Source organism: Polaribacter sp. 20A6, assembly GCF_011378915.1.
GTDB classification, from domain to species: domain Bacteria; phylum Bacteroidota; class Bacteroidia; order Flavobacteriales; family Flavobacteriaceae; genus Polaribacter; species Polaribacter sejongensis.
Genome location: NZ_WTPZ01000003.1, coordinates 519,041 through 576,711, shown reverse-complemented (window position 1 = coordinate 576,711; position 57,671 = coordinate 519,041). Strand labels below are relative to the sequence as shown.

Here is a 57,671-nt window from a genome sequence, read left to right as displayed (position 1 = left end):
CTAATATTACAACGACCATTATCACCTATAAAAATAACAACAGTATTGTCTGATATTCCCTTATCTTCCAATTCTTTAAAAATCATTCCCACTTCATTGTCCATGTACTCGATTTGGTCTAAATACTTAGCCCAATCTAAACGAATTGCAGCATCATCTGCCATATAAGGTGGCAATGTTAAGGTTTTTGGATCTACTGGATGTTCCGATTTTGCTCTTACTTCATCCCACCAATCTCCTCTATGTGTAACTACCAACTGAATTTGCGCAAAAAAGGGTTGGTCTTCCTTTTCGAAAGTATCATACTTATCAAACAAACCAAATTCTGTTTTTCCATCCCAATTACCAATTGGATCGTGTTTAAAGTTTACATCAATTTTTCTACCTTTTTTCATTACAGCATGATTACCCAAAATAGTAGTGTATCCTGCATCTTTTAATAATTTTGTGAATGGCTTAAACTGACTATCTAAAGGAACATCCCTGTTACTTCTGTGATTGTGCGAATTTGTTTTTACTTGATGTGTACCAATCATCATTGCAGACCTACTTGGTGAGCAAATTGGATTGGTTACAAAAGCATTATCAAAACGAATTCCTTGATTTGCCATTTTGTTTAAATGAGGCGTTTTTACATTTGGCATTCCGTACGTTTCTAAATCTATACTCATGTCTTCTGCCATGATCCAAATAATATTTGGACGCTCTTTTTTCACTTCAACCTGAGCAACTTTTTCTGTATTCTTTTTACATGCTGATATTGTAAGAATAATACAAGTAGTTAGTGTGATAAATTTAATTGATTTCATATATTTTATTATTTGTGTAATTGTTTAAAAGTTTAACTGTGTAATTGACTAGACTCGGTTAAACAATTTAACAATTACACGTTTACACATTTTTACATTATTTAAATACTCCTCCAGAATATGGAAAATGTGGATTTTTCACACTTTCTCTTTTTAGAATTTCATTTGCTTTTTCCACCAATTCTGGGTGTTGTTTAGAAACATCATTCTTTTCATATAAATCTACAGATAAATCATATAATTCTGTGTGGTAATTATCGCCCATTCTTACTGCTTTCCAATTTCCAAAACGAGTAGCTTGTTTAAATCCTTTTACACTTCTTCCTTCCTGAATTTCGAAATACAGAAAATCATGTTTTTGTTGATTTCCTTGGTCTAATAATTCTGGTAAAATAGAAATTCCGTCTGTTTTGTTAGGTGATGTTGTTTCTGCAACTTCTGCAAATGTTGGCATGATATCATAAAAAGTTGCTGGATGATTTGTTGTTGTTCCCTCTGCTATTTTATTTTTCCAATAAGCAAACATTGGCACTCTTACTCCGCCTTCATACACATCTCTTTTATATCCTTTTAAATCTCCAGAACTATTAAAGAATTTATAATCATGATGATTTTCACCTGTCGGACCATTATCACTAGAAAAAACAATTAAGGTATTTTCTAATTCACCACTTGCTTTTAATTTATAAAACAATCTTTTAACTTGTGCATCTAACATTGTAATTCTAGCTGCATGTCTTCTTTCTATTTCTGGCCATTCTTCTATTCTATCGGCATACAAATCTGTTTCACTTAAAAACAACTCATGTGCATGCGGTGTTCTATAAGACATGTATAAGAAAAAAGGTTTCTCATTCGATTTTTTATCTAAATAATCTAACGCAAAATTTGTTCTAAACTCATCTAAACATTTGTGTTTATTATAATTATAAAAAATAGAATCTTGATTGTTGTTTACCCAATGTACACGTTCATCAATCTCTCTTCCATTAACATCTTTTCCCCATTGTTCTTGCACGGCATAATCAAAACCACGTCCTTTTGCCCAGGTAGAAGTATCTTCTGGCACACCTAAATGCCACTTACCAATCATTGCTGTTTGATACCCTGTATTTTGCAACATTTCTCCGATTGTTTTTTCTGATTTCTTTAAAGCAACTCGATCCCACTTTCCATTTACATCTCCTTTATTTCCTCGAATATTTACGTGTCCTGTATGCAAACCAGTCATTAAAACAGCTCTAGAGGGAGAACAAACAGAAGTACCCGCATAAAAATCTGTAAAACGTTTTCCTACAGAAGCCAAAGAATCTAAAAAAGGGGTTCTAATTTCTTTTTGTCCGAAAGAACCTAACTCTCCATACCCCAAATCATCTGTTAAAAGAAAAATAATATTCGGTTTCTTTCCTTTATAACTTTCTTTAAAATTGGCCGTATCCTCTTTTTTTTCTAAATTATTACAACTTGTAAATACACATAAGCATACCAGCAAAACGGTTACATATTTTAATAACTTCATAAATATTCTTTTCGTGTTAAATATTACTTTATGATTTCTATGTAAAATTGAACAAAAAAAGAAACACATTTGTTTTTGCAGATGCAGAAAATGTATTTTAGCGTAAATTAAGTACTATAAACTAGGTTTTTAGACTCTTATTTATCTTCTTTTTACCACTATTTATCTTAAAAGTATAACTTAACACCACGTAACGTCCTAGGCTTTGCAAATTGGTTTCTTCAAAATAATTTAAAGTACTTCTTCTATAAACATCTATATTTTTATCTAAAAGATCTATTAAAACCAATTTAATAATATTGTTTTTAGGTGTTAAAGCGTATGATATTGCAGCATTCCAAATAGGTATTTCTTGTTGTATTAAAAACTTATTATCTGTATACACCAAATAATCGAATTGTGTGTTTACGTTTAATCTTTTAGAAAAATCGAAATCTACCATACCAAAATATTTTTGGGTGGTAAATTTTCTATCTAAATTATTCTCTATAGAAAAACTAGTATTATTAACAACGTACGTTGCACCTGCTTTTAAATCTACTTTTCTTTTACTATTATTTTGAAGGATTAAACTTGTTAAATAATCTTTAGAAACCACATTATTTAATTCATAATTCACAATTGAATTTGCAGCATTATTAGAAAATTTATTTTTAAGACTCAACCTTACTCCTAAACTATTTATTTTTTTAGTAATGTTTAACAAGGCATTAAAACGAATCTTTTCACCACTATTTTGATAACTAATTGTTCTAATATATTCATCATCTATAGTTACATTTCTAATAATTGCATCCGTAGAATTTGAATACTGAATTTTACCATTAAAATTAAATGACGAATTAAAATCATACACATTTGCTGTGGCAGATATGGAGTTTGTTTTTTCGTTTTTTAAATCTGGGTTTCCTGTATTAATTGCATACGGATTTATATCATTATAAAACGGATTTGCTTGATTTGCTCTCGGTGCTTTTATATATTTTCGATATGTAAATCTAAATTTCTGACCTCTTTTGGGTTTGTATTGAAAAAATAAAGATGGGTTTAGATAAAATTTTTCTCTGATAAATTGATTTTTATCAACTTCTCCAAAACTTCGATGTAATGTTTGTAGCTCTAAACCTGTAGATATATTTAAAACAGATTTATTATAACTATGAGAAAATTTTGTTTTAAAACTATTTTCAGAATATTTGTAATAATATTCTATCGCGTCTTCTACTGTAGTGGTTTTTATTGTTTTTCTATTCTGATTGGTATTTTCTGTTCCTGTTAAAATTTCTGAAGATGCTTCTGTATTAAAATAATGATTTCCTCCTAAAGGTTCTGTATATTTTACTTTCACCAAAATATCTGCAGAACTCAAATCTTCGTCTCTTAAAATTTCAAAATTTGTGGTAGACGGATTCGTTTTATTAAGGTTTCTTTCAATAAATGTATTCTGATTATTATTTTTAGTATAATTGTTAATTACAGCTTTAAAACTTGTGCTGTAACTTCTTCCCTTTTTGGGTAATTTACGGTAAAAATCTACATTTAGATTTCCATATTTTTTAAGATTTGAGTTTGATGATGTATTGGTATTTGTTGTCACCAACTCATCCATTGTGTCAAAAAATAAACCTTCTCTAATTAAATCAGAATTTATCTTGTCTGAAAAAAACTTCCCTTTAACACGTAAACTACTTGTTTTATTTGATTTATTCTCATAATTAAAGTTCAAATTATGATTATCTGAAATATTCAAATACTTGTTTTTAGAACTATAGTTAAAGTTATTGGTATTAGAAAAGAACACTCTTTTTGTATCTGAAACACCATTATTTTCAGAAAGGTTATAAAAATAATCTACGTTAAAAGATTCCTTTTTTCGAAGTTCTTTTCCGTAATTGATACCAGTAACTACCGTTTTTAAAAAGCCACTTAAACTTTTTTGAGGATTTATAAAATCGTCTTCAGAATCATCGGCAATACCATCTGCATTTTCTAGAAATCCTTGAATATTAGAACCCGTAACATTAATATTATTAAACTTCCCAATTACAGACAATTGCGATTTAGAATTAAATTGATTGTAATTTAGATTGCTAAAATATCGGTTATCTAAACCTAAACCCGCTGCAACCTTACCAAAACCTCTATTTTTTTTCGACTTTTTTAATGTAAAATTAATAACAACTTCTTTATTACCATCATTAATACCTGTTAACTCTGCTTCATCACTATTTTTATCGATTACTTCTATTTTGGCAATTGCATCCGCAGAAATATTTTTTAAAAAGATGGATGGATCTCCTCCAAAAAATTCTTTTCCATCTACAAAAATTTTAGTAACCGTAGTTCCTTGTGCTACTATCTTACCTTCTTCCATTTCAATACCTGGAAGCTTATTTAATAAACCATCAATATTGTCATCAAAATTAACTTTAAAAGAATCTGCATTAAAACTAACCGTATCTTTTTTAATTTGAATAGGCACAACCGCGGTAATAACAACCTCATCTAAAAGCCCAACATCTTCTTTTAAAACAATTGTTTTTAAATCTATCAACTGTTTTTTGTAAATCATTTTTTTAGAAAATGTTTTAAAACCCAATAAATTTAATTGAAGAATAACCGTATCTTTTGGTATGTCTTTTAAAAAGAAAGTTCCTTTTAAATCTGTAGTTGTATAACTTAAAAAAGAAGCATCTTTAGGGCTTATTAATGCTACAGAAACCATTTCTAAAGGAGTGTTGGTTTCATCAGTAATAACACCTTTTATACCTGAAGATTGTGTGTAACTATTTACTGAAAAACAAAATAGGAACATTAACGATGCTCCTATTTTAAAATTTATTTTGGTTGAAAACATATTTTCAGATATTTTTTATAATGCCTTTAGTAAATACAAATTCCTTTTAGTTAACTGGCCTTAAAAATAAGCAAGTAATTATAAAAAGTTTGTTTTCTTGAAGACTAATTTTGTTATTATATGTCAAAAACAGTTTTAAAATTCAAAAATAATTCCACTACTTTTTCTTTTGATTTACGTCTTAAAAAAATCCTTTCCTATTCAAAAGGAAAAAGAACGGACTCGGTACTAGACTCTTCCATTAATTGTTTTAATTCTGACACAATTTCTGGGTGTAAACTAGCAACATCTATAGTTTCAGAAACATCTTTAGATAAATCATATAATTCAAAAGCAACTTTCTTTTCGCCTTTTAAATTCATCTTATTCCAAACACCTTTCCAATTTCCTTTTCTTATAGCCTTTCTACCACCTTTTATATTGAATTCCCAATATAAATGCGCGTGTTGTTCTTGTCCTTTTTTATCTAATAATGTTGGCAAAAAAGAAATACCATCTATACCTTTTGGGTTTTTAGTTTCTGTTATTTCTGTTAAAGTTGGTAAAACATCCCAAAAAGTAGAAATATGATCTGTTACACTTTCTGCTGCAATTTTATTTGGCCAAACCACTATAAATGGTGCTCTAATTCCGCCTTCATATAAATCTCTTTTGTAACCTCTAAACTTACTATTACTTTCAAAAAAATCTGGACTTGCTCCTCCTTCGGTTGTAGGACCATTATCACTAGCAAACATAATAATGGTATTTTCAGTAAGACCTAATTCTTCTACTTTTGCTACAATTTCACCAACATAGGCATCTATTCTTGTTACCATAGAAGCATAGGTTGCTTTTGGTTTATCACAAGGTGAATATTCATAAGTTACTATATTTGGACCATAATCTGAAGTATATTTATTGTCTGCGGTATAAGCTGTTTCTTTAAATTTTCCATCATACATTTTAAAAATAGAATCGTTTGGAGAAATAATTTCTGCATGTGGCAATACTAAAGGAACATAAGCAAAGAACGGTTTATCTTTATTATCTTCTAAAAATTGAAGTCTATGATCTCTAATTTTATCCGGAGAATACGTAACTTTATGTGTCCAATCATTCCCCTCTAAAGAATCTATTTTTTGATTATGGTTTAAATAAGGAGGATAATAACGATGCGCTAACTTTTGATCATTATAACCGTAAAACTCATCAAAACCTTGATTGTTTGGATCTCCTTCTCCAAAACCTAATCCCCATTTACCAAACATACCAGTTACATACCCTGCTTCTTTTAAAATTTCTGCAATGGTTACTGAGTTTTTCGGTAAAGGAACTTGACCTTCTTCATCTTCTACCAACTGTCTATTTCCCCTAATTGGCGTATGTCCTGTATGTTGACCTGTCATTAAAGTAGAACGTGAAGGTGCACAAACAGCAGAACCGCTATAATGTTGCGTAAATTTCATTCCTCTCGCCGCTAAAAGGTCTAGGTTTGGAGTGTAAATTTTTGTTTGACCATAAGTTCCTAAATCTCCAATCCCCATATCATCTGCTAAAATATAAATGATATTTGGTTGCTTCTGTTTTACCAAAACTTTCTTACTCTCTTTTTCTTGTGCACAAGAAATTGCAATTGTAAAAACAAAGGCACCCCATAAAATTAATTTAATCTTCATAATTTAAACCGTTTAATTGGTGTTTTTTCATTTATAGACATTATTGTCCGATAAAAGACATAAGACCGCTTCACTTTTAGAATCAAGAACCAAGACTTGACTCCAACTCCGTGACAAAGAGATGTAACTTAAATTAGTCTGCCTTTTCTCAATAATTTTACTTAAAAAAACCAAGGGTATCATTAAAAAAATAAATACTTAAACCACTTGTTTTAAAAGGTTTATCAAACTAAAAAAAATATTAATCGGATACTAATGATTTATAGATTAAAAAAGAAAAGACATTTAACAACTCTAGGAGATATTAAATGTCTTTCTAATTGTTATTAATAAAAACTATTACAAAAGTTTAAGACAACTTTTCAGTTATCTAAATTGTACTTCTTTAACTCCATTTGTAAAATCGACACCTCTTAACTTTACAAAAATGGCTTTCATTTCTGCTAATTTTTCTGGATTAGATTTAGCTAAATTATTTTGTTGCCCTTTGTCTTCTTTTACATTATAAAGTTGCTCATAAGGAAAGTTACCAACTTCAATACTTACTTTTTCCCTAAAGTTTTTTCCTTTATAATCTGGTATATATACCCAATCTCCACGTCTTAAAGCTGTTTTTCCTGTAGCTTCAATCACCAAATTATCTCTTCCTGTATCACTATTACCTAACAAGGTATTTAATATATCTTTACTATCTGTAGTCGTTTCTGCAGTACCAGTTAAGTTTGCAAGAGAAGCTAATAAATCCATCTGACAAACAATAGCATCTGAAACTGCAGGTTGTATTTTCCCTTTCCAATACGTAATAAAAGGAACTCTTGTACCTGCTTCAAAAATACTGTATTTACCACCTCTAAATCCTCCTTTAGGATCGTGTTTACCTAATTTTTCTACGGCATCATCATAATAACCATCATTTAAAACTGGACCATTATCACTAGAAAAAACAACTAATGTATTTTCTAAAATACCTTCTTCTTTTAAAGTATTCATAAATTCTCCAATCACCCAATCTGCTTCTAAAATAACATCTCCTCTTGGTCCCATTCCAGATTTACCTACAAATCTTGGATGTGGCGTTCTTGGTACATGTGGCTGCTGCATTGCATAATATAGAAAGAAAGGTTTGTCTTTATGTGTTTTAACATAATTCTGTGCCTTTGCTAAAAAATGATCTGCCATGTCTGTATCTGTCCATTTTGCAGCATCTCCACCTTTCATAAACCCTATTCTTGGAATTCCGTTTACAATACTATTGTTATGACCATGATGCCATTTCATCGTTGTCATTTCTGGATTAGAAATTGCCGTTGGTTCTCCTTCAAAATTCTCTTTATAACTTACTTCGATAGGATCATTTTTATCTAAACCAACAACATTTCCGTCTTTTATGTATACGGTAGGAACTCTATCCTGCGTAGCAGCCATAATATATGAACTTTCAAAACCAACTTCATTTGGACCCGGAGAAACTCTTTCGTTCCAATTTACAATTCCGGTACCTAAACCTAAATGCCATTTACCAACAATTGCTGTTTGGTACCCTTGTTTCTTCAACATTTTTGGTAAGGTTTGTTGCTCTGTAGTAATTAACAAAGGTGCTGTTCCTGGTAAAATTTTAGCATCTTTATTTCGCCAAGGATACACACCTGTTAACAAAGCATATCTACTTGGTGTACACGTTGCCGAAGAAGCATACCCATTTGTAAATTTAATTCCGCCAGACGCTAATGCATCTATATTTGGCGTTTGTAGTTCTGTAGCTCCGTAGGCACTGATATCTCCATAGCCTAAATCATCTAAATAGATCACTACAATATTTGGTTTCTGTTCAGTCTTTTTTACTTCTTTTTTCTCTGGTTGATTTTTACACCCAATTGCAAAAACGAAAGTAAAAACTAATAAAAAATTTAATTTAACGATTCTCATTATCTTGTTTTTATATATAATCCTTTGTAAATAAAAGTTCTTCATTTGAAAAAAAATATTCCCATCTAAAATTGAAATGGGAATATCATTCTATTTTAAATTATCTAGGTTCGATAATTAATAAATCAAAATTATCTAACCATAGTTTTTGAACGATAGCATCATCTTGACCTGTACTTTCTATATTAAGATCGAATCTACCAGAATTAATATCTCCTAAAGTTATTTCTGGTAACGTAAGTTTTACCCATTTCCCTTTTTCTGTTGCTGAAATATCAAAATTAAAAGTTGCATCAGAATCTGCATTAAAAGAAAACTGAATAGAACTCATAACAGTAGAATTTTCGATATAAACCCAAACAGAAGGAATATACGTACCTGCAGTTACAGGGCTTAAAGTTGTAAAACCAGCTCCTTGTAGTCTAGCAATTGCAGGAATTCCACTCGCTGTAGTTTCAAACTTCATAGAACTATTTCCTTGATAAGCCATAGCATCATCTCTCCAATAATATAATGGGCCACCTTCATTATTTTTGTTATGTTGTGCAAAATATCCTTCTGTATTTGCTTTTTTAAATTGATTACCAGAACCACCCCATTCTTGTTCATAGCCCGTATAACCTGGTATATTCATAGCTCCTTCAAAATACATAACAACTTTTTTGTTCTCGAAGCTTTCTAAAACTCTAGAATCTACAGATTGTATATCGCCCGAAGTATAAGCAACAGTAACCACATCACTATTATAAATTGGTGCTGCTAATGTTATATCTATCTGCGTTGCATCTTCACTATTAATTGCAACTGATTGCACCGCAATATTTTGATTGAAACCTGCTGTTGTATTTGCTACATTTACAGTAAAATTATCTTTTTCTGATGCAGCTAAAACGCCTATTTCTCCTGTAAGTTTAAAAGAAATAACTTCTGTTGCATCTTCTTTTAAACCTCCATTAAGTACAAAAGGTTTTGTAGATGGAATTACTTTAATTTTTAAAGGAATTAATTTTATTACTTCTCCTTTTGGTTTTGGTTCTTTTCTACTAGAAGTAATATCTCCTGCTACAAAATCTCCTAAACTATTATATAAAACATCTACAGAATCTGCACTGCTTTTATCTTTATCTCCTCCTTTAAATGTCCATGTTCTAGCGTCTGGTTCTCCTGAAGTAGTCATATCTACATACGTAAGTTTATCGCCAGCTTCTAAACTTACAGTTTTCCAAGAGTCAATATCTTCAATAGTTGGCATATCTGTTTCGCTTACACTTAAAATTACTTCTGTACCTTTAAGCACCTGAAATACCGGTTTTAAATCATCATAAACATTAACCGTAAATATTTTATCAACCAACCAAGTACCATCTGCTTGTTTTACAGACTCAGTTACAGAATCTTTAAAAACATTTTTAAGTGCAATTTCTTTAATTCCTGGTGTATTAAACAGCACATTTATTTGCTGATCGTCTAAACTTGTTGGTCCTGTAGCTTCTATAAAATCTGAATAGATTGAATTATCCGAAGAAAACTCTTTAGACAAAGAACTAGTACCCTCTGGTATACTCCAGCTATGGCTTACCGCATTCGTAGAAACATCATATAATCCTATAAATTGATTAAGTGCCACTACATAATCTCCTGTGGTAGTATTTTGTGTTGCTATCCAAGTAAAACTAGAGAAATCTCCATAAGGTGCATCATATTCATTTTCACTACATCCAAATGCCGACAATATCAACATTAATACAATTCCTATTTTTTTCATTTTTTTCATTTTAGATTAGTTAGAAATTTTTGGATTATTTATGGTTTCACTTGCAGGATATGGTAAATACCCATCAGTATAAAATTCTGCTGCTGCTGAAAATTCTGGTACTATTTGAAAATCGGTTTCAATTGTACTGATACCTTCTCTTACCAAACTAGCTGTTCTTGTTCCTGTTCCTGTAGCTTCTTCGTTTAAATACTCATAATCCGTAGCATAAAAATTTCTTTCACTTAATGCCGTGTAACGCTCTTTAGCAATTCCCCATCTACGTAAATCAATATTTCTTGTAGAAAAACCTTCTACACATAATTCCATAGGATATTCAAATAATTGTAAACGTGTTCTTACTTCTTCTTGAGAATCATACGCTGCACCTTCTAAGGCTAAAAGTCCCCAACGTTTACGTACTGCATTGGTATATGACAAAGCACCAGCAATATCTCCCGTTTCATTTAAACATTCTGCCATCATTAAATAAACACCAGACAAACGGTTTAAAACAACATTTTTACCAGATTGCCAACTATTAACACCTAATGTATTTTCATCATTAGTAATATCATGATTGGTGTACTTTTTAAAATAACCATATTTACCTGAGGTCTTAAAATTTTGTAAAATAGCAGCAGATGGTGATTGATAATACTCTGTATCTTCATCATTTACAACAGCAAGCATAGCAGAATTTCTTAAAGAAACTTTTCTTAGCCTTACAACACCTGCTCTATCTGTTACCGTATTTCTTGGATCAGTAGGATCCATTTCATCACTAGCATAAGCATGAATTAACCATGCTGCAGCTGTAAAAGTTTCTAAATTACTTGACCCACCACCACTTCTTGGCGCTGAATACCTAGCACTTCTTGTAATAAAATCGTCTTCATTAAAAGAATTATCTTCTGCTTTATGCATACTATAATTAATTTCAAAAATAGATTCTGAGTTAAAATCACCTACTTTTGTAAATAGGATACTTGCATCTTGTACTAAAGCGTATCCGTAATCTTTCTTTTTATTATTAATAATATCATCAAAATAATCTTTGGCTACGGCATAATCTCCTTCATACAAATAACTCATTCCTAAAATAGTACCGGCTGCACCTGCATCTACTTTTGTTTTTGGCAACATTTGTCCAGGTAAATTGGTATAAGCATATTCTAAATCTTTTCTAAAAAAAGCGATTACTTCTGCAGATTCTGATGCTGCTTTTGCAAAATCAGTAGGTTTTACCGGATTTACATCTCTAATAATAATTTTTCCTTGTTTAAAAACTGAATGCAAATAGAAATGCGCTAAGCCTCTAAAAAAACGTGCTTGTCCCATTTGTAAAGTCCATTTTTCTTGACTTTTTAAATCATCAGTCATCCCGTTTAAACCTTCTATTACTTGATTTGCTCTAAAAATAACTTGATACAAAGCATTCCATCTTAGTTGTAATTCGTTGGTGTTTTCGTTTATCTTATGTTCGTACCAATTCTTAGCAAAAAGAGATACATCTTGACCATCTGCTGGAGACCTGTCATTAAAACGACCACCAGGATATCCTTCATCTGATCTCCAAGATTCTACACGTGCATTTACGATATACTCATTTAACATGGCACCATACACCGAAATTAAATTAGTTTCAGACTCTTCTAAGGTAGACCAATAAATGTCTGCAGATATTTCATTCGGATTCACTTCTTCTAAATATGAATCACATGAAAATAATGTTAAAAACATTACCGTTAAAGAAATTGTTTTAGCTATATATGTTTTCATTTTGTGTGTTTTTAAAAATTAATATTTAAACCGAAACTATATATTGCTGCAAGCGGATATCTTGAGTTGTCTATACCTCTTCTGGCAACATTGTTAGAGCCAACTTCTGGATCATATCCAGAATATTTTGTAAACGTAAGTGCATTTTGTGCTGTTAGAAAAAATCTAAATTTATCTAGACCAATTTTAGAAGTAACCTCTTCAGATAGCGTATACCCTAATGAGATTTGCTTCAACCTTAAATAATCTCCATTTTCTAACCAGTAATCTGTAAGTCCAGAATAATTATAATGATCAGAAGCATCACCTCTAAAGATTGGTATTTGAGAAGTTGGGTTGTTTGGTGTCCACATATTCTTTAAATCTTGATGACGCTCATAATTATAAGAAGCTGCTTTATTACCATTTAATACTTCTGCACCAACGGTACCATACCAATTCATCGATAAATCGAAACTTTTATAATTCCAGTTTAAATTAAGACCATATTCAAAATCTGGCAATCCACTACCTTTATAAACCCTATCAGAATTGTTTATTTTTCCATCATTGTTAGTATCAACATAAATTAAGTCTCCTTTTTCTGCATCTTCTCTTCCTTCTAAGGATCTATATGCTGCAAGTTGCTCATCTGTTTGTACCACACCGTTGGTTTCATATAAAAAGAAAGAACCAGCCTCACGACCAACTGCAATAAATGACACTGTAGATTCGGTTGTTTCATTTACCAATCTTACACCGTTATTAGGCACAATAGTAACACCATCTTGCATTTTTGTAATCTTGTTGCTATTGGTTGTAAAAGTAGCTCCCAATCTTAAATTACTTTCACCAACTTTTCCTCTATAGTTTGTAGCAAATTCAAACCCTTTGTTTTCCATATCTCCAATATTTAAAACTAAAATATTATCATAATATGCACCTGCAGAACCAGGCAATGTTACAGGGAATAACATATCTCTTTTTTTAGTATTGTAGTAATCTGCAGTAACTGTAATTTTATTTCTTAAAAAAGAAAGATCTACACCAACGTTATTAGATACAGAAGTTTCCCATTTTACATCTGCATTTGCATAAGATATAATTGATGTTCCAAATTCTTCTCCACTATCGCCTTCATCAAAAACATAATCTCCAAAAGGAGCAATTGTACTAGCATATTCATAATCTGCAAAACTATCGTTACCAACAGTACCATGACTTAACCTTACTTTAAGACTATTAACTGTAGCTTTTATTGGTTCCCAAAAATCTTCATCAGAAACATTCCATGCTGCAGAAATAGAAGGGAAAGTACCCCATCTATATTCAGATCCAAACCTAGAAGAACCATCGTATCTTGCCAATGCAGATACTAAATACTTTCCTTTATAATTATACTGCAACCTTCCAATAGTACCTACCGTTTTTTTATTGTAATTATCAGTAGTTCCAGAAATATCTGGATTATAACCACTGTTTACTAATTGGTTTATAGTACCGCCATCTAACACTAATAAATTATTATTAGAAACTCCCTGAATAGAAGCGTCAAAAGATTGATGATTATCTTCCTCTAAAGCCAATGCTACTGTAGCCCCAATACTATGATTACCAAATTTCTTTTTATAATTTAAACTGGCATCCCAACTAAACTTATTCGTTCTAGAAGCAATGGCAATAACTCCACTTCTTGTGTCATCAGTTATTACTTCATCATTTTCTAAATCATATAAAGAAAAACTTGGTTTAAAAATATTTCTGATATCATTCGTAACAGAAACCCCTACTCGTGTAATAAAGTCTAACGATTCTGATAATTTTCTATTTACACTTAAACTTGCATTGATACGATCTCTATTACTATTATCTAATTGTCTAAGTGCTTGATTTAAGGCTACAGAAGGAGTTCTAACACCACCAATTGCACTACCATCTACAGATTCTTCATCAGGATCTATTGCTGGATAATATGGTTTATATCTACCTGCTTGCACAATTAGACCTGCACTAGACCTTTTCCTTTTTTCGATGGTAAAAGATAAACTTCCATCTATTTTCCAATTATCTGTATTATACGTTGTACTTGCTCTACCGTTGTATCTTTTAAAGTTTGAATTTACAATAGAACCATCTTGATCAAATAAACTACCTACAACATTATATGTAAATTTTTCTGCACCACCAGAAACACTAAAATCATAATTTTTAACCTCTGCATATCTATTTAATACATAGTCATCAAATTTATTATCATTATTAATCCATTCTGGGTAACGCGCAACAATATGATCAAAACTAATGGCAGTATATGCATTTCTATTTACTTCATAAAACAATTGTCCTTCTGTATTCATTAAAGGGGTTGCCTCATCTCCAACAGTTTGTAAACCAAAAGTATAATTAAAACCAACATTCATTTGTCCTGCTTTTCCTTGTTTGGTGGTTATTAAAATAACCCCCGCAGCTCCTCTTGCACCATAAATAGCTGTAGATGCAGCATCTTTTAAAATATCGATACTTTCAATTTCATTAGGACTTAATCCTGGATCACCAATTTGAGGAATACCATTTACAACAAATAATGGTGTATTTGAACCAATTAATGAAGTTACCCCTCTAATTTGAATATTTGCTGCTTCACCTGGTTCTCCTGAACTGGCTGTAACATTTACACCTGCAACTTGCCCTTGTAATGCAGAGGCAACATCTGGTGTTACAAACTTTTCTATATCTCCAGTAACCACTCTATTTACAGCTCCCGTTAATTCTTTTTTCTTAACAGTTCCGTAACCAACCACCACAATTTCTTCTAAAGATTCTGTATCTGAATCTAAAGAAATATTTAATTGTGTTTTTGTAATTTCTACCTCTTTATTCTGCATACCTAAATAAGCAAACACTAAAGTTTCGCCTATTTTAGCTTTAATAGTAAAATTACCATCAAAATCTGTGCTTACACCTCTCTTTGTACCTTTAACGACCACAGAAACTCCCGGTAAAGGAGTATTATCTGCACTATCTGTTACAGTACCATTTATTGTAGTTCTTTGTGCACTGGCATCAAAACTACAGAACAATACAGCAAATAAGCTTAGTAGGCTATATGCTAATATTTTGTTTTTTAATAAAAAGTTTAATTTCATGGGTTGATTTTTATTCGTTTTTATTCAAATTAGTTTTTTGTCTTTTTACTATTGTTATTTATCATAATTATTGAGAAGAGTTTAGGAAACAGCTTCAACCTAATTTAAAATAACATATAAAAAAAACGATCATCTAACTAGTAATTATTCTGTTCTAGAACACCTTCAGACAACGTAACTTGATCTAAAGGTATTGGCATTACCTCATGCTTGCCTTCTACAAACCCATAAGGACTTAATAAAGCTTCTGCTCTACCTGTTCTTACTAAATCGTGAAAACGAAAACCTTCTCCAGCCAACTCTACACGTCTTTCATGATAAATAGCATCTAATAAAGGTTGACCTGATAATGTACCTAGTAAATCTGGAACTACAGTAGGTAAAGCAGTACCTCTTGCTCTAGTTCTAACTTTGTTAACATACTTAATTGCCTCTGCAGGGTTTGTGCTATAAATAGCTTCTGCATACATTAAATACGCATCTGCAAGTCTAATAATACGAACATTATTAGAGCTATTTTTACTTCTACTTGTTGTTGGTATTTCATATTTAGTATAAGGAGCCCAAGCATATTTTCTTACATACCAATCGGTACCGTAAGTAGCATCACTAAAATATAAAGTAGCATCTAATCTAGGATCGTTTGCCTCATACTCATTTCTTAAACCATCTCTTGCTTGCACAAAACCACCTCCTTTATTACTGTTTGGACTTACACGTTGCGGTATTCCACTACCTGATGCAGTTGCATCTGAAAGAAAGCTAATTTCAAAAAGAGAACCAGAATTCCACTCTCCTTCTGGTTCAAAAATAGTAGAATAATCTGGTGTTAATTCAAAACCTAAAGCAAATAGTTGATTTCCGTACGTTTCTACTTGGCTCATTTTATTTTGGTATAAAGAAACTCTCATCATCATTCCTAAAGCAGCTCCTTTATCTGCACGACCTGTATAATCAGAACCTTGACTTAATCTTGAAGGTAAATCTGCTATTGCAATTTTTAAATCATCTTCAATAAAAGTGTAAGAAGCTTCTTTTGTTGCTCTTGGTACATTATACTCTCCAATACCTAAAGGGCTATCTATAATTGGTACTCCTCCAAAAGAATTTACTAAGTTTAGATAATAGAAAGCACGTAAAAAATGAGCTTCTGCTAAAATTTCCTTTTTCCTTTCAGTATCATCAAAAGTAATATTGGGCACATTTTCAATCACCAAATTTGCATATAAAATACCTTTATAGCTCACTTTCCATAGTTCAGCCATTATAGGGTTTGTTGTAGAAATTGCCCATTTATCTCTTTCAAATAATGGTGCATTATTTTCGGCAGTACGTCCTCCTTTAATAAAGTCGTCTGTACCTATTTCTCCAAAAACCATATCGGTTCCCATTACTGCCCAAAAATTAGTACCGTACAATTCTCTTAAAGAGGAGTATGTTGCTATTAAAGCTTGCTCTGCTTGTACTGGATTGGTATAGAAATCTTCTAAAACAGGTTCTCCAAAAGATTTAGAATCTAAGTTGTCTGAACAAGAAACCATTGTAATTATTACAACTAGTAAACTGTACTTTATATATGTCTTAATATTATTATATAATTTCATAATGAATGCTTTTTAAAAGTTAATATCTAGTCCTAAAGAAAATGATCTTGTAGATGGGTATCTACCTCTGTCAATTCCTATATCTAAAGATGTTCTACTACCATCGTTTTGAGTTTCATCTACACCCAGTTCTGGATCTAACCCACTATAGTCTGTTATGGTAAATAAATTTTGACCCGCTACATAAATTCTAGCTTTTGAAATAAATGTTTTACTTAAAATGTCTTTTGAAAAATTATACCCTATTTGTACATTTTTAAGTCTTAAGTAAGATCCATCTTCAACAAATCTACTAGACTGCTTGCTGTTATTAGCAAACCCATCAAATGTAGCTCTAGGTATAGAATTAGTAGTACCTTCTCCAGTCCATCTTCCTAAATATTCAGTATTTAGATTAGAGTCTAACTTTCCATCAAGCAAATATGAGGTAGCATTAAAAATTTTATTCCCTTGTACTCCTTGAAAAAACATTGTCATATCAAATTGCTTATATGTCATATCAAGATTAATTCCGTAAGTAAAATCTGGTAATGGAGAACCTATAAAAGTTCTATCATCATCGTTAATTGAACCATCCTCATTTAAATCTTTGTACCTAACATCTCCTGGTTTATTTCCATTTAAACTAGCATTGTTGTCTATTTCATCTTGATTTTGAAAAATTCCAATTGCTTCTAATCCGTAAAAAGAAGCGATAGGTCTACCTGCTTCAGTTCTACTAATACCAGTATAACCGTTACCAGTAGCTCCTGTGCTAATAACACTCCCTTTTGTTGCTAAACTAAGTACTGTATTGTCTATAAAAGCAATATTACCTCCCACACTAAAGAAAAAATCATTCATTCTTTTCTTATAATTTAATGAGAATTCTAGTCCTTTATTTTCAATCTCTCCTGCATTTATTGTTGGAGGTGATTGATAACCAGAAGTCTGTAAAATTGGAGATTCTAACAACATATTAGAAGTTGTTTTTATAAAATAATCTGCCGTAAATGTAAGTGCATTATGTAACAAACCTAAATCTAAACCTACGTTTGAAGTAGTTGTTGTTTCCCATTTTAAATCTGGATTACCAGGGCTTAATGGCGCTAAACCAACTACCGTTGTTTCATCATTACCTAATAAATAATTTTCACTAGTGCTTAACGTACTAAATATTGCAGAATTAGGGATGTTTTGGTTTCCTGTTTCTCCCCAACCAACACGGAATTTGAATTGATTAATGACATCAATATTATAAAACTTTTCATTATGAATATTCCATGCTAAGGCTAGAGATGGAAATTGAGCAAATCTATTGTTGTCTCCAAATCTAGAAGAACCATCAATCCTATAAGTACCTGTAAATAAATATCGATCATCATAATTATAATTTAGTCTACCAAAATAAGACAATAATGATGAGCTAGAAATAGTACCATTATTTGTTGATGAATCTATAGCTCCTGAACCCAATGTAGGATTCTCGATTCCCTCTGGAATTGCACTTCTACTCGCTAAAACATTATTAAAATCTAATTGTTGAGTTTCATGTCCTAACAAGGCGCTAATACTATGCTTTTCTTTAATTGTAGTATTATAGCTTAACGTATTAGACCAAACACTTACTCTATTCTCTGATCTTAATAAACTATAAATATTTTCTGGTCTATTTTGTTCTGCCGAGATGAAGTATTCAGATTGAAAGTTGTCCATCTTTCTGTTATTAACTTCTAAACCATAATTAGATTTAAACTTTAAACCTTTCATAAGATCAGCCTCTACAAAAACGTTTCCTAAAAAACTTTCTTTTGTTAAAGGTGTTTGTTCATACAATGTTAAACCCACAGGGTTTCTAATCTCTGTAGAATATAAAGGTCTTGCAGGTGAACCATCTGTATTGTAAATTGGAGAGACTGGGTCTACAACAAATCCAATAAAAGCTGTTTTATTATTAGAATTCCCCCCAAAAGAAGCTACAGCATTAGAGCTTGATTTTGAATACTGTATATTTTGCCCTACTCTAATTTGAGGTTTTATTTGATACGTACTATTTACTCTAAAGTTTGTTCTATCAAAAGACGTATTGCTTACAATTCCTTTCTGTTTTAATTTACCAAAAGAAACATAATAAGATGTTTTTTCTCCTCCACCAGATAAAGATAATTGATGGCTTACAATAGTACCTGTTCTATAAACAGCATCTTTCCAATTATAAGACTCTAATGATGATGGATCTGCAAAAGCAGCTTCTGGAGTAGCTCCATCATTTACTTTTCCTTCGTTGTAAAGAGTTGCCCATTGCTCTGCATTCATCACGTCTAGATTATCAATTCTATTTTCAATACCTGTGTAGGTTTTGTAAGAAATCGTAGATCTATTTTTACTTCCTACCTTTGTAGTAATTAACACTACTCCGTTAGCACCTCTAGAACCATAAATAGCAGTTGCTGATGCATCTTTTAATACTTGAACCGTTTCTGCATCATCCATATTTACATTGGTAATGTCATTAACAGGCACTCCATCTACAATATATAATGGGTCTGCATTATTAACTGTACCAACACCTCTAATTCTTACCGTTGGTGTAGAACCTGGTTGTCCAGAACTTTTGGTTACTGAAACCCCTGGAGCTCTACCCTGAATTGCTTGTGCTATAGAAGTACTTTGAGTTTTAGTAAGCTCTTCTGCACTTACTGAAGATACAGAACCTGTTACATCAGATTTTTTTACACTACCATACCCAACTAAAACAATCTCATCTAATTGCCCTACCTCTTCTTCTAAAGCAACATTAATGTTTGTTTGATTGTTTACTTGAACTTCTTTTGTAGCGTATCCTATATAAGAAAAAGTTAAAAAAGCTTTTTGGTCAGATACAGAAATAGCATAAACTCCATCAAAATCAGTTGTTGTTCCGTTTGTGGTACCTTTCTCTAATACACTTACACCAGGCAAAGGTGTACCAAATTGATCTGTAATAACACCCTTTACTGCTGCTTTTTGTGCATACGCATCAAAACTACAGCATAAAATAGCAAATAAGCTTAGTAGGCTGTATGCTAATATTTTGTTTTTTAATAAAAAGTTTAATTTCATAAGTTGAGTTTTATTCGTTTTTATTCAAATTAGTTTTTTGTGTTTTGTACTTTTAATTATCTTTTTTATTTCATTAGAATTGAAATTTCAGAACTGTTAATTAAAGGTTAAACATCTCTTAAATCATAGTTAATCTTTACTGCGTATTAAAATTAATATTTTTAAGAAGTTCATTTGTAGACGTTAGTAAATTAAATGTGCTTCTTAGTAAATCGAGATACAAAAACCAACTAAACACCTACAAAACAACAACTTAAATAAATGAAAAGTTAAATATTTATTAATTAAGACTAACTTTAAATGGCAAATTACTTATAAGCAGGTACAAAATCACGTTCCCAATTTCGGATATCTTCCTTTAAAGTAGCTTCAATTTTTAAACCTGTACCAATTAAATCATGCTGCTCACTAATGTCTTCTGTTACATTAAATAATTGAAATTTACCTGAGTGGTATTTGATCAATTTCCAATCACCAGAAATTACTGCAGCATATTGATCTTCATAACTTCTCAAGAAATATAAGTTACGCTTTGCAATTTTATTCCCTTTTAAAAGAGGTAGTAAACTAACTCCCTGTATCGCATCGTTTTGGTACTTTTTACCAGAAGCTAACTCTACTAATGTTGGGTAAATATCTATAGATTGCACAGGAATATCGGTTTCTGTATTTGGTTTGGTAACTCCTGGATACGAAATTAACAACGGAACTCTTGCGCCACCTTCTCCTAAAGTATTACCTCCTTTTTTACCTCCACTTAATGGTGCGTTTGTATAAGCACCTCCTTGATCTGACAACACAATAATTACGGTATTATCTTCAATTCCTTTTTCTTTGATTGCTTTTCTTACACGCCCTACCGATGCATCCATGGCTTCTACCATAGCTGCATGATGTGCGTATTTACCTTCTAAACCTGCATCTTGATACTTTTTTAATAAATCTTTTCTTCCTACAGAAGGTCCGTGTACAGAATAGTACCAGAAAGACAACATAAAAGGAGCTGTTTTATCGTAATTCTTAATAAAATCTACCGCTCCATCCGTTAAAACATCCGTTAAATAATCTCCTTCTTTATAATCCTTCATAAAATTTCTTGGATCTCCATTTTTAAAGAAAGGAAAGTAATAACTCTTAGGGTGACCGTTATCTGTTGTACCAAACTCAGCATCAAAACCTTGATCTATTGGATATCTCCCTACATGACCAACATGCCATTTACCAATAAAATAATTGTAATATCCGTGCTTTTTTAATTCTTCTGCATAGGTAACTTCTTCTAAAGGTAAATAATTTATAGAAGGTCTTTGTACAGGATCAGTAGGCCATAAATTATACTTCTCGTTGATAAACAACTCTTCTTCCGGTACGTGTCTAGACATTTCTAACCTTGCAGATTCTTTACCCGTAAGCAAAGAAACTCTACTCGGACTACAAGTAGGTGTTGGAATGTATGCTCGTGTAAAATCTAAACTTTCTTTTTTAAATTGATTTAAGTTTGGCGTATTAAAAGTAGAATTTCGATATCCAATATCAGACCAACCATAATCATCAACAAATAATAAAACAATGTTTGGTTTTTTATATGTGTTTGTAGTTGTAGGCTCTTCTGCATTCTTTTGCTTATTCACTTTACAAGATAATAAAGCACAAGAAATAAATACAGAAACCATAAATGCACTATGTTTTACAAATAAATTCATCTTTTAGTTTATTTAATAATTATTTTTTTAGTTATTATTTTATTTTCTGATTCAATACGAATTATATAAACACTTTCTGATAATTGAGAAGTATCTATACTTATTTCATTGTTATTTTTAACAACATTTTTAACCAATTGCCCTATTAAATTATAGATCTTAATCTTCGCATTAAAATCACTTTTCACCCTTAAAACTTGTTGATTTTCTAATTGATAAATAACAACATCATTCATCAATTCTTTATGGGTATTTAATGTTTCTGCTACCGTAGTTGTTTGTAAAGGGTTGGGAGTATTTTTATCTTCACCAGTAATCCAAATTGGAGCTCCATCAATATCACAACCTTCAAAATCGTTTTCTCCTCCATCGGTAATTAAACCATCTGCCCTAACTTCGGATGAAAACCCTGTATGCGTAACATTGTCTAAAACAATTTGATATCTTCCTGCAGGGTTTCCTTTAGAAACATACTCTTCTAAAGCCAAATAATAAACAGGTGCCAAAGATGGCGCTTGATAAGACTCGTCATCTAAATTTTTATCTGAACTGATATAATTTCTTAATGCACACGGAATGTGTCTTAAACGTGCTGCTCTTACTTGTGCATTTACACCATAAGTGGCAGAAACATTGGCAATGACAGACTCTTCTGAAAAAGTTCCTGAACTATGACCATTTATAGCATTTCCATCGGCATCCGATTGCCCTTTATCTTTTGATAAAAAACCAAAATTAATAGAAACCACAGCTTCACAACTTACTCCAGAAATATCTCTAACATCTACCATTCCTTGCGTTATGGTATGTGGAGACATCATAACTGCATGTGCTCCGTTTGTACAAGAAATCTTTCGTCCGTAAACATTATCAATTATTGCTGTTTTATCTGTTACATACAGATCTGCAAGACCACTATAACCAGATTCTAATCGTAAAGTAACACCACCTTCTCCAGATAGATTTCTAAATAACATGTTTTGTATAACTTGATTTTGGGTTAAACCATAACCATAATGTGCTTTTTTAATATCTAAATTTTCTATAATTCCAAATGATGCAAACTTTGCTGGTTCATTTGTATTTCCAACAGCTCCAGATGAAACTGCATTAAATTTTGTATAATTATCTAAAACTACAAAATCTGCTAACCTAAAATTAGTTGTATTTCCTAATTGAAAAGCTCTTATACCATCATTAGGTTGCATATCAGAAAAATCAAATGTAAATTTCTCTCCATTTGTACTTTGAAAACTCCAATTAGAAACATTTTCAAAATTATTATCATAACCAACTCTAAACAGTGCATTCATAGGCGATGTTTTAAAAACAACATCTGGATGCACACGAATATGAACCCCAGTTTTTAGATGAATCTGACCTAAAGTATACGTTCCTGCATTTATGGTTAAAACTCCTCCGCCAACATTAGACAAACTATTTATCATACTTTGTAAAGCTGATGTTGAAGTAGATCCGTTTGGAAAACTTACTTGATTTGCTGTATTAATACTAGGGTTGTAAAAATAACTATCTGCAGGAAGTGCTCTATCTAGAGGGTTTTGAGCAAACACAAAGCTTATAAAAAGAAGGCAGCACCAAGATAAAAATCTATTCTTTGAAATTTTCATAAAATTCAATTTTAGAATTATTTGACTCCTTTATTTCGTTTTATTTTTATCGAATTAACATTTTCTTTGACTTCTATTTTAATAGGGAAGTTGAAGTTTTTAAATTGATTTTTTTCAATGATTACATCTTCACAAAAATCTAAATGTATTGCAGGTAAAGTAGATCCCGTAGGATAATCAGTACTCAGCTCTATAATATTTCCAGTAACTTTTAATCCTTTTACAGAAAAAGCATCTACTAAATGACCATTAAAACTTTTAATAATATTGTTACTAAAATCTATATTTCTATGAAATTTATCATCACCTATTCTTTGATCTTCTGTAAATAATGGGGCAGCCAATAATGGATAAGATTCTCCATTTCCAAAACCAATCGTATTAAAAATATTGTTTCTAATAACAACATCTTCTACACCACCAGACTCATACCATTTATTATTATCGCCTTCAATTAAAATACCATGCATTTGAGATGAAAAATAATTATTTTCTATAACCACTTTTCCTTTTGTAGTAATTAATGCTCCTCTTGCTCTGTTTTCTCTAATGATGTTTTTATTCATGTACACATCCGGATACCAAGTAAGGTTTTCTAAAGAAAGTTTTCCTTCTGGCATTTTTGCAGGAACCTCTGCAACCGTAATTAACATTCTTCTTTCGTTTAAAACTTTAACTTCTTTTATTTCCGTTTTAAAAATTGGTAGAATTGTTTCCCTTGACATAATCATTACCTCATCCGATTTTTCACCGAAAATAAAGCCCCATTGTTGCACATGACTTGTTTCACATAAAAAGGTATTGTTACCCAAATACTTTTCAACTTTTACATAAGCCCCATGAACATTTATACCATCATCTAACATGTGTTCTAACAAACAGTTTTCTAACTTAATGGTTCCTTTACACCCTAAAAAATGAGTAGCATCTGCTCTTGTAGAAATTGTTCTATCATCTCTAGAAGTAACTATAAATGTGTCTAAAGAAATGTTTTCGCATCTTTCTGCAATTAAGGCCATTCCTCCTGCTACTAAAACAGTTATATTATTTAAAACGTTGTCTTTAGAGTTTGATAAATGAATACCAGGTGCAAATCTATTTGCTCCCGGACTATTGCCATACGTTGCAAATACAGTTCCTACTGGAGGTAAACTTTTAGTATAATCTATAAACTTTGCCGTTTTATGATCAATCTTAACAATCTTTGATGTTTTATGAGATTGTGGTTTTAAATAATAATTTTTTGTCTGCCAAATAGGAGATCTTGTAGCAGGGTCGAAAGCCATATTCTGACCAATTTCATCTTGCCAATCATAATGGTTAAATAATATTTCGTTATTCTTAACCTCAAAACCAAATTTTTCATTGGCAACATCAACTATAAAAGAATTTTCTTCTTTATTATTTTCAGTTACCGTTAACTCATTTACAAAAGATTTTTCCCAGTCTATCGTAAAGTTTTTTAAGGTAGTATTTATAGAACCTTCTACCGTAATTGGTACAATTTTACCATGAAACATAAACGTAGAACCGTTTCCATCTAACGTAAAACCATCAAAATTAAAAATTGGAAAAGCTATTTTCTTTAAACTATTATCGTGGTTTGTAACTGCTCTATAAACCTCGAAAGCATTCTCTGGATAAAATTCATATTGCCCTTTTGGAAAAAACAACGTGATGTTTTTCTTTCCTTCTAAAGAGTCTATTAACTGATACAGCTCTAACGTAACATCTTTACCTGGTTTGATACCAAAATCTGCAACATTTATGGTTTCGTTTTGTGCACTAGAAGTGAATCCTAAAAATAACACAAACATAAAAGTGAAAAAGTTCTTCATAAAAATATAATTTTAATTTCTTAATGTAAACCTAAGCACATAATGTTTTTATACTGTATTTATGCGTATAAAGATTGTCTTTATAAGTTTAAGACTGTATTTATTTTCTTTTAATGTAAAAATTAAAAATACTATTTCTTTAAAAGTTTATTAATCTGATATTCCATAGACGCTGTAATATCAGACTTATAACCTATTTTATAGAATTGAAAAGATCCCTTTTGATCAATAATTATATTGGATGGATAAGACTTTACATCAAATTTTTCAGCAATCCAACGCCCATCTTCTACAATATCATAATAAAAAGGATTCCGTTTTAAAAATGTATCTATTTTATATTCATCGTCTAAAGCTATTGCAATAAAAACAACATCTTTTCCTTTAAATTTCTCTTTTAATTTATTTAAATGTGGAAGTTCTTTTTTACATGGCGGACACGTTGTAAACCAAAAATTAAGTACCACCACTTTTCCTATTAAGTCTTTACTTTTAAATTTATTCCCTTGAATACTTCTCACAGAATACTTTGGCGATAACTCTCCTAATTTATCAATTGCACTTTGCTTAACTTCATTACTTCTCACTTTTCTACTCTCTAAATACTCTTTTTGCTCTGTAAGAGTTTTAATTGTAAAACCTTTTAAACTATAGGTATCGGATGGTAGTTTAGTATAAATTATATTTTTTGCTGTTACTGTAAAAGGACCTAAATATTTATTAATTGAAGTATATTTTAATAGAAACCCTTGTGCATTAAAATTTTTTACAAAACGTAAACCTATTTTTTTAGTAGTTAAAATTTCAACAGTTTTACCTTTTATTTTAGTTGTATAAACTTGACAAGGAAAACCTAAAATCTCCTTGGTTTCACCTACTTTTAGTTGTACTTCTTTTTTAGGCTTACCAAAACTACTAACAATAGCATTTTTTGTACTTGTAACAACACAAGAATATCCTTTTTCTTTATCATAGTCTAATAAAGTAGACATCTGATAATCAAATCTATTTGAAATACTTTTTTCTAAAATTTTTCCCTTATTAAAAGCAACAATAATTTCCTTTTTATAATAAGGATGCTTTTTTAACTTATCAGAAAGTTCTCGTTCATAAACAACATCATAAGTTATAACTACATCATTCTTAATATTTTCTGCTTCTGGATATTTCCATTGAGAAACCAGGTTAGTGGTTAACAACAAAAGAAAGAATGTAATTACTATTTTTTTCATGTTTTTTGAAATTCAGACCTCATAGGTTTTAAAAACCTGTGAGGTCTATATATTTTTTTTTAATTTCCTGATCCATTCAAGACAAACTCAAAACTATATTTCTTAGAAGGAACTACATATTTTGGTAAAGTTTCAGACAACGTTCCATTTACACTCATTTGCAGTAAATGTAAATTCAACGTATAAAAACCTTGTTTTTCAAGATCATAAGGATGTTTGGCATTCTGAATATTTTCTGACGAATATGGCCAAATTGAAAATCCGAATTTTGGTGAACCTTCTATCTTTAAAGTGTTCTTTTTATTTTCTGATAATTGCAACCATCTTATATCAGAACGGTTTCCGTTTTCTTGCGGAAAAACATAGTTTGTAAATAAATCATCTGTTTTAAACGAGAATTCATCTACTTCTGTACCTCGTTTTCTGTCGATGTAATTTTCATTAGGCCCTTTTCCGTAGAAAGTAGTTGTTTTATAGTCTTTAGAAACCCCTAAAGTAACTCCAAATTTCACCAAACCAGGTAAGTTTTCATTCGCATCTAAATCTATTTTAACAACAATTCGACCATCACTTAAAAAAGTATAAATCAAATTAAGTTGTATCTCATCTTTGTAGGTTTTCTCAACGACAACTTTGGTTTCATTGTTTTTATCTGAAATTACTTTTACCGATCTCATTTCTAATTTATCATTTAAAAACTCCCAATATTTTCTAGATTTTTTAAAATCACCACTACTTGCTCCACGTAAATCATTATCTATTGGTGGTCTAAAAAAGTTAGCTTTTAAAGGTGATAGAATTTGTTCTTTTTCATTTTTGATAAAAGAAATTAATTCTCCTGATTTTTTAGAAACTTTAGCAACATATTTTCTACCTGAAACAGAAATTTCAGTATTATTTTCAACAACTTCAAGTTTAGAATTTGATGCTGAACTCAAATTATTTTCTGATGATTTTTCTCTAACTAATAATTGTTCTTTTGCAACTTCAAATCCTTTTTCTGCCCAAAAAGTAGCTTGTTTTTCTTGCACTGAAATTTTTAACCAATATTCATTTTCATCTTTAAAACGCACTTTTTTAAATGGAATATTTATTTTTGATGATGAACTTGCTTTTACATCCACATTTTGTAAAAGTCCAGACTGAATCTCTTTTCCCTTTTCAGATAAGGTCCATTTTACATTGTATTCATTTAAATTGGTTTCGTTTAAATGATTTATTGCTAAAACTACTCCATTTTCTACATCAATAGCCTTAAAATTAAATGGTTGATGAATGTATTTTACTTCCCACGCATGTGGATTTGGTTTTCTATCTGCAGAAAAAACACCATTTATACAGAAATTTTTATCATTCGGATAATCGTCAAAATCGCCACCATACGCGTAAAAATCATTTCCGTTTTTGTCTTTTTTAACCAAACCTTGGTCTATCATATCCCAAATAAAACCTCCAATTAAATTCTTTTTCGAGTTTATTAAATCCCAATATTCTCCTAAACCACCAATCGAATTCCCCATTGCATGTGCATATTCGCACATAATAATGGGCCTGTTTATATATTTACTTTCAGACATTGCTTTTAGCTGATAAATCTCTGGATACATTCTACTTAAAACATCTACATATTTAGGATCATCAGGATTTGCATGCGAAGGTCCTCTAAACAATTTTTGCCCTTCTTCTCCTTCTTTATAATCTGGATGATTTGGGTTTCCTTGTGCTCCTTCATAATGTATAAATCTTGACGGATCATAATCTTTAGCCCAACTTGCAGCAGCAGCAAAAGCTGGTCCTGTTCCTGCTTCATTACCCATAGACCAAGAAATTATGGAAGCATGATTTTTATCTCTATCAATCATTCTCATAATTCTACTTAAAATAGGAATAGCCAAACTAGGTTGTTGTGGCGCGTAACTACCTAAATGATGCGTTTCTACATTCGCTTCGTCCATCACATAAATTCCGTATTTGTCGCACAATTCATAGAAATAAGGATCATTTGGGTAATGTGACGTTCTTACGGCATTAAAATTGAATTTCTTCAACAACTTCACATCATCTTCTAAATCTTTTCTTGTTAATGCTTTTCCTCTTACAGGATGATGATCGTGCCTGTTAACTCCTTTTATTTTTGTTGCTTTTCCATTGATGAGTAACTCGTTTTCTGCACTAAAACCTATTTGTCTAAAACCAACTTTCTGACTCCGAGATTCCAAAATTTTACCTGATGCATCTTTTACATCAAAAACCAATGTGTATAAATATGGGTTTTCTGATGACCATTTTACTGGATTTTTAATGTCTGCTTCTAAAAAAGCAAACTTGGTAATATCTCTTTGTGGCCATCTTTCAAAAAACACATCTTCAATTTTACAAGACATTGCTTTTTCCGATACTTTTTTGTTTTCTGCATCGTATAAATCTGCAGCAATTGTATAGCCTTTTAAGTTATCTTCATCACCTTTCATCCATAAATGCGGACGAACTTCTAATTTTGCATTTTCCAATTTATCATCGAACTTTGTTCTTACAAAAAAGTCATTTAAAGCTATTTTAGGTTGTGCTAAAAGGAGTACTTCTCTATGAATTCCACTTAAACGCCACATATCTTGGTCTTCTAAATAACTACCATCACTCCATCTAAAAACCTGAACAGCAACTTTATTTTTTCCTTCGGATAAATATTCTGTAATATCAAATTCTGCAGCCAATCTACTACCTTGGCTATAGCCTACTTTTTTGCCATTTACCCAAACATAAAATGCTGATGAAACACCACCAAAATGTAAAATAACAGATTGATCCTGCCAATCATCCGGAATGGTAAAATCTCTGTAATAACTTCCAACAGGATTGTCTCGATATTTCTCGACAAAAGGAAATTGTGGTGGATGTGGTCCCATATAATTAAAATTTCTTTTTCCTCCATTTTTAATATCCGGAGTAAAAGGATAAATTATATTGGTATAAATTGGTTGTCCAAAACCTTGTAATTCCCAATTTGATGGCACAGCAATATCGCTCCAATTTTCACCATTAAAATCTTTATTGATAAAATCTGTTGGTCTGTTTTGAGATTTCTCTACAAAATTAAACTTCCACGTTCCGTTTAAAGATTGCATTCTAGACTTGTCTCTATTTCCTTCTAAAGCATCCGCATGATTGGTAAAAGAATAACTCGGCACTCTTGATCGTAATTTATTTTGTTCAAACATCAATTCGTTTTCCCAATCGTTTTGAGAAAAGGTCATTTGAGAAATTAAGATTAATAAAAAAACTATAGAAGACTTTGTATTCATAATAATGAGTGTTTTTTAGCTGTAATTCAAACCTTAATCAAAAAATTACATTTGGATATCTAAGCGTATACTAAATGTATTTAAAGGCAATTATTTGGTCTTATAAACATAAAAAGGATTTGAATAAATACGCCTAAACATTTTATCCAAATCCAATCTAATTTTATCTTAAAACGGCATTACTCCGTAATATATTTCTGTCCTAATTTTAAACCAGGTTCATCATACATTTTCATTTGCTTAAACAATTCTGCTTGCATCATTTTTGCAATACCTGCATATGCTGCATCGTGGTAAAAATTAATCAACTCATCCGGATCTTTTTGTAAATCGAATAAATATGGTTTTTCCTTTTTATCAATTACCAATTTATATCTATCACTTACTGCAGAAACCCACCATCCGCCAGACTTGGCGAAATACGTAATCCTATCACTATTTACTACTTTTTTATTGTTTGTAAAATCGTCTGAAGTATCTAAACCTTGAAATTTAGCATCCGTTTTAACATTCATCAAACTTAAAATAGTGGGTGTAAAATCTACATTTGTATAAGCTGTATTGATTACTTTCCCCGAAGGAATTTTCTTTGGATAACGAATTAAAAACGGAATTCTAGCAGAACCTTCATAAGGTACACCTTTGTTACGTCTGTTGTGTTCAAAAAACATATCTCCATGATCTGATGTAAAGACAATAATGGTATTTTCTGATAAATTATTATCTTCTAAAAACTGAAGAATTCTACCTACAGAATCATCAATATGACTCACCATTCCAAAATACTGTTTCAACGCATTTTTTTCATTTTCAAAAGCCTTTTCACCAAAAGCTTCATTATTATCTGGTTTACCGCCACCAGCCCAAGAAGGCTTAATTGCAGTATATTCTGGAGCCATTGTTTTTGGGGCTTCAATATTTAAATCTTCATACATGGTATTGTATGGAGGCTTTGCGTAATCTGGCGTATGCGGATCTGGAATAGAAAGCATTAACGCAAAAGGTTTGTTTTTATCACGCTCTAAAATTTCTAAGGTTTTATCCGTAAAATAATCAGTTGAATGAACAACTTCTTGTTTTGGGAGTTTCGCTGCATTATTCTCATTAATCCCTTTAAATTCATCTCCATTTATATGAAAATAAGGTGCGTGTCCGCCTTTCATCATATACCGATTATCATCAAAACCAGCTTTGTATTTAATACCAAAAGCATATTTTTCATGACCCGCTAAATGCCATTTACCTACATAAGAAGTTGCATAGCCTTGGTCTCTTAAAATGGTTGCAAAAGTGGGTACATCTTCACTAATATGCATTCCGTTTTTTGGAGCACCAGTAGCTCCTGGATGCAAACCTGTAACCAAAGAAGCTCTAGACGGCGTACAAACTGGAGAAGCAGCATAATAGCTTGTTGCAATAGCTCCTTCTTCTGCCAATTTATCTATATACGGAGTTTTAGAGTTGTTTCCTTTTCCCCAAACAAAAGCTTGTGCTTCTGGTAATAATTTTTGATACGCACTAATAGTTCTAAAATTATGCTCATCCGTATGAATGATAATTAAATTTGGCTTTTCATTTGTATTTAAAACTACCTCCTCTTTAGCTTGATTGGTAACTTTTTTCTGACCTGTGCAACTCATTATAGAGAAAACACAAACTACAGAAAACAGTAATTGGTTTTTAATTTTCATGTTATTCGTTTGATTTTGTTATTAGTTAAATACTGTTGCTGCTTTTTTTAATAATTAATACGTTACATCAATAAACCTTAAAGAACCCGCCGGTACTTTTACATCCATTTGACTTTTAGAAACTATTAAATTTTCTTTACTTAAAATATCTTGTACAGATTTTGGTTTTCTATGTTGAAATACAATGGTTACATCCCTTTCTTGAGGTTCAATATATCCGGAATCCATTAAAATAATTCGTGTATGGTTTTCATCAATTTTAATAGCAGACCAAGCAGCACCTTTCACCAAAATAGGTAAACGTTTTGCTCCCGTTTCTACAATCTTTTTTAATTCTGAAGCATATTTTTTAGCGGATACAAATTCATTATTAGAAAGCCCTTGCTTCGCATTACTGATACTAAAAGGAATGTTCTTTTCTGATAATTCTTTGGCACTTTCTATCGGCGCAATTGCGACCATTCCATTAGGAATTTCTGGCATATAGTTCAACCATCTGTATTTTACACCCAAAGCGATTTTAGAGAAATCATTATCTGGAATATTTGTTCCTGCCCAATGCATTTGTGCTACAGAAAAAATAGCATTCTCATCCTCTTTTTTGTACTGTTTTATATTATGATGATTATCTACCGTATGAATCAATTTTTCATCTACATCTTTTATTAAATGCCAAGAACCTATAGATAAAATATCTTCGTTTTCTACCACTGGTAAAACGCCAGATTTCATCATTGCAAATAAAATATCTAAACCCGGTTCTTCTACAAAACCAGAAATAGAAACAATTCCGTAACGCGCACCGTAAGCAGCCATCATAACTCCTTGCCTTAAATAAGGCGAAACTGAATTTTGACCTCCAGGAGTTAGAGGCCTCCAACTTGTAGGATTATCATCAATCAAACGCATGGCAAAATCATTAATATAACCGCCAGATTTCATTCCAATTCGTCCCGCCAAGTTTAAATCTTGAGTTCTATTGCTGGTATCTTCAGATGCAGGTACTAAAAAATCGCTGTATTTTCCTGATAAAAAAACATCTTTCCAAAGTGGTAAATGTGTCGTTGCAGCCCAAAACATATTTTTATATCTAAAATAGAGTTTTGCTCTGTTATTTTTTCTGATTGCTTTTGCCAATCTTGGTAAATAATCTTTTACAAAATATTGTACTCTTGGGTCTTCTACATCGTCCATTTCTGCATATACAAAGCCATAGCAAGTGTTTGGAGCAACTTCTAAAATTTGTTCTAAAGTTTCTATTTGAATGTAAAAAGGATCATTACCATGACCTGCCCAAAAAGTAAAAGGTTGCCCTTTTGCTTCGTAATCTCTAGCCATTTGAATGATATCTTCTCTAGAATCTTGGTACTTTCCTCGTTTGTCTTTTTTTAAGGCCGATTCACCAATTTTATTTACTAAATACGTTCTGTCTGTAGCTTCTTTTGGAGATTTCTGAATCACAAATTTCACGTTTCCTCCGTCTAATTTTTCTACCTTAGAAGAAGCTCCTTTTTTTGTAATCATCACAAAATCTTTGTTAGATTTCTTCTGATAACTAGGTGTTTTATACTCTAAGATTTGGTTGTATAGTTTTGTTAGATTTTGCTCCACAGCTAACATTCTACCTTGTTTTTTATGCGTAGTTTTGTACCAGTTATCTTTTGATAAGTTAAAAAAATCTACATTATTTCCACCATCTACAGTTCCTGTTCCTATTAATTGGTTTGATTTTGGTTCATAAACAAAATCACTGTAAACACACTTTCCGTATTTTTCTCCACCTGTATTTAATAACTTTCCTTTTGTGTCTAAAACAATTAAAACACCGCCGTGTTGAAACATAATTTCGTTTCTACTTGCAAAAAAACTTCCTTGAGAATGTGCATAACGTTGCACCTGCTTTTTACTACCTGCATATTCTGCTAAAACATTAAAGTCAGCATCTAAAGCAGAAAAGAAAGGTTTAAAACTATTATCGGCAAAAAATAAAATATCATCTTTTTGATCATTATTGATGTCGGCTATCGCAATATCTGTAACCATCGTTTTGGTTAATGCTTTTAATTCTTTCTTTTTAATACTAACTTCCTTTAAAACTTGTTTAGAATCAGCATCTAAAATCCCCATAAATTCCCAACGGAATTTATCATGAGAATAGGTCATTAAAAAAAGTGATTGTTTCCCGGAATTTGTAAAAACTCCTGTTTCAATTTTTCTAATTACTCCTTCAATTCTTGTTGATGAAACTTGTTTACCGTTTGTATCTATTTCATACAATTGATAATCATTTCCACCTGCAAAAATTTGAATTTTACCATCATTTTTTACCACAGCAATTTCTGACAAACGTACTTTATGATCTGGAGTAAATTGCCATAGTAATTTTCCATCACTATCAATGCAATAGACTATTCCGTTACCAGCAACAGCTAATAAATCGTCATTTCCATCATTATTAATGTCTTCTGCAATAATTTCAAAAATCACCGAAGGTTGGTCTATTTTATAGTTCCAAAGTTCTTTTCCTTCTAAAGAATAAGCAGCTAAACTTTCACTTAATTCTGATACAAATAAAATGGGTTTATGATTAATTTCTCCAACAACCGAACTTCTAATATTATTGGTTTTTGTTGTAAAATCCTTAGACTGAAAAGCAAACAATTGAGTTGATAACAAAAAACTTATTGCGAAACTAAAAAGTGAATTTATTTTCATTGATAAAGAATATTAATTAGACTTAAAAATAAAAAGACTTAAAACTCTAATATTGAATTTGGTGGTAAAGGAACTTTGTTGTCTTTTCTCCAAGAAACCAATTCTTTTAATAAGCTTTCTGTGGTTTCTACTTCTATATTGGATAAATTCTTAGATTCTTTAGGGTCCGATTTTAAGTTGTATAATTCTAGTTTTCCATCAGCCAAAAACTGAATTAATTTATAATCTCCTTTTCTTATAACAGAACAAGTTCCGTGTTTAAAACGACTTGCTAAATGCCAAAACAATGGTCTTTCTGATAACTTTTTATCATCCGAAGAAAATAAATCTGTCATAGAATTCCCATCTAAAGTTCCTTTAAAATCAGTAATATTTGCTAAATTCATCAACGTAGGAAAAACATCTAAACCACTTACAGCAACTTCACTCCTTCTAGGTCTTACTTTTTTAGGCCAATTCACAAACATGGGCACTTTAATTCCGCCTTCGTAAATATCTCCTTTTGCACCTCTCATAAGCTTATTTGCACTTGCCATACTATGATAACCATTGTCTGACGTGAAGATAATTACCGTATTTTCTCTTAGATTATTAGCGTCTAAATAATCTGTAATTCTTTTGATATTATCATCTACAGATTCCACCATAGTTGCATAACTTGCAAAATATTCGTGCTTCTTTTTATTAGCATGCAACCCTTGACCGGTAATAGTATCACCAGGTTTATCTAAGTATTTTTGATACAATTCTTTACTTCTATATTTTATAGGTCTGTGAACCGCATAATAATTTAAATTGATTAAAAAAGGCTCGTTTTTATGTTCAGCTATAAACTCAATAGCATCATCTGTTAAACGATCTGTTAGCCAATTATCTGTCGGTTTTTTCTCTATAAACGGATTGCTAAATGGAGCCCAATAACCACCTGCAGCACTTTTATAACCACCTTCTTCTAAAGCAGGATCTCCTCTAAAAGTTCCTCCAACATTTTTTACAAAACCTCTTCCTTCCGGATAATATTGTTGAATATCTGGCTTTTTATGAGCTGCTACCCAAGAATAATCACCTGGATTTGGCTGTTTTAATTTTTCTTTAAGCGGATATTCCATTGCCAATTCTTCCTTAGGATAAGGACCAACAATATGCCATTTACCCAAATGGATAGATTTGTAACCTTCTTTAGCCAAAGGTTCTGCATAAATAGGATGCTCTTTACCCACAGTCCATCTAGAAAAAATATTTTCTTGATCGTCTCCTTTTTCTAAAACCGGAACTGTATAAACTCCGGTTCTAAAAGATTGTTTTCCCGTAAAAATTGCAGTTCTAGAAGGCGAACATGTAGGATACATATAGGCATTGTCTAACACCAAACTTTCTTTTGCAAGCGCATCTATATTCGGAGTTTCAAAATATGTGGAGCCATTAAAACCAACATCTGCGTAGCCTAAATCATCCACCAAAACAAATATGATATTTGGTTTTTTAACATCCTTAGAAACTTCTTTTTTTACACTATTGCATGAAATAAAAAAAGGAATTATGATTATTGATGCATAAAGGTGTTTTAAGCGAAACGTCATATTATTTTTAATTAAAATATTATTTTAAAATACTTTTTAATTCTTTTCTAAATGCATTCAAAATCTCTTTATTAGAAGAGTTTTTAGCAATGTTTGTCCACTCGTTCGGGTCTATTCTATGATCATACAATTCCTCAAAACCATCTGAATACACGGTATATCTATAATATTTATTTCTTAAGGAGTGAATTCCTTTGTCTTTAGAAGTTAACACATATTCTTTAACTACGTGCGAAGGATTTTTTACTAAATCATAGATGCTTTTTCCTTCTAATTCTTTATTTATAGGAAGGTTTGCCATTTCCACTAACGTTGGATATACATCTAATAAAGAAACTAAAGAAGTACTTACTTTTGGTTTCCCATCTCCTCTTGGATCAAAAATTAACAAAGGTGTTTTTGCAGAACGTTCCCACAATACATTTTTAGACCAATGTTCTTTTTCACCTAAATGCCAACCATGATCTCCCATTAAAACGATAATGGTATTATCCGCGTATTTACTTTCTTTTAATCCGTTTAGTAAATGTCCTACACAAGCATCGGCAAAAGAAATATTTGCCATATATGCTCTTACCGCTTCTTTCCATTTCCCATGTTCTACAACAGATTTATGAACGCCTCTTTTAGCCATATTTTGTCCCATTTTACCAACATCATCTAAATCATTTTTTAGAGTTTCTGGTAACTTTATGTCTTCTAAGTTATACATGTCAAAAAACTCCTTTGGCGCAAACCAAGGTAAATGAGGTCTAAAAATACCACAAGCTAAAAAGAAAGGTTTATCGTGCTTTTCTTCTAAAAATTTAGCTGCATAATCTGCCGATTCAAAATCATTATTTTCTTCTAAAGTTACATCTACAGGAAACCAATCAAACGAATGTAAAAAAGAACCTTTTACTCCGTAACTTTTTAAATCTAAACCATGAGATTGTTTGTCTTTATCATCAGGAAAAGCACCTCCTAAACCACCTTTTCTTTCTTGTTGAAAAGATCCAGGATCACTACCTGGTCTTGGTTTTTTCCCATTTCCTCTTGGACTGTGAAATATTTTTCCAGCAGCAGCTGTTTTATATCCATTTTTCTCAAAATACTGAGGAATGGTTACTGTATTCTCAAATCCTTTTACATCTCTAAAATGCTCTGAATTACCATAAACACCTGTTGTAGAAGGTCTATAACCAGACATGATACTTGCTCTAGAAGGATTACACAAAGGAGCAGAACAATAGGCATTTTTAAAAATGGTACTTTTATCTGCAAGTGCATCTATATTTGGTGTTTTTGTTTGCGGATTTCCTCCAAAAGCGCCCACCCAATCATTTAAATCATCAACCATAATGAATAAAACATTTGGTTTAGAAGCATCATTTTGAGCAAAACTTGAAAATGTAATTGAAACAAAAAAGAGCGTAATTACACCTTTGATAAATATAGATTTCATTTTTTTTATTTTTAAACAAAGAAACTTTAAACTTATAGGCTGTTTGTATTCTAAGGTTTATAATATGTCTTTATGTGTAGTTTTTACTACTTTTTAAACTGATCGTATTCTGGGTTTATTTTGGCATTTTTAAAGCGAGGTCTGTCTTTCCACATATTGTACGTTGCTTCTAGTTGCTTAGCATCTTCAGGAAACTGACCTTTATCTCCTGTTTCTTTAATCCAGTTTTCTAATACATTTCTGTGGTTAAATAAAACTTCTGAATACTCAGTATTCAATGCTAAATTATTCATTTGATTCGGATCTTTTTTCAAATCATACAATTCTTCTACAGGACGAACCCCAAACCAATGTTGTTCTTGATATGGTGTTAATTTACCTTCCTCATGTAATTTTCTAAAATCTGTTACAATCTTTTTATTATCTCTATAACCAGCTTGCATCATTGGTCTTTCAGGAAAATAATTTTTAATATATCTGTACTCTTCAGAAACTACGGTTCTAATTTTATCAATTGTATAATCACATCTATCTCTTGCTCCAATTACATATTCTTTTTCTTGATAATCATTCGAAAATAAATCTTGTCCCACTAAATAAGAAGGCATTTTAGCATTACCTAACGCTAATGTAGTTGCAGAAACATCTAGCAAAGAAACCAAATCATTTCTTACAGTTCCGGCTTTTAAAACAGGATTATCACCTTTAATAATTAAAGGCACCAACAATCCACCTTCATAACAAAATTGTTTATGTCTTAACGAAGTTGGACTACCATGGTCTGAAAAGAAAAAGATGATGGTATTCTCTAACTCGCCATCTGCTTCTAATTGCTTTATCACTTTTTCTAAAGTAACATCAGAACCTCTGTTTGCATTGTAATGTGTTGTCCAAGCTTCTCTTTGCGATTTTATATTTGGAAAATAAGGTGGTAGTGGCACATCATTAGTAGCCAATTTTTCTCCTTCTCTTACATATTTTGCATCTTTTTTACCTCCCATAATTTGAACTTGTCCAAACCAAGGTTGATTTTTATCTTTTCTAGCATTCCACACATACTCTTTTACAGTCATAAAGTCTATAGCATGATTTCCTTGCCAACCATTCATACCTGCTTTATAATCTTCTTTGGTTCCAACATCATACAAAGCTCTTCTATCGTAATCAAAATTATAATCGTCTTTACCACTATTAAACGTAAAATACCCAGCTTCTTTCATCAATTCCGGAATCGTTTTCATTCCTTCTGGCAAGTGTATTCTTAATTCTTCTGGTACAATTTCACCATCTGTAAACCTACTAGATCTATGATTATGCGTACCCGTTGTGGTTTGATACACACCTGTTATTAATGCAGATCTTGCTGCAGAACAAACTGGTGCGGTTGCATAGGCTCTTTTAAATAAAACGCCATCTGATGCTAATTTATCGATTACCGGTGTGTGCCCTTTATTTATAGAATCTCCATAAGCACCCATAAATGGGGATAAATCTTCTGCTACAACCCATAAAATATTAGGCTTTTTTACTATTTCTTTTGTTTGTTTTGTTGCTTTTTCTTTTTGATTACATGCTACAAAAGCAGTAGCTAACATTAAAACACATAAAATTCTAACTGCGAAATAAGAATACTGTTTTTTCATTTTGTTATTTATTTAAAAGTTTTATTAATTCTTTGGCAAAGGCAATGCCTAATCTTTTTTGCCCTATGGTATTGTAATGTAAATTGTCTGAATGTTTCGGAAAATCTAACCAATTTTCATCGGTGGATGTTTCTATAATTCCTATATTCTTGTCAGAATTAGCTACAGATAACATTGCATTTCTAACTTGTGTTGGGCCAATTTTATATTTTCTTGGCAGCACATTTACTTGTCCTATTACAATTGGTAAATCTTTTATTTTTAATTCACTTCTATACCCATTTATCAAATTCTGAAGATTCTTTTGATAAGACGTTGCTGTAATGGCTTTATTGGTATCACTTTCTCCTTGCATCCAAAGTAAACCTAAGATTTTAAAGGCTTTATTTTCTGCTTTTAATTTTTCTAAATTCTGATGAATATTTTGAATATGAGCAGCATATAATTGCAATGCTTGTCTTTCTTCTCCTCGTTCTGCAATCATTGCTTTTTCTTTTGTCCATTCTGTACTCCAAGCACCGTACAAAGAAGTTCCACCAACAGCTTTTTTAATCAATAAATAATGTTGTTCTGGATTTGCTTCTGCTAAAGTTAACCCCACCATTAATTCTGGACCAAAACTCTTCTTAAAAGAGGATAAGGATTCTGGCTTCTTTTTTTCTATATCTGATGTTGATATTAAAACTCTATCAGAAACATCTTGAATTCTTTTTATAAGAGCAGCATCTAATTCTTTAGAAACACCACGACCTGCCATATTAGATTGACCTGCCAACAAAACAACATGAATTTCTTCTTGAGAAAAAGTTATCGAAGAAATCATAAGGCAAGTCAAAAAACTCAGTAGTAACCTATTCATAAACCTATTTTAGAAAATCTATTAATTCTTGTGCCAATTGTTCACCTAACCTTTTTTGCCCTTCTGTATTGTAATGCACATTGTCTGTATGCTTAGGGAAATCTGACCAACTTGTATCTGTACTTGTTTTTACTAAACTCACATTTTTTACTGCAGATCGCACTTTTCCCATCTGTTCTCTAACCATTTTTGCTCCGTTTTTAATTCCGTATCTAGAGTTAATCTGACCAAAAACAAACGGCATTTCTTCTACATTAAAAGTCGTTCTGTACTTTTTTATTAATTTTTCTAAATTATCTGCGTAACTATTTGCTGCTTTTTCTAAAGTAGCATCATTTTCTCCTTGCATCCAGGCAAACCCAATAATTTTATAAGACTTTCCTTTTTTCTTTAAAATAGCTAAGTTCTCATTGATTAAATTGATGTGTTGTTCAACTAAATTCCAGCTTTGTTTTTTAGCTCCTTTTTCTATTTCTTTCGCTTTATCTAAAGTCCAATCTGGGTTCCAAGCTCCATATAAAGCAGTTCCGCCTTTAGCGTGTTTTATCAACAAAAATTCTTTGTTAGGATATTTTTCTGCCAAGGTTAAACCTATCATCAATTCTGGTCCAAAACGTTTTGTGAAATCGTATTTTTCACTTGGTTTATTTTTGTACCAAGACAATGGTGTTTGGTCTGTATTAGACTGACTTATAAAAACTCTATTTGCAACTTTTTCAATTCTTTCTTTGATAGATGTATCTAAATTATCATAATTACCACCACCGGCCATATTAGATTGTCCTGCTAATAAAACAACTTGGACTTCTTTTTTCTCTTGAGAAATTAAGGCTGTTTTACATGAAAAAAATACTATTATTAATACTACTGATAAGATTTTAGATAATTTCATAAAATTATTTTTCTTTACCTACAAGGTCAAAAAAAGACCTTGCAGGAGTTCATATCTCTTATTATTTTAAAGTAACCTCTACAAAATACACCTCATTGGGTTTTAAAGTTGGTGTTGATGAAACTGAGATTCCTTTTATTAAATCTTTACAAATGATATTTTCATTACCTTTTAATGAAATTTTTAGTGAAGCGTCTCTTTTACCAACATTTACAATAGACAATACATTATTACCAGCATTGTTTTTTACAACTCTCCAAATACATCCTTTTCTATCTGCTGTATTTGTTTCTTCAATAGAAATATCAGAAAGCAGATTTTTTTCTTTTAAGAGTGATAAAACTTCGTTTCTAATTTTAGCAACCGAATTCAATCTAATAATAGTTCCTTTCCCTTTCGTTAAAGCAATTAATTCGTTTCCGTATTCGTTTTTCACTAAACTAATGTCATCAATAATTATAGTTCCTCCATTATTCAAATATGATTGTAAGGCGTTTAATTCATCTTTGGTAACAAAAGGAGTATTATACACAGCAACAACATCCCAATTTTTATTATTCTGTTTTTTAATGATATTTTCAGTTACAAATCCTAACGGAATTCCTTCAAAATTTAAACCTTCATACAAACGATAAAGATCATCCATATGTACTTTTTTATTAATAGCAGACGTTTTAGAATAAAACAAACGGATTGGTTTTCTATCTCTTTGAATTGCCATTATTTCCTCTGAATTGGCATTCAAATCTATTAAAGTCATGGCAACTTCATTAGTTACTCTTGGTTGTTGATTGTTAGAACCCGCATACCCTTTATCTTTTTTTGCTTTGTTAGAAATGGAGCCATCTGCGTTTCTTGGCCAATACCAAATCTGGCTTGCAGTCATTCCGTAAGAATGCGCCAACCAAAAACTAGCTCTTGCGTAATTGGGGGCTAAATCTAATTTACGAGACCTAACAGTTGATAAATAATGTAACTCAGAATTAAAGTTAATTTTATTAGGACTTACAGATTTCATAAAATCATATCCCATACACAACTCTCTCCATTCAAAAGCATAATGTTTTTGCCATTCATGAGGTTTCCCCCAAGTATAGGTGTGATCGGCACCAGAATCGTTACCAATTATTCCGCTTAAATCTGTAAGCACCTCTAAATCAACCCCATGAACTCTTTGGTTATTCGTCCAAAGATTTGGCATAATTTTTAAATGCACTTTTGCATCAACATCGTGTTTTGTTATTTCTGTTTTTAAGAAGGCATACCAATCTGTAACTCTATCCATATTAAAAGCAGCCCAATCATACCAAATTGGAGATCCTTTTAAACTGATATCAATAGGAATATCTATTTGTACATCATTAAAATCTTTAAAATTGGTATTCCAAACTGCATTTAAACTAGCTACATTTTGATGTTTTTTGGATAACCAAACTTTAAATTTTTTAATTGTAAATTGAGAAACACCACCAGAAGCCCATGGTAATTTTTTCTTTTTTGCATCGGTATAAGTATAAAAATGAGGCTCATTAACCAACATATATCCTAACTGACTAAACTTTTTACCAGCCATTTTTGGTACAACAGCTTCTAATAATTTTGTTTGAATTTCTCTAGCTCCAGGATTATCGATATCATACGCAGTATAGGTATCTTCTCTCATAGAAAAATTTGGACCATATTTTTCTTCTGCCCATTTTGGAACACCTTTATGATTCATAAAAATAAAACCTAAAGAACCATTCATTTTTTCGTTCAATAAGTCCATTCTTTTTTTATTGATCGTTCCATCTTCTTTTGAAACAAACGAAGGTGTTATAAAGAAACTATCTTGATTTCCATGAAATTCAGTAAGTTCTTTTGTTTTAGGTTTCCAAGTATAATCAGCTAAAAAAACAGGTCGATTATTAAACGTTAACTGGTCATTTTCTACAGTAACTTTTGTCCAATCTACTTTCGGACTCACTTTTCTAAACGTCTTTTTGTCTAGTAATGATTCAATTTCTAAAATCGCTTTATCTAACATTAAATTCACTTCCTTTCTTTCGAAATTTGGTAAATCTTCTGCCATTTTAGTAGCTTCCATTTTAAAAGAAGGAACTAGTTTATATAAAGATTCATTTACTTTTACATTTTTATCATCCCAATTGGCATACTTTAAAAATACTTCTGCAGTTCTAATAGTCGTTTTTTCCTTTAAAACATCAATATTTTTTTTCTCTGCCTTTTTAACTAATTTTTCTAAAATTTTAATTTTAGAATTCGCTGCTGTTTCTAAAGATTGCGCTTGAACTATATTTGCCGATAAAAATAAAACCAAATAAAAAAGAACCTGTTTCATAACATATTATTTTAAACCTTTATTACTCCTAAATTTCAACTCTTTTTTAGAAGCTTCATCTGCTTTTAAAATATTTTTATTGTCCCCTGAATAAGAGTTTTTAGAAATTTCTACATTCTTACAATGTATCAAATCGAACATATAAGCATCCGGAAACTGAACTTTAAAAGTGTTCGTTTGTTTAATGGTATTTCCTTTAATTATTAGTCCATCTACCCTATCTGCCCAAATTATTCTATTGTCAAATGTTTCAATAAAATTGTTTTCGAAAGTGATATTTCTATCATACGTTATCGTATCATCAAACGATTTCCCTAATCTTGGAGATACTTTTAAGATTGCATGTTCAGAGCCTCCTGTAGCACAATCTACAAATCTGTTATTTCTGATAATTACTTCTTCTACATTACCAGATTCGAACCAATAAAACGTTTCTCCCCTTAACATAATGGAAGACATCATAGAAGATAAATCGTTGTCTTCTATAATAATTTTCTTTGGAGTTTTAATAATGATGTTTCTTGCTCTGTGGTCTCTAATTATATTTTTTCGCATGGTAAAAGTAGGATTCCATGTTTTGTTTTCTAATAGATCTCCAATTTTTAAACCTGCAGGAATTTCATTTTTAAAAGTTATATCTGTATAATAATCGTTAATTACTTTTACAGCAGTTACCGTGTTTATTTCCGCTCTTTGCGGATTTGGTTGTTTTATAAACCAAACCTCATCATTGATTCCTGCAAACTCAAATCCCATTTGTTGGTCATGCATTAAGGCGATTCTAACGGTTTTATCATTTAGAATTTCTTTTACTTCAACATAGGTTCCATGTACGTTTGTTCCATCATCATACATTCCTTCAAGTCGGCAACCTTCAATTAAAATATCACCTTTACAATTTGCAAAATGTGTTGCATCTGCAACGATAGACATTACTCTGTCTGAACCTTCTCTAATATAAATTCCTGAATTTAAAATTTTAATATCTTCAGATCTTTCAAACAAAAACCCCATTCCTAAAGCATGATGAATAGTTACATTATTAAACTCGATGTTTTTAGAATTTCTAGTTAAAAAAGCAGGAGCATATCTATTGTTTAATTTATCTCCTTTAGATTGTAATACAGAACCTACTCTTGGATATTTTTTAAGGTTTTTATCATAAAAACGTAAAATCCCATTCGGTCTTTTTTCTACAAAATTAGATTCTAAGCTTGCATCCCAAGCTCCATAATCTACTGCTTTTGTTTCTTTATTGTGTGGCAAAGAGCTGCCTAAAGACGTAAAATTAAAATGATTGATTCCAGGAAATTCAATCCTACCTTTACTAAGTTTCCATGAAAACCCTTTTGTATATGGTTTTAGCTCATACCACTGTTCTTTTTCATTTACAGCAGTAACATCTCCTTGAAAAGAAAAAGGAATGTCCCAATCTATGGTGATGTTTTTTACATTAACTTTATCTAATCCATCAAATAAAAATGGCAACGTTTGACCTCTAAAAACAAATTCAGAATCATTTCCTTCTATTTCAACGGAATTAAATTTTTCAAAATTAAAAATGATTTTTTTAAACCCATTTCCATGATTTGTAACATACAAGAATTTACCAACCGCATAATCTGTTTTAAAAAAGTAATTTCCTTTTTCAAACACCAATTTAATGTCTTTGGTTTTTGCATTTTCAATTACTTCTCTCACAACCAAAGTCATATCTCCTTTGCTGTGCTTTATATTAATTATTTCAGTTGCATTGCTATTGATCGTTGCAAAAAAAATAAATACTGCTACTATTTTATATAAACTGTTTATCATAATCGCTTTTTATAAATTAACTCCAGACCCTTGTAAAGATGCATCATGCCCCCACATAATCATCCAAGGATCTGAGGTCTCTTTTTGAAATTTTTTCATCTTACTTTTCATCGACTCTAAGACATCACTAAATTCATCTTTATATGCAAGATTGTCTAGCTCATTTTTATCTTTTGATAAATCATACAATTCAAATTCTGGTCTAAATAGAAAATCTTGTACTTTTTTAGGTCCAAAATATTCTATTTTGTTCCTATAAATACTTTGCCAAGTAGAAGACGCCCATAAATCGGATGCAAAAGGATACTCTAACCTATAAGCAATATTCCAAATTAACTTGTAATTTTTACTTCTAACCACTCTCATTGGGTAGTACATAGTAATTTCATGAAACGTATGTGAAGCATAAATTTCGTCCCAACCTTCTGGATCTGCTTTATCTAAAATTGAATTGAACGATTTTCCGTGAAATTGCTCTTTTTTAAATTCAATTTTTGCCATATCTAAAATGGTTGGTGTTAAATCTACCCAAGAAATCATCGCTTTATTTGTTGTCCCTTTTGTACCCTTTGTTGGATCTTTTATAATACAAGGCAATTTAATTCCTGGTTCATTAACGGTAGTTTTAGCACCTGGAAAAGCCATTCCGTTATCAGAAATATAAATAACAATAGTGTTATCTGCCTTACCCGTTTCTTGTAACATTTTCATCAACTTACCAAAACCTTGGTCTATTCTAGAAATACTCTGGTAATATTGTGCAATTTCTTCTCTAGTCTGTTTTGTGTCTGGTAAAAAAGAAGGGACTAAAACATCTTCTGGGTTATAAATTACAGTTTCTACATCTTTATAACCTTCTTTTTTATTTCCAAAACTATTCGGTGTATCCCATTGTTCTGGTTCAAAAGGGTGTCCTCTATGAGGGTCATCTGTACAGAAGTATAAGAAAAATGGTTTGTCTGATTTTAAAACATCGGCACAGGCATCTGCCATTTCAACGGTATTTCTAGGATCTGCTTCTAAAACCTGATTAAAGTGATACACTTTTTCTGGAGCTACATGGTATTTACCAATTCTTGCTGTTTCGTAACCAGATTTCTCCATAATAACAGGTAAAGACGTTTCTGTATCATACGTACTAAAATGATGATAATCATGCACATGACCATAAGAACCAGTTGCGTGACCAAATTTACCTGATAAAATAACAGATCTACTTGCCGCACAACTTGCACTGGTACAATAGGCGTTTGTAAACTTTACCCCTTCTGATGCTAATTGATCTAAATTTGGAGTTTTAATAACCGGATTTCCATACGCACCAATTGCATCGGTACCGTGATCATCTGCAACAAATAAAATAATATTTGGTTGATTACTTTTTGATACCTGCGCAACTTCCTTCTGTTTTTCTGCACACGCAGTAAACCCCAATACAACTATTGCAAATAGTATTTTCATATAATTAGTTCTTTTTAAATACATAATTGATTATCATTTTTTTTAGTTAGAGAACTTTTAGTATTAGCCATTTTTACGAAATAAATTCTAAGTTTTATAAGGACATATTTATTTTTGGTGATTACTTTTTACTCTTTAATATCTATTAAAAAAGAAAAAGCAACCAAAATATTTCATCTAAAACCTCATTGTAAATTTTACACTTTGTAACTACTGTAAAGTTCTAAAACAATCGTACAGCGCTTGTTTTTGAGAATACATTTCTTGTATCTACCAATAATTTATTCTTAAAACGCCTTCTCTAACTCTATATCTATAAATCTAAAAGCACCTAAAGGAATATTTATTTTTACCGAAGAATTTTCTACTTTAAATGCTTCTTCACTTAAAATATCTGTGATTTTTTTAATCTTAATATTATTAAAACTTACAATTGCAGTACTCTCTTCTGGGTTGATGTACCCATTATCTAAAATGGTTAATCTTAAATGTTTTGGAGACGTTTGTGCAACTACCCAAGCAACATCACCAGAAACAGTAACAGGTAGCTTTTTAGCACTTTCTTTAATCTCTTTTTCTATTATTTTATAGTATTCATTTGCTTTATAAGTTTCTTTACCATCAGCAGAATAATAATTATGTCCGTCTGTAATATATTCCTTTAAAATATTTTTATAAAAAGGATGTAAATTTTCTGAAAGTGATTTTCTTACTACATTTTTCTGAGCAAAAACTCCTTTTTGAGGTGGCGTAATTAATACCAATCCGTTTTCATAAGGCGCTAAAAAGTTTAATCTTCTTTCTTTAACTCCAGCAGCATATCTAGAAAAGTCCCATTCTGTAACTGCTGCTCCTGGCCAGGAACCACTTAATCTACTTATAGCATACGGATTATTATTTTCGAACTCTTCATCATAAAAAATACTCCATTTTACATTAGATCCTTCATCTATATAATGATGATCTGGTTCTTTCATGCTTACATGAACTGGCGAAAAACTTAAAATTTCATTTCGTTTTGGCACATATAAAGCTCCTTTTGCAATCAGCTCCCAATAAACACTTAAATAGTCTTGATCTACCGCAAAATTATTAATGTATTGCGCTCCATAAGAAGTATGAAAAATTAGCATTCTTAAAAAATGATTAGGCAATCTCTGGTATCCTAATTGTCTAGATCTATCAAAAGCAGTATTGTCTGGCACAGATCTGGTTCCCCAAGAATTGACTGCACCACTTGCCCACATACCTGTTCTACCTGCCAAACTAAGCTCCATAGATTTATCTGTGGTTTCTTCCATAGAAGGCACAAAAACATCTGCAAATTCACCAGACATTAAACGAGACCAAGGTTTGTTATAATTACTACCTAACCAAGAAACATGTTTAGACCTTAAAAAGATATTGGTATTTTTTCCTTGTACATATTTTGCCAAAGGATACACTAAATCATCGACCAAAAAGTTTAAATTATCTGAATGATCTTCCATTTCTGGATAAATTAAAACTGTTTTCTTTCCGTTAGCCATATCTACAACTTTCTTTGTAGTGTTTATATGAAACATATACGGATCGTTACCATGACCTGCCCAATAAGCAATACCTGGTTCTCCTTTAAACTGATTGGTAATTTGCGTTAAAGCCTCATCACTTGTTAATGTATATTTCTTTCTTCTATCTCTAGAATTTTTATATTTTTCATTGGTGACTTGAGAACGATCCCAATTTTCTACTTCTCTCATGTGTAATGAGTTTAAGAAAACTGGAGACTCATAATTTTTAGAAATTTTATTTTTTAACCCTATTAAATTATCAGGTACTTTTTCTGTCATAAAATAAACAGGTTGCGATTTTTCTTGATAATCTGGTTTCTGAAACTGATCTAAATTATTTCTGATACTTTTTGTATTTGCTAAAATGGAAGCAATTTTACCTAGAGGATGTAAGTTTTTAAATTCCTTTTTCCAATTTTTATTTTCTGTATTGATAATATGAATCTGACTTCCTCCACTTTGGCTACTTGCCAAAATAATATTATTTGTTGTTGGGTCTTTCCATAAATCATTATACGCATAGGTACTTACCAATCTTTCTACAGAAGTTTTATAATTCCCTTTTTCATATAAATGAATTTGACTTCCGGCTCTTGATAATAAAATATCTTTTCCGTTTTGTTTAATCACTTCAGAATGTGCAATATCATAACCAAAACTAATTTTATCTAATTTATGAAAAGTAAATGTATCTTCTTTAATACTGTACAATGTTACCAACAAATCATTTACATGAGCAGATGCACCCAATAAAATTTCTTTTTCTCCATCATTATCATAATCAACAATTTTTAAATCTCCTATGGGTCTAATTCTTAATTTTCCTTTTACAGATTTATCTTGTTGAATTGGTTTCTTTTTAAAAGGAAGATTTTCTAAAGGATTAAAAAAATACAAAGTACCTACATTCTGCATGTGATTGTTGGTACCCAAAACTACTAAAGTTTCGGTCTGGTCTTTGTTCTCTACAACTCTTATAAAATTAGTCATGCTCACATTATTCGGAGCTCTTTTTTGACCAACTTTTTTATATGATTTTTCAATTGAAAAAGTGGACGTTTCAATTTCTTTTACTTCCTTCCCTTTTGTATCTAAGTAATAGATTTTCTTATCAAACCCACCAGCTACAACATACATTTTATTGTCTTTTTTAATTGCAGTAACTGCAAACATAGGTGCATCATTCTTTTTAAAACTCCACAATAATTTTCCTTCAGCATTTAAACAATAAATATTACCATCTGCATTTGCTGCTAAAATTTCATCTTTACCATCATTATCTAAATCTCGTATCCAAACATCATGATTCATAAAACCAGACAAAGCATTTTTCCATAGAATTTTTCCATCAAAAGAAACACCTAACAAAGTCCCTTCATAACTGTTTGCAACGATATAAGAACTTCCTTTATTAATAGCCGTTCTCACTTTTAATATGGTTAGTCCCGTTTCTATACTAACGATTGCTTTATCATCCTTCATCGTATTTGGCTTATTAGATGAACAGTTAAAACTCACTAATAACGTAACTGCAATTAGTAAAGACTTTTTAAGAATTTTATTCATATATGATTCGTTTTTAAACTTATTATAAAATAAGCTATTTAAAAGTTTCTATTTGTACTTGTGAATATATTAAAAGTATGCATGCGTAAATCTAAATAATAAAAAACGCCACATAAGAATATGTAGCGTTTTCATTTATAATATTATTTGAAATTTAGAATCCAGATCCAGGAGCTTCTGGAGCTGCACTAGAAGCTTGCGCCTTTTGTGGATTAAGTTTTCTTAACAGCAACACTTTTAATTAAAAGAATAAATTAATTATTATGAAAGTTTATTCTCATTCTCTGCTCCATATTTACTTGGAGAAACGTTGTATTTTTCTTTAAAAATTTTTGTGAAATGTGTTCTACTTTTAAAACCTGTCATTAAAAAAACTTCGTTTACAGATAATTTTTGATGTACTAGAAATTGTGCTGCCTTTTTTAAACGATACATTTTTATCAACTCAAAAGGAGTTTGATTGGTCAATACTTTTACTTTTTGATAAAAATGTGTTCTATTCAAATACAATTCTTTAGCCAAGGTATTAATGTCAAAATCTTGATTATCTAGATTCTCTTCCATTATACTATACAACTTCTCTAAAAAAGCATTATCGTTTCTATTGTTCTTATTATTTTCTTTGGTTAACGGAATACCAACCTGATATCTTTCTCTTAATTGCTTTCTATTACTAAGTAACGCCTCTGTATTTGTAATTAAACGCTGTACATTAAAAGGTTTTTTTATGTAGGCATCTGCTCCATCTCTTAGGCCTCTAACATGATCTTCTATGTTTGTTAATGCAGTAAGTAAAATTACAGGGATATGACTTGTTTTTAAATCAGATTTAATTGCAATACATAAATCTAAGCCATTTAGCTGTGGCATTTGCACATCACTAATTACTATATCTGGCCAATTATTTTCTAAAGCCTCTAAACATTCTTGTCCGTCTCTAAAAGCCCTAACTGTAAAATACTTAGACAAAATACCCGTAACGTAGGTTCTCATTTCTAAATTATCTTCAGCATAAAAAACCAAAGCATCAGAAAATTCGCCACTAACAGTTACCGTTGTTAAATCTTCTTCTACAATTTGTTTATCAATTACAATTTCTTTTTCTTTTGGTAGCTCTACCGTTTTTTTATCTAAAACTTCATCTTCTTCTACCTGTTGTTTTACTATTGGTAATTGAAAACTTATAGTAGTTCCTTCATTTACGGTACTCGTTGCATTTATGTAACCATAATGCATCTCTACCAATTTTTTTGAAAAAGCCAAACCAATACCAGAACCAGCAATATGCTCTTTTTGAGTAGATTCTGATTGATAAAATCTTTCAAAAACATGTTCTAAATCTACCTCATCTATTCCCATTCCTGTATCTATAACAGACACATTTAAGTCTTTCTCATCACAACTAAATTCAATTTTAATAGTGTCTCCTGCCTTGGTATATTTAAAAGCATTATTAATTAAATTATTGCAAATCTTTTCAATTTTACTCTTATCACCAGAGACTATAATATTTTTGTTTTTAGCAACAAGCTGAAATTCTTTCTGATCTTTACTTGCCAAAAACATAAAATCGTTTGCTAATTCTTGTAAAAAATCATTAAAGTTAAAGCGCGTATAATGCATTTTTAACAAGTTAGCTTCTGCCCTTCTAAAATCGTGAACTTGATCTACTAATTGTTTTATTTTTTTAGTTTGACGTTTCACCAAACTTAATTTTTCCGACACATCTAAATTATTCTTATACCGATCTAATAAAACATCTACAGGCCCAGAAATAAGCGTTATTGGTGTTTTAATTTCATGAGAAATGTTAGAAAAAAACCGCAATTTAGATTCATTTAATTCTTTTACAGTATCTTTTTCTAATTTCTCTATGGCTACATTATGATTTAAAAATTGAATTTTAGTAATCGTAGAAATAATTAAATAAAGTATTAGTAAAATTAACAATGCGTAAATAAAATAAGCAGTGTTGGTTTTCCAAAAAGGAGGAACAATTACAATTTTAAGATTTTTAGGTGGTGTCCATTCATTTAATGAATTCGAAGCCATAAAACTTAACTCATACTCTCCTGGTTGTAAACCACTATAATTAACTACATTATTATTTGATGCTGTTACTACCCAATCTTTATTAATTGGATGTAATTTATACCTTAAGGAATGGTTTTTAGGATTAGAAAAATGTAGGCTTGCAATATCAAAAGAAAACACGTTTTCATCATGTTGTAGTTCTATCTCATTTAATTCAGACAAACTCTTTTTTAAGATTACCCTATCTTTAATGGTATCTCCGGGAGAAATTGCACGATTAAATATTTTTAAATTTTCTAATTGAACTTTAGGTAATTCTTCTTTATTAATAATCTTATCCGGATTAAAATAACAAAATCCATCTACGCCAGAAAAAAGAAGTGTACCATTCTTCAATTTTTCGGAAGAGAATAAAAAGTCTTCAAAAGGCAAACCATCTACCAAATTAAACTTTCTAAAAACCTTACTTTTTAAATCAAATTTATTTAAACCAATATTGGTAGAAACCCATAAACTATTTTCATTATCAGCCAATATACTCTTTACAACATTATTTGAAAGTCCATCTTTTTCGGTAAAAGAAGTAAAGGCTAATCCATTATCTTTTGTTTCTACTTTACAAATTCCACCACTCTCTGTTCCAACCCATAAATCGCCATTTGGCAACCTTAAAATTGATGTTACAAAATTACTTGATATTGAGGTTTTATCATTTTTATCATTTACAAATTGATGAATACTTAACTCTTCTAATGGTGTATCTTTAAGATTATCAACTCTAAACAATCCGTCTGAATCTACTCCGATCCAGATAAAATTCTTTTGTGGATCTGCATAAATATATCTTGCTAATGCAATTTTTTTAGAATCAAAATAAGGGTTCTCATTTAAAGATTCTATATTTTTAATTGTATTTGAATTATCTATAGTTATTTTAAAAACACCTTGACTAGCACCAATCCAAATATTTCCATATCTATCTTCGGTAAAAGACCTAAAAGCTTGTAATGGACTATTTATAAAATAATTAGATGTTATTTTCTCTAGATTTTTACTTCCTGGTTTTATCCTAAAAAAACCAACTCCCGTAATTTTTAACCAAGTATTTTTTTTTGAATCTACAAAAACAGATGAAACACTTAATAAATAATTTTCAGGTATGTTAAAAGGTAAGGGTTCAAATAGTTCTGTTTCTGTATTAAACAAAGAAATGCCCCCAAAAACGCCCGTAATATAAACTCTTTGACTATCTAAATTAGAAAAATGAGTAATCGAATTAGAAGCAATACCATACTTATAATCCATTTTTCTATTATACTTCTTAAAGGGAGTTTCTTTAATATCAAACTGATATAAACCTTTATTAAAAGTACCAACCCAAATATTATTAGCCGCAGAAATTATGCTACTAATTCTTAGTCTATCTAAACCATCATTAAAATATTGTATTTTAAAAGGTTTTACACTATTACAGGTTAGGTTCTTTTTAATGTCATTAATTTTAAGAATCCCCTTATTTAAGGTACCAACCCATAAATCTCCATTATCATCTATAGATAAGTTATTTAACTGCTTTTCTGATAATATTTGTTCTTTAAAAGTAAATTCGTTTTTTGCTGCATTGTAGCAAACCACTCCTAAACCATACTCTAAATTAATTAAAAATAGAGATTCATTTACCCTAGTAATTCCGGTAGCATAATTGATATTTTTATCTAATATCTTTTTAAAACTATTTTTTAAAGTGTCAAAAAAATACACCCCATTTGATGTAATAAAGACTAAATTTTCATCCTTTAACTCTAAAACATCGTAAAATTTTAAACTGTTAGGTTCGTTTACTTTTGGATCAAATCGATTTATTAACTTATAATCTTCATCGAAGAGAAAGACTCCATTACCTTCTGTTAAACAGTAAATCTTGTTGTTTTTCTTATTGATAAAAACCTTTCTTATTATGGGACCACTATTGTCTTTACCAATAAGTTTATTGGAATATAATTTGATAAATTTTTCTTGAGAAGACTTATATATGGTAACACCCTGATCGGTACCAATCCATATATTTTTTTTGTGATCTTCTGTAATAGATCTAACTCTGTTACTTGTAAGAATATCTTTATCTATGGTGTTTTTAAAGGTGACCAGCTTGTAACCATCATATTTATTAATCCCCTCATAAGTTCCAACCCATAAAAAACCATTGCTATCTTTTAATACAGATGTTACTCCATTATGTGCTAAACCATCAGAAATGGTGATTTTTTTCGCATATTCAATGCTGTTTTCTTGAGAAAAAAAGCTGACTACACAAAAAAATGTAAGTAAAAAAGCGAAGCAATATTTTTTTAACATTGGCGTATGGAAGTTTAATAAGGCAATAAAAATACTAAAGTTTTTCTGTTTTAAGATAATAATGAATTTATAATAAGTTAGAAATAATATACTTCTTTTATTAAGTCTCTTTTCTATATTAAGATCTTCAAGATAAATCACAAAACCTAAAATATTTCTTTAAAATTACTTTTCTTCAGAGGATTTAAATGAAATATAAAATAAAGGAAAACTTAAATGTAGAGTTGGCTTCATTTTTATTTCAGGAATAAGTTAAACTTTTCTATGATAATTTTAAAATAATTCACATTGAGGTTCTTCTATATTAAAAAAGTCTATATCACATTCAAGGAACCATCTCAAACAATAGAAAACTAAAATGATGTAACTTTAGATCATTACTTATTGAGTCTTTAATTAAAAAAGCTACTCAATTGTTAGTCGATAAACATTTGTTTCTCTTTTAATAAAACCTAGTTTTTGATATAATTCATTGCCAGCAATTCTATCTGGACTCGATGTTAAATTGATACTTTTAATACCTTTATTTGCTGTATATTCTATAGCAAATTGAGTCAACTTCTTTCCAACTCCTTTACCTCTTGCTGTATTATCAACAACTACATCTTCAATCCAAACTTTATTACCAGTAGGTATCTTATTAAAAACAAGTGTGAGTGTCCCTAATATATTATTATTTTCTTCGGCTATAAAAAGCATCGTATTATTAGAGCTAACAATATCTTCCAAATCTTTTTGGCTAGGCAAAATACAGCTAGTGCTAAGTTGTGGAATTAACTTTATAAATGCTTTTAAAATATGGTCATTTACCGTTTCTAACTTATAAATTTTCATCACAATAAAATTGAATTTTAATTTCTTATTTACAAAGCCTAAATTTAGATAAAAAAAATCGTTAATGTTAGCTATTCAGTTATCCTTTTATATTTTTACAAAAGACACTATTTCTACCCCTCTTTACTTATCTTCTAGAGATAAATAAGATAAATTATAAAAAAAGAGTTTCTGTAATTTGATCTGTAGGAATTCTCATCACTTTTTTAAATAAAAAAAGGTGATACTTTCTAATTAGAAAATATCACCTTTATGATACGAGTTATATATCTAACTCATAACTCTTGTAAGATGAAAGAATTTTTTATAATCTAAAGGAATCGTACTAATATCTAGCAAACACCCTTCTTTTAAATAAGGATAAATATCTTCGTAAGTTTTTACATTATATAAACCTACTCTTTTACTAATATGATCTCTAGTTAGCTCACTCGGTTCATTTAAACCTGCAGCCGCAACCAGTTCTAAAAAACTATGAATAGTAGCGTCGTGATATCTTTTTGCTCTTGGCGCTTTATCCTCTACAACCAATCCTTTAACTAAAGATTTATTTTGAGTTGCCACACCAACAGGACAAGTGTTAGAATTACACTGTAACGCTTGTATACAACCAATTGCAAGCATCATTGCACGCGCACTATTACAACCGTCTGCACCTAAAGAAATTGCTCTAGCCATGTGAAATCCTGATATAATTTTACCTGCTACAATTACTTTAATATCTTTTCTTAACCCAAAACCAACAAGGGTATCATGCACAAAAATTAAACCTTCACGCAATGGCATTCCCATTGAATTAGAGAATTCTACTGGCGCAGCACCAGTTCCTCCTTCTCCTCCATCTACTGTAATAAAATCTGGTTGTATTCCTGTAAAAATCATCGCTTCACAAAAATCCATAAATTCTTGTTTTCTTCCTAAACATAATTTAAAACCAATCGGTTTTCCTTCAGAAAGCTCTCTTAACCTTTTAATAAAATGCATAAATTCAATTGGGTTAGAGAAAGCAGAATGAGATGGTGGAGAATGCACCGCAATACCTGGTTTTACGTGTCTTATTTTTGCAATTTCTTCTGTATTTTTTGAAGCTGGTAAAATTCCACCATGACCAGGTTTAGCACCTTGCGATAGTTTAATTTCTATCATTTTAACCGATGGTTTAATGGCATTTTCTTTAAAAGTTGTTTCATTAAAAGTTCCGTCTTCATTTCTACAACCAAAATATCCAGTACCAACTTGCCAAATTAAATCTCCTCCATGCTCTAAATGGTATTGACTAATAGCTCCCTCACCAGTATTATGTGCAAAATTCCCCATTTTTGCACCTTTATTTAATGCTAAAACAGCATTTTTACTTAAAGAACCAAAACTCATTGCAGATATATTAAGTAAACTAGAAGAATAGGGTTGCTTACAGTCTTTACCACCAATTAATAACCTTGGAAATTCTTCAATTTCTTTTGGATTATTTTTCGCATACATAGAATGCTCTAACCATTCATAACCAGAATGGTATAAATCCATCTGAGTTCCAAAAGGTTCAGTATCATTTTCTCCCTTTGCTCTTCTATAAACTAAAGATCTTAAAATTCGGTTTAATGGTCTCCCCTCAGTATCTGTTTCTACAAAATACTGCATAATTTCTGGCCTTACAGATTCTAAAATATACCTAAACCTACCTAATAATGGAAAATTACGTCTAATAGTATGCTTTGTTTGAAAAACATCAAAAAGCCCTAAAATAATTAACGGACCAATCAATAAGAAAGACCAAACAATTGGAAACCAAAATTGAGCGATAACAATAACAGCTGCTGTAATAAGAATAGAAATGATTATAAAATATTCACGAACTTTCATAAGATAAATTGATTTTGTTGAAAAAGTTTACTTTGAGAAATAATTTTAATTGAATCTAATTTAACCACAAGATTAATTTGTAAATCTATGAATTATATTCCTCTAAAAAAAACAGTGAAAACCCAGCATAAACCTAGTTTTTATTAACCAAAAAATTAGAAGGAAGTAACACCTAATACATAAACAAGTATTTTTTTCTATTGATACCGCTAATAAAAGTAACCTTTCTTAGAATGACAAAATTTAAAAGTTCAGAAATTTAGATGCCATTTATTCCAATTCAAAAAAACAAATTTTAACAATACTTTACATTAATTCGGTTCGCTATTACACGAACCAAAACTATATTTATACTCTAATAAAAAGGAAAAGTTATGAAAACTAAATTAATAATAGTATTTACAATGATAGCAATGATAACTATAAGTTGTAATTCTGATAAGAAAAAAAACAAGGATACTTTAACAAACTCTATTACAGAAAAACATTGGCAACTTAAAACTCTAGAAGGACAAGACGTTGCCAAAGCAGACAACCTAGAGCATGAAATTTTTATCACTTTAAATACAGATACAAACAGCGTTACGGGTTTTACAGGTTGTAATACAATTTCTGGAGAATTTATTTTAAAAGAAGGTAATAGAATTGAATTTAAAAAAATGCTAACAACTTTAAAGATGTGTCCAGATACAGCTGTTAATGAATCTGAATTATTAAAAATATTTGAAATAGCAGACAACTACACAATTAAGGATAACATTCTATCATTAAACGTTGGTAGAAGAGCTCCTTTAGCTGTTTTTGAAGCTATTGAATAAAATAAATCATAATATTACTTTATTCAAAAAACAGCACTGTGTTGCTTCTTTTATTTTAAAGTATAGAAAGAATATAGAACTGTTGAACAAATTTCAAAAAATTGATAATATGGTAGATTTTTGGTTGATTTCCTCCATATGATTTTCGTTCAACAGTTATATTATTAAGAAACATAAAAGAGACTATTTAATATTGGAATTTTCCATTATTAATAAGTCTCTTTTTTCTTTTTAGAACTGTAACCTTTTTATAAAAATCTTTGCTAATTTTGCTTTACTGCACATCCAGTAAATAACACTTATAATTACAAGTATTTTAAATTATTAAAGCACAAAAAAAAGAATATGATTACTATTCAAACCGTAAAAACAGAAGACTTAAAAGAGGTG

At 30.7% G+C, this 57,671-nt stretch carries 31 protein-coding genes (2 of these 31 running past the window's edge); 2 read left to right on the top strand and 29 right to left on the bottom strand.

Annotated elements, in window-relative coordinates:
- The 29 genes from GQS57_RS09770 to GQS57_RS09630 form a co-directional block, all read right to left on the bottom strand.
- Positions 1–809, bottom strand: the 5' portion of a protein-coding gene (locus GQS57_RS09770) for a sulfatase (protein WP_165732658.1). The gene continues 709 nt to the left of window position 1, outside the view; only the first 809 of its 1,518 coding nucleotides appear in the window; the start codon lies at positions 807–809; its stop codon lies off the left edge, out of view.
- Positions 810–906: 97 nt separating this feature from the next.
- A complete protein-coding gene (locus GQS57_RS09765; RefSeq protein WP_165732657.1) occupies positions 907–2,328 on the bottom strand; it encodes a sulfatase-like hydrolase/transferase in 1,422 nt (473 codons plus the stop codon).
- A 121-nt stretch (positions 2,329–2,449) separates the two neighbouring features.
- Positions 2,450–5,185 carry an outer membrane beta-barrel protein gene (locus GQS57_RS09760; protein WP_165732656.1) on the bottom strand — a complete coding sequence of 912 codons (2,736 nt, stop codon included), beginning with the start codon at positions 5,183–5,185 and terminating at the stop codon, positions 2,450–2,452.
- 197 nt (positions 5,186–5,382) lie between these two features.
- Positions 5,383–6,843 (bottom strand): arylsulfatase, encoded by a 1,461-nt coding sequence (locus tag GQS57_RS09755; RefSeq protein WP_165732655.1) that lies wholly within the window; start codon positions 6,841–6,843, stop codon positions 5,383–5,385.
- A 366-nt stretch (positions 6,844–7,209) separates the two neighbouring features.
- Positions 7,210–8,769, bottom strand: a complete 1,560-nt coding sequence (locus GQS57_RS09750; RefSeq protein ID WP_165732654.1) for an arylsulfatase — start codon at positions 8,767–8,769, stop codon at positions 7,210–7,212.
- Between the two features lie 100 nt (positions 8,770–8,869).
- Positions 8,870–10,534, bottom strand: coding sequence for a SwmB domain-containing protein (locus tag GQS57_RS09745; protein WP_165732653.1), 1,665 nt, complete (start codon positions 10,532–10,534; stop codon positions 8,870–8,872).
- A 15-nt stretch (positions 10,535–10,549) separates the two neighbouring features.
- Entirely contained in the window at positions 10,550–12,304 is a 1,755-nt protein-coding gene (locus GQS57_RS09740; protein WP_165732652.1) for a RagB/SusD family nutrient uptake outer membrane protein, read from the bottom strand.
- An 11-nt stretch (positions 12,305–12,315) separates the two neighbouring features.
- Complete coding sequence (locus GQS57_RS09735; protein WP_165732651.1) at positions 12,316–15,429, bottom strand: TonB-dependent receptor; 3,114 nt, start codon at positions 15,427–15,429, stop codon at positions 12,316–12,318.
- A 137-nt stretch (positions 15,430–15,566) separates the two neighbouring features.
- Complete coding sequence (locus GQS57_RS09730) at positions 15,567–17,033, bottom strand: RagB/SusD family nutrient uptake outer membrane protein (protein WP_165732650.1); 1,467 nt, start codon at positions 17,031–17,033, stop codon at positions 15,567–15,569.
- A 12-nt stretch (positions 17,034–17,045) separates the two neighbouring features.
- On the bottom strand, positions 17,046–20,114 hold the full coding sequence (locus tag GQS57_RS09725) for a TonB-dependent receptor (protein ID WP_165732649.1): 3,069 nt from the start codon (positions 20,112–20,114) through the stop codon (positions 17,046–17,048).
- A gap of 308 nt (positions 20,115–20,422) precedes the next feature.
- Positions 20,423–21,817: a sulfatase gene (locus GQS57_RS09720; protein WP_240915458.1), complete on the bottom strand. Its 1,395-nt coding sequence runs from the start codon at positions 21,815–21,817 to the stop codon at positions 20,423–20,425.
- Positions 21,818–21,825: 8 nt separating this feature from the next.
- On the bottom strand, positions 21,826–23,448 hold the full coding sequence (locus GQS57_RS09715) for a T9SS type A sorting domain-containing protein (protein ID WP_165732648.1): 1,623 nt from the start codon (positions 23,446–23,448) through the stop codon (positions 21,826–21,828).
- Positions 23,449–23,465: 17 nt separating this feature from the next.
- Positions 23,466–25,286, bottom strand: coding sequence for a right-handed parallel beta-helix repeat-containing protein (locus GQS57_RS09710; protein ID WP_165732647.1), 1,821 nt, complete (start codon positions 25,284–25,286; stop codon positions 23,466–23,468).
- Between the two features lie 131 nt (positions 25,287–25,417).
- Positions 25,418–26,518 (bottom strand): TlpA disulfide reductase family protein, encoded by a 1,101-nt coding sequence (locus GQS57_RS09705; RefSeq protein WP_165732646.1) that lies wholly within the window; start codon positions 26,516–26,518, stop codon positions 25,418–25,420.
- A 59-nt stretch (positions 26,519–26,577) separates the two neighbouring features.
- Entirely contained in the window at positions 26,578–29,820 is a 3,243-nt protein-coding gene (locus tag GQS57_RS09700) for a glycoside hydrolase family 2 TIM barrel-domain containing protein (protein WP_165732645.1), read from the bottom strand.
- Positions 29,821–29,999: 179 nt separating this feature from the next.
- Complete coding sequence (locus tag GQS57_RS09695; RefSeq protein WP_165732644.1) at positions 30,000–31,511, bottom strand: sulfatase; 1,512 nt, start codon at positions 31,509–31,511, stop codon at positions 30,000–30,002.
- Positions 31,512–31,565: 54 nt separating this feature from the next.
- Complete coding sequence (locus tag GQS57_RS09690) at positions 31,566–34,226, bottom strand: hypothetical protein (RefSeq protein WP_165732643.1); 2,661 nt, start codon at positions 34,224–34,226, stop codon at positions 31,566–31,568.
- A gap of 38 nt (positions 34,227–34,264) precedes the next feature.
- Positions 34,265–35,806, bottom strand: a complete 1,542-nt coding sequence (locus GQS57_RS09685) for a sulfatase (protein ID WP_165732642.1) — start codon at positions 35,804–35,806, stop codon at positions 34,265–34,267.
- Positions 35,807–35,825: 19 nt separating this feature from the next.
- Positions 35,826–37,250 carry a sulfatase gene (locus tag GQS57_RS09680; protein WP_165732641.1) on the bottom strand — a complete coding sequence of 475 codons (1,425 nt, stop codon included), beginning with the start codon at positions 37,248–37,250 and terminating at the stop codon, positions 35,826–35,828.
- An 86-nt stretch (positions 37,251–37,336) separates the two neighbouring features.
- Complete coding sequence (locus GQS57_RS09675; protein ID WP_205860249.1) at positions 37,337–38,893, bottom strand: sulfatase; 1,557 nt, start codon at positions 38,891–38,893, stop codon at positions 37,337–37,339.
- Between the two features lie 4 nt (positions 38,894–38,897).
- The gene (locus GQS57_RS09670) at positions 38,898–39,716 is read right to left on the bottom strand and encodes a sialate O-acetylesterase (protein ID WP_165732640.1); all 819 of its coding nucleotides are present in this window, start codon (positions 39,714–39,716) and stop codon (positions 38,898–38,900) included.
- Positions 39,717–39,756: 40 nt separating this feature from the next.
- Positions 39,757–40,644 (bottom strand): sialate O-acetylesterase, encoded by an 888-nt coding sequence (locus GQS57_RS09665; RefSeq protein WP_165732639.1) that lies wholly within the window; start codon positions 40,642–40,644, stop codon positions 39,757–39,759.
- Between the two features lie 61 nt (positions 40,645–40,705).
- Positions 40,706–42,985 carry an alpha-amylase family protein gene (locus GQS57_RS09660; protein ID WP_165732638.1) on the bottom strand — a complete coding sequence of 760 codons (2,280 nt, stop codon included), beginning with the start codon at positions 42,983–42,985 and terminating at the stop codon, positions 40,706–40,708.
- Between the two features lie 6 nt (positions 42,986–42,991).
- On the bottom strand, positions 42,992–44,800 hold the full coding sequence (locus GQS57_RS09655) for a right-handed parallel beta-helix repeat-containing protein (RefSeq protein WP_205860248.1): 1,809 nt from the start codon (positions 44,798–44,800) through the stop codon (positions 42,992–42,994).
- A gap of 9 nt (positions 44,801–44,809) precedes the next feature.
- The gene (locus tag GQS57_RS09650; protein WP_165732637.1) at positions 44,810–46,261 is read right to left on the bottom strand and encodes a sulfatase; all 1,452 of its coding nucleotides are present in this window, start codon (positions 46,259–46,261) and stop codon (positions 44,810–44,812) included.
- A gap of 287 nt (positions 46,262–46,548) precedes the next feature.
- On the bottom strand, positions 46,549–49,380 hold the full coding sequence (locus GQS57_RS09645) for a PQQ-binding-like beta-propeller repeat protein (protein WP_165732636.1): 2,832 nt from the start codon (positions 49,378–49,380) through the stop codon (positions 46,549–46,551).
- Positions 49,381–49,641: 261 nt separating this feature from the next.
- Positions 49,642–53,769, bottom strand: a complete 4,128-nt coding sequence (locus GQS57_RS09640) for a hybrid sensor histidine kinase/response regulator transcription factor (RefSeq protein ID WP_165732635.1) — start codon at positions 53,767–53,769, stop codon at positions 49,642–49,644.
- Positions 53,770–54,174: 405 nt separating this feature from the next.
- Positions 54,175–54,603, bottom strand: a complete 429-nt coding sequence (locus GQS57_RS09635; RefSeq protein ID WP_165732634.1) for a GNAT family N-acetyltransferase — start codon at positions 54,601–54,603, stop codon at positions 54,175–54,177.
- A 270-nt stretch (positions 54,604–54,873) separates the two neighbouring features.
- The gene (locus tag GQS57_RS09630) at positions 54,874–56,463 is read right to left on the bottom strand and encodes an FMN-binding glutamate synthase family protein (protein ID WP_165732633.1); all 1,590 of its coding nucleotides are present in this window, start codon (positions 56,461–56,463) and stop codon (positions 54,874–54,876) included.
- A gap of 374 nt (positions 56,464–56,837) precedes the next feature.
- On the opposite strand from GQS57_RS09630, the gene GQS57_RS09625 reads away from it, so the two are divergent.
- Positions 56,838–57,281, top strand: a complete 444-nt coding sequence (locus GQS57_RS09625) for an META domain-containing protein (RefSeq protein ID WP_165732632.1) — start codon at positions 56,838–56,840, stop codon at positions 57,279–57,281.
- 345 nt (positions 57,282–57,626) lie between these two features.
- Positions 57,627–57,671 carry the beginning of a GNAT family N-acetyltransferase gene (locus GQS57_RS09620; protein WP_165732631.1) on the top strand. It continues 402 nt past the right edge of the window, so the window shows 45 of its 447 coding nt (coding positions 1–45); it begins with the start codon at positions 57,627–57,629; its stop codon lies beyond the right edge, outside the window.

What these genes read in the sequence shown, in the direction of transcription:
- GQS57_RS09765 (WP_165732657.1), bottom strand. Translation starts at nt 2,328, where the DNA reads ATGAAGTTATTAAAATATGTAACCGTTTTGCTGGTATGCTTATGTGTA.
- GQS57_RS09760 (WP_165732656.1), bottom strand. Translation starts at nt 5,185, where the DNA reads ATGTTTTCAACCAAAATAAATTTTAAAATAGGAGCATCGTTAATGTTC.
- GQS57_RS09755 (WP_165732655.1), bottom strand. Translation starts at nt 6,843, where the DNA reads ATGAAGATTAAATTAATTTTATGGGGTGCCTTTGTTTTTACAATTGCA.
- GQS57_RS09750 (WP_165732654.1), bottom strand. Translation starts at nt 8,769, where the DNA reads ATGAGAATCGTTAAATTAAATTTTTTATTAGTTTTTACTTTCGTTTTT.
- GQS57_RS09745 (WP_165732653.1), bottom strand. Translation starts at nt 10,534, where the DNA reads ATGAAAAAAATAGGAATTGTATTAATGTTGATATTGTCGGCATTTGGA.
- GQS57_RS09740 (WP_165732652.1), bottom strand. Translation starts at nt 12,304, where the DNA reads ATGAAAACATATATAGCTAAAACAATTTCTTTAACGGTAATGTTTTTA.
- GQS57_RS09735 (WP_165732651.1), bottom strand. Translation starts at nt 15,429, where the DNA reads ATGAAATTAAACTTTTTATTAAAAAACAAAATATTAGCATATAGCCTA.
- GQS57_RS09730 (WP_165732650.1), bottom strand. Translation starts at nt 17,033, where the DNA reads ATGAAATTATATAATAATATTAAGACATATATAAAGTACAGTTTACTA.
- GQS57_RS09725 (WP_165732649.1), bottom strand. Translation starts at nt 20,114, where the DNA reads ATGAAATTAAACTTTTTATTAAAAAACAAAATATTAGCATACAGCCTA.
- GQS57_RS09720 (WP_240915458.1), bottom strand. Translation starts at nt 21,817, where the DNA reads ATGAATTTATTTGTAAAACATAGTGCATTTATGGTTTCTGTATTTATT.
- GQS57_RS09715 (WP_165732648.1), bottom strand. Translation starts at nt 23,448, where the DNA reads ATGAAAATTTCAAAGAATAGATTTTTATCTTGGTGCTGCCTTCTTTTT.
- GQS57_RS09710 (WP_165732647.1), bottom strand. Translation starts at nt 25,286, where the DNA reads ATGAAGAACTTTTTCACTTTTATGTTTGTGTTATTTTTAGGATTCACT.
- GQS57_RS09705 (WP_165732646.1), bottom strand. Translation starts at nt 26,518, where the DNA reads ATGAAAAAAATAGTAATTACATTCTTTCTTTTGTTGTTAACCACTAAC.
- GQS57_RS09700 (WP_165732645.1), bottom strand. Translation starts at nt 29,820, where the DNA reads ATGAATACAAAGTCTTCTATAGTTTTTTTATTAATCTTAATTTCTCAA.
- GQS57_RS09695 (WP_165732644.1), bottom strand. Translation starts at nt 31,511, where the DNA reads ATGAAAATTAAAAACCAATTACTGTTTTCTGTAGTTTGTGTTTTCTCT.
- GQS57_RS09690 (WP_165732643.1), bottom strand. Translation starts at nt 34,226, where the DNA reads ATGAAAATAAATTCACTTTTTAGTTTCGCAATAAGTTTTTTGTTATCA.
- GQS57_RS09685 (WP_165732642.1), bottom strand. Translation starts at nt 35,806, where the DNA reads ATGACGTTTCGCTTAAAACACCTTTATGCATCAATAATCATAATTCCT.
- GQS57_RS09680 (WP_165732641.1), bottom strand. Translation starts at nt 37,250, where the DNA reads ATGAAATCTATATTTATCAAAGGTGTAATTACGCTCTTTTTTGTTTCA.
- GQS57_RS09675 (WP_205860249.1), bottom strand. Translation starts at nt 38,893, where the DNA reads ATGAAAAAACAGTATTCTTATTTCGCAGTTAGAATTTTATGTGTTTTA.
- GQS57_RS09670 (WP_165732640.1), bottom strand. Translation starts at nt 39,716, where the DNA reads ATGATTTCTTCGATAACTTTTTCTCAAGAAGAAATTCATGTTGTTTTG.
- GQS57_RS09665 (WP_165732639.1), bottom strand. Translation starts at nt 40,644, where the DNA reads ATGAAATTATCTAAAATCTTATCAGTAGTATTAATAATAGTATTTTTT.
- GQS57_RS09660 (WP_165732638.1), bottom strand. Translation starts at nt 42,985, where the DNA reads ATGAAACAGGTTCTTTTTTATTTGGTTTTATTTTTATCGGCAAATATA.
- GQS57_RS09655 (WP_205860248.1), bottom strand. Translation starts at nt 44,800, where the DNA reads ATGATAAACAGTTTATATAAAATAGTAGCAGTATTTATTTTTTTTGCA.
- GQS57_RS09650 (WP_165732637.1), bottom strand. Translation starts at nt 46,261, where the DNA reads ATGAAAATACTATTTGCAATAGTTGTATTGGGGTTTACTGCGTGTGCA.
- GQS57_RS09645 (WP_165732636.1), bottom strand. Translation starts at nt 49,380, where the DNA reads ATGAATAAAATTCTTAAAAAGTCTTTACTAATTGCAGTTACGTTATTA.
- GQS57_RS09640 (WP_165732635.1), bottom strand. Translation starts at nt 53,769, where the DNA reads ATGTTAAAAAAATATTGCTTCGCTTTTTTACTTACATTTTTTTGTGTA.
- GQS57_RS09635 (WP_165732634.1), bottom strand. Translation starts at nt 54,603, where the DNA reads ATGAAAATTTATAAGTTAGAAACGGTAAATGACCATATTTTAAAAGCA.
- GQS57_RS09630 (WP_165732633.1), bottom strand. Translation starts at nt 56,463, where the DNA reads ATGAAAGTTCGTGAATATTTTATAATCATTTCTATTCTTATTACAGCA.
- GQS57_RS09625 (WP_165732632.1), top strand. Translation starts at nt 56,838, where the DNA reads ATGAAAACTAAATTAATAATAGTATTTACAATGATAGCAATGATAACT.